At 63.2% G+C, this 56,089-nt stretch carries 55 protein-coding genes and 1 tRNA gene (2 of these 56 cut by a window edge); 25 read left to right on the forward strand and 31 right to left on the reverse strand.

From position 1 onward, the window contains the following. Positions 1 to 374: the beginning of an NADP-dependent malic enzyme gene (locus BPHYT_RS16880; protein ID WP_012434352.1), read on the reverse strand. Its footprint begins 1,966 nt before the window's first position; only the first 374 of its 2,340 coding nucleotides appear in the window; it begins with the start codon at positions 372 to 374; its stop codon lies off the left edge, out of view. Positions 375 to 605: 231 nt separating this feature from the next. Here BPHYT_RS16880 and thiL point away from each other — a divergent pair, with 231 nt between their 5' ends. From thiL to BPHYT_RS16900, 4 genes are all read left to right on the forward strand, one after another. Beyond that, positions 606 to 1,604 (forward strand): thiamine-phosphate kinase, encoded by a 999-nt coding sequence (thiL, locus tag BPHYT_RS16885; RefSeq protein WP_012434353.1) that lies wholly within the window; start codon positions 606 to 608, stop codon positions 1,602 to 1,604. Further along, on the forward strand, positions 1,594 to 2,175 hold the full coding sequence (locus BPHYT_RS16890) for a phosphatidylglycerophosphatase A family protein (protein WP_012434354.1): 582 nt from the start codon (positions 1,594 to 1,596) through the stop codon (positions 2,173 to 2,175). The genes thiL and BPHYT_RS16890 overlap by 11 nt, the downstream gene beginning before the upstream one ends. A gap of 66 nt (positions 2,176 to 2,241) precedes the next feature. Beyond that, positions 2,242 to 2,742: a CinA family protein gene (locus BPHYT_RS16895; RefSeq protein WP_012434355.1), complete on the forward strand. Its 501-nt coding sequence runs from the start codon at positions 2,242 to 2,244 to the stop codon at positions 2,740 to 2,742. Between the two features lie 23 nt (positions 2,743 to 2,765). Then, positions 2,766 to 3,284: a cupin domain-containing protein gene (locus tag BPHYT_RS16900; RefSeq protein WP_012434356.1), complete on the forward strand. Its 519-nt coding sequence runs from the start codon at positions 2,766 to 2,768 to the stop codon at positions 3,282 to 3,284. 130 nt (positions 3,285 to 3,414) lie between these two features. Here the strand turns inward: BPHYT_RS16900 and pyrF are convergent, their stop codons facing one another. The 12 genes from pyrF to BPHYT_RS16955 all read right to left on the reverse strand — a co-directional run bounded on the left by pyrF (position 3,415) and on the right by BPHYT_RS16955 (position 14,915). Next, positions 3,415 to 4,230, reverse strand: coding sequence for an orotidine-5'-phosphate decarboxylase (gene pyrF, locus BPHYT_RS16905; RefSeq protein WP_012434357.1), 816 nt, complete (start codon positions 4,228 to 4,230; stop codon positions 3,415 to 3,417). Between the two features lie 247 nt (positions 4,231 to 4,477). Beyond that, complete coding sequence (locus tag BPHYT_RS16910; protein WP_012434358.1) at positions 4,478 to 5,539, reverse strand: aldose 1-epimerase; 1,062 nt, start codon at positions 5,537 to 5,539, stop codon at positions 4,478 to 4,480. 67 nt (positions 5,540 to 5,606) lie between these two features. Further along, complete coding sequence (locus tag BPHYT_RS39455; protein WP_012434359.1) at positions 5,607 to 5,738, reverse strand: hypothetical protein; 132 nt, start codon at positions 5,736 to 5,738, stop codon at positions 5,607 to 5,609. A 34-nt stretch (positions 5,739 to 5,772) separates the two neighbouring features. Next, entirely contained in the window at positions 5,773 to 6,675 is a 903-nt protein-coding gene (locus BPHYT_RS16915) for an SMP-30/gluconolactonase/LRE family protein (RefSeq protein WP_012434360.1), read from the reverse strand. Next, a complete protein-coding gene (locus BPHYT_RS16920) occupies positions 6,672 to 7,472 on the reverse strand; it encodes an SDR family NAD(P)-dependent oxidoreductase (protein WP_012434361.1) in 801 nt (266 codons plus the stop codon). The genes BPHYT_RS16915 and BPHYT_RS16920 overlap by 4 nt, the downstream gene beginning before the upstream one ends. Positions 7,473 to 7,511: 39 nt before the next feature. After that, positions 7,512 to 8,528 carry an L-arabinose ABC transporter permease AraH gene (gene araH / locus BPHYT_RS16925; RefSeq protein WP_012434362.1) on the reverse strand — a complete coding sequence of 339 codons (1,017 nt, stop codon included), beginning with the start codon at positions 8,526 to 8,528 and terminating at the stop codon, positions 7,512 to 7,514. A gap of 54 nt (positions 8,529 to 8,582) precedes the next feature. Continuing rightward, positions 8,583 to 10,121 (reverse strand): L-arabinose ABC transporter ATP-binding protein AraG, encoded by a 1,539-nt coding sequence (gene araG / locus BPHYT_RS16930; RefSeq protein ID WP_012434363.1) that lies wholly within the window; start codon positions 10,119 to 10,121, stop codon positions 8,583 to 8,585. A gap of 133 nt (positions 10,122 to 10,254) precedes the next feature. After that, positions 10,255 to 11,253 carry an arabinose ABC transporter substrate-binding protein gene (locus tag BPHYT_RS16935; RefSeq protein WP_012434364.1) on the reverse strand — a complete coding sequence of 333 codons (999 nt, stop codon included), beginning with the start codon at positions 11,251 to 11,253 and terminating at the stop codon, positions 10,255 to 10,257. A gap of 130 nt (positions 11,254 to 11,383) precedes the next feature. Then, on the reverse strand, positions 11,384 to 12,160 hold the full coding sequence (locus tag BPHYT_RS16940) for an SDR family oxidoreductase (protein WP_012434365.1): 777 nt from the start codon (positions 12,158 to 12,160) through the stop codon (positions 11,384 to 11,386). After that, positions 12,157 to 12,837, reverse strand: coding sequence for a 2-dehydro-3-deoxy-6-phosphogalactonate aldolase (locus BPHYT_RS16945; protein ID WP_012434366.1), 681 nt, complete (start codon positions 12,835 to 12,837; stop codon positions 12,157 to 12,159). The genes BPHYT_RS16940 and BPHYT_RS16945 overlap by 4 nt, the downstream gene beginning before the upstream one ends. 36 nt (positions 12,838 to 12,873) lie before the next feature. Continuing rightward, entirely contained in the window at positions 12,874 to 13,926 is a 1,053-nt protein-coding gene (locus BPHYT_RS16950; protein WP_012434367.1) for a 2-dehydro-3-deoxygalactonokinase, read from the reverse strand. Beyond that, complete coding sequence (locus BPHYT_RS16955; protein ID WP_012434368.1) at positions 13,923 to 14,915, reverse strand: IclR family transcriptional regulator; 993 nt, start codon at positions 14,913 to 14,915, stop codon at positions 13,923 to 13,925. The genes BPHYT_RS16950 and BPHYT_RS16955 overlap by 4 nt, the downstream gene beginning before the upstream one ends. A gap of 1,097 nt (positions 14,916 to 16,012) precedes the next feature. Between BPHYT_RS16955 and BPHYT_RS16960 the strand changes: the two genes are divergently transcribed. Next, positions 16,013 to 16,465 (forward strand): hypothetical protein, encoded by a 453-nt coding sequence (locus BPHYT_RS16960; protein ID WP_012434369.1) that lies wholly within the window; start codon positions 16,013 to 16,015, stop codon positions 16,463 to 16,465. 405 nt (positions 16,466 to 16,870) lie between these two features. Beyond that, entirely contained in the window at positions 16,871 to 18,142 is a 1,272-nt protein-coding gene (locus tag BPHYT_RS16965; RefSeq protein WP_407669196.1) for an IS256 family transposase, read from the forward strand. Positions 18,143 to 18,286: 144 nt separating this feature from the next. On the opposite strand, the gene mtgA is transcribed toward BPHYT_RS16965, so the two are convergent. The 5 genes from mtgA to mpl all read right to left on the reverse strand — a co-directional run bounded on the left by mtgA (position 18,287) and on the right by mpl (position 24,235). Beyond that, on the reverse strand, positions 18,287 to 19,009 hold the full coding sequence (gene mtgA, locus BPHYT_RS16970; protein WP_012434371.1) for a monofunctional biosynthetic peptidoglycan transglycosylase: 723 nt from the start codon (positions 19,007 to 19,009) through the stop codon (positions 18,287 to 18,289). A gap of 48 nt (positions 19,010 to 19,057) precedes the next feature. Next, on the reverse strand, positions 19,058 to 19,921 hold the full coding sequence (aroE, locus tag BPHYT_RS16975; RefSeq protein WP_012434372.1) for a shikimate dehydrogenase: 864 nt from the start codon (positions 19,919 to 19,921) through the stop codon (positions 19,058 to 19,060). Beyond that, a complete protein-coding gene (locus tag BPHYT_RS16980) occupies positions 19,918 to 22,035 on the reverse strand; it encodes a ribonuclease catalytic domain-containing protein (RefSeq protein WP_012434373.1) in 2,118 nt (705 codons plus the stop codon). Before BPHYT_RS16980 ends, aroE begins: the two co-directional genes overlap by 4 nt. Positions 22,036 to 22,241: 206 nt before the next feature. Continuing rightward, the gene (locus BPHYT_RS16985) at positions 22,242 to 22,844 is read right to left on the reverse strand and encodes a YqiA/YcfP family alpha/beta fold hydrolase (RefSeq protein WP_012434374.1); all 603 of its coding nucleotides are present in this window, start codon (positions 22,842 to 22,844) and stop codon (positions 22,242 to 22,244) included. Beyond that, complete coding sequence (gene mpl / locus BPHYT_RS16990) at positions 22,841 to 24,235, reverse strand: UDP-N-acetylmuramate:L-alanyl-gamma-D-glutamyl-meso-diaminopimelate ligase (RefSeq protein WP_012434375.1); 1,395 nt, start codon at positions 24,233 to 24,235, stop codon at positions 22,841 to 22,843. The genes BPHYT_RS16985 and mpl overlap by 4 nt, the downstream gene beginning before the upstream one ends. A gap of 278 nt (positions 24,236 to 24,513) precedes the next feature. On the opposite strand from mpl, the gene BPHYT_RS16995 reads away from it, so the two are divergent. From BPHYT_RS16995 to BPHYT_RS17040, 10 genes are all read left to right on the forward strand, one after another. Continuing rightward, positions 24,514 to 25,167, forward strand: a complete 654-nt coding sequence (locus tag BPHYT_RS16995) for a hypothetical protein (RefSeq protein ID WP_012434376.1) — start codon at positions 24,514 to 24,516, stop codon at positions 25,165 to 25,167. A 10-nt stretch (positions 25,168 to 25,177) separates the two neighbouring features. Continuing rightward, positions 25,178 to 25,729 (forward strand): TlpA family protein disulfide reductase, encoded by a 552-nt coding sequence (locus tag BPHYT_RS17000; RefSeq protein WP_012434377.1) that lies wholly within the window; start codon positions 25,178 to 25,180, stop codon positions 25,727 to 25,729. Positions 25,730 to 25,923: 194 nt separating this feature from the next. Continuing rightward, positions 25,924 to 26,379 (forward strand): type II 3-dehydroquinate dehydratase, encoded by a 456-nt coding sequence (aroQ, locus tag BPHYT_RS17005; RefSeq protein WP_012434378.1) that lies wholly within the window; start codon positions 25,924 to 25,926, stop codon positions 26,377 to 26,379. Positions 26,380 to 26,446: 67 nt separating this feature from the next. Beyond that, positions 26,447 to 26,917, forward strand: coding sequence for an acetyl-CoA carboxylase biotin carboxyl carrier protein (gene accB / locus BPHYT_RS17010; protein ID WP_012434379.1), 471 nt, complete (start codon positions 26,447 to 26,449; stop codon positions 26,915 to 26,917). A gap of 130 nt (positions 26,918 to 27,047) precedes the next feature. Beyond that, a complete protein-coding gene (gene accC, locus BPHYT_RS17015; protein WP_012434380.1) occupies positions 27,048 to 28,415 on the forward strand; it encodes an acetyl-CoA carboxylase biotin carboxylase subunit in 1,368 nt (455 codons plus the stop codon). 3 nt (positions 28,416 to 28,418) lie between these two features. Continuing rightward, a complete protein-coding gene (prmA, locus tag BPHYT_RS17020) occupies positions 28,419 to 29,321 on the forward strand; it encodes a 50S ribosomal protein L11 methyltransferase (RefSeq protein ID WP_012434381.1) in 903 nt (300 codons plus the stop codon). Positions 29,322 to 29,369: 48 nt separating this feature from the next. After that, positions 29,370 to 30,770, forward strand: a complete 1,401-nt coding sequence (locus BPHYT_RS17025) for a zinc-ribbon and DUF3426 domain-containing protein (protein ID WP_012434382.1) — start codon at positions 29,370 to 29,372, stop codon at positions 30,768 to 30,770. A 73-nt stretch (positions 30,771 to 30,843) separates the two neighbouring features. Then, complete coding sequence (tpx, locus tag BPHYT_RS17030; protein ID WP_012434383.1) at positions 30,844 to 31,344, forward strand: thiol peroxidase; 501 nt, start codon at positions 30,844 to 30,846, stop codon at positions 31,342 to 31,344. A gap of 94 nt (positions 31,345 to 31,438) precedes the next feature. Beyond that, positions 31,439 to 32,377 (forward strand): carbohydrate kinase family protein, encoded by a 939-nt coding sequence (locus BPHYT_RS17035; protein ID WP_012434384.1) that lies wholly within the window; start codon positions 31,439 to 31,441, stop codon positions 32,375 to 32,377. 26 nt (positions 32,378 to 32,403) lie between these two features. Further along, positions 32,404 to 32,880, forward strand: coding sequence for an outer membrane lipoprotein (locus tag BPHYT_RS17040; protein ID WP_012434385.1), 477 nt, complete (start codon positions 32,404 to 32,406; stop codon positions 32,878 to 32,880). 248 nt (positions 32,881 to 33,128) lie between these two features. Here the strand turns inward: BPHYT_RS17040 and BPHYT_RS17045 are convergent, their stop codons facing one another. The 7 genes from BPHYT_RS17045 to BPHYT_RS17075 all read right to left on the reverse strand — a co-directional run bounded on the left by BPHYT_RS17045 (position 33,129) and on the right by BPHYT_RS17075 (position 41,536). After that, positions 33,129 to 33,746 carry a histone H1-like DNA-binding protein gene (locus BPHYT_RS17045; RefSeq protein WP_012434386.1) on the reverse strand — a complete coding sequence of 206 codons (618 nt, stop codon included), beginning with the start codon at positions 33,744 to 33,746 and terminating at the stop codon, positions 33,129 to 33,131. 30 nt (positions 33,747 to 33,776) lie between these two features. Further along, positions 33,777 to 34,103, reverse strand: coding sequence for a hypothetical protein (locus BPHYT_RS17050; protein WP_012434387.1), 327 nt, complete (start codon positions 34,101 to 34,103; stop codon positions 33,777 to 33,779). Positions 34,104 to 34,189: 86 nt separating this feature from the next. Continuing rightward, positions 34,190 to 35,425 (reverse strand): ribonucleotide-diphosphate reductase subunit beta, encoded by a 1,236-nt coding sequence (locus BPHYT_RS17055; protein WP_041759041.1) that lies wholly within the window; start codon positions 35,423 to 35,425, stop codon positions 34,190 to 34,192. A gap of 698 nt (positions 35,426 to 36,123) precedes the next feature. After that, positions 36,124 to 39,129 carry a ribonucleoside-diphosphate reductase subunit alpha gene (locus tag BPHYT_RS17060; protein WP_012434389.1) on the reverse strand — a complete coding sequence of 1,002 codons (3,006 nt, stop codon included), beginning with the start codon at positions 39,127 to 39,129 and terminating at the stop codon, positions 36,124 to 36,126. 551 nt (positions 39,130 to 39,680) lie between these two features. Then, a complete protein-coding gene (ampD, locus tag BPHYT_RS17065) occupies positions 39,681 to 40,277 on the reverse strand; it encodes a 1,6-anhydro-N-acetylmuramyl-L-alanine amidase AmpD (protein WP_012434390.1) in 597 nt (198 codons plus the stop codon). Continuing rightward, positions 40,274 to 40,597, reverse strand: coding sequence for a PP0621 family protein (locus BPHYT_RS17070; RefSeq protein WP_012434391.1), 324 nt, complete (start codon positions 40,595 to 40,597; stop codon positions 40,274 to 40,276). The genes ampD and BPHYT_RS17070 overlap by 4 nt, the downstream gene beginning before the upstream one ends. 9 nt (positions 40,598 to 40,606) lie before the next feature. Next, the gene (locus BPHYT_RS17075; RefSeq protein ID WP_012434392.1) at positions 40,607 to 41,536 is read right to left on the reverse strand and encodes a cytochrome C assembly family protein; all 930 of its coding nucleotides are present in this window, start codon (positions 41,534 to 41,536) and stop codon (positions 40,607 to 40,609) included. A gap of 81 nt (positions 41,537 to 41,617) precedes the next feature. Here BPHYT_RS17075 and ffh point away from each other — a divergent pair, with 81 nt between their 5' ends. Together ffh and BPHYT_RS17085 are read left to right on the forward strand one after the other, a co-directional pair. Further along, a complete protein-coding gene (gene ffh / locus BPHYT_RS17080) occupies positions 41,618 to 42,985 on the forward strand; it encodes a signal recognition particle protein (RefSeq protein ID WP_012434393.1) in 1,368 nt (455 codons plus the stop codon). A 154-nt stretch (positions 42,986 to 43,139) separates the two neighbouring features. After that, complete coding sequence (locus tag BPHYT_RS17085; protein WP_012434394.1) at positions 43,140 to 43,691, forward strand: hypoxanthine-guanine phosphoribosyltransferase; 552 nt, start codon at positions 43,140 to 43,142, stop codon at positions 43,689 to 43,691. A 187-nt stretch (positions 43,692 to 43,878) separates the two neighbouring features. Here BPHYT_RS17085 and BPHYT_RS17090 read toward each other — a convergent pair whose 3' ends face one another. Both BPHYT_RS17090 and BPHYT_RS17095 read right to left on the reverse strand, forming a co-directional pair. Beyond that, positions 43,879 to 44,478, reverse strand: a complete 600-nt coding sequence (locus BPHYT_RS17090) for a MarC family protein (RefSeq protein ID WP_012434395.1) — start codon at positions 44,476 to 44,478, stop codon at positions 43,879 to 43,881. 12 nt (positions 44,479 to 44,490) lie between these two features. Continuing rightward, on the reverse strand, positions 44,491 to 46,227 hold the full coding sequence (locus BPHYT_RS17095; protein ID WP_012434396.1) for a proline--tRNA ligase: 1,737 nt from the start codon (positions 46,225 to 46,227) through the stop codon (positions 44,491 to 44,493). Positions 46,228 to 46,541: 314 nt separating this feature from the next. Between BPHYT_RS17095 and BPHYT_RS17100 the strand changes: the two genes are divergently transcribed. Together BPHYT_RS17100 and BPHYT_RS17105 are read left to right on the forward strand one after the other, a co-directional pair. Continuing rightward, positions 46,542 to 47,282, forward strand: coding sequence for an RNA pyrophosphohydrolase (locus BPHYT_RS17100; protein ID WP_012434397.1), 741 nt, complete (start codon positions 46,542 to 46,544; stop codon positions 47,280 to 47,282). Positions 47,283 to 47,359: 77 nt separating this feature from the next. Continuing rightward, entirely contained in the window at positions 47,360 to 47,917 is a 558-nt protein-coding gene (locus tag BPHYT_RS17105) for a CNP1-like family protein (protein WP_012434398.1), read from the forward strand. 108 nt (positions 47,918 to 48,025) lie between these two features. Here BPHYT_RS17105 and proB read toward each other — a convergent pair whose 3' ends face one another. From proB to rplU, 4 genes are all read right to left on the reverse strand, one after another. Beyond that, complete coding sequence (gene proB, locus BPHYT_RS17110) at positions 48,026 to 49,144, reverse strand: glutamate 5-kinase (protein WP_012434399.1); 1,119 nt, start codon at positions 49,142 to 49,144, stop codon at positions 48,026 to 48,028. 70 nt (positions 49,145 to 49,214) lie between these two features. Continuing rightward, positions 49,215 to 50,336 carry an Obg family GTPase CgtA gene (gene cgtA, locus BPHYT_RS17115; RefSeq protein WP_012434400.1) on the reverse strand — a complete coding sequence of 374 codons (1,122 nt, stop codon included), beginning with the start codon at positions 50,334 to 50,336 and terminating at the stop codon, positions 49,215 to 49,217. A 243-nt stretch (positions 50,337 to 50,579) separates the two neighbouring features. Continuing rightward, on the reverse strand, positions 50,580 to 50,843 hold the full coding sequence (rpmA, locus tag BPHYT_RS17120) for a 50S ribosomal protein L27 (protein WP_007180330.1): 264 nt from the start codon (positions 50,841 to 50,843) through the stop codon (positions 50,580 to 50,582). A 25-nt stretch (positions 50,844 to 50,868) separates the two neighbouring features. Further along, complete coding sequence (gene rplU / locus BPHYT_RS17125; protein WP_007180329.1) at positions 50,869 to 51,180, reverse strand: 50S ribosomal protein L21; 312 nt, start codon at positions 51,178 to 51,180, stop codon at positions 50,869 to 50,871. Between the two features lie 227 nt (positions 51,181 to 51,407). On the opposite strand from rplU, the gene BPHYT_RS17130 reads away from it, so the two are divergent. From BPHYT_RS17130 to BPHYT_RS17150, 5 genes are all read left to right on the forward strand, one after another. Beyond that, on the forward strand, positions 51,408 to 52,400 hold the full coding sequence (locus BPHYT_RS17130; RefSeq protein ID WP_012434401.1) for a polyprenyl synthetase family protein: 993 nt from the start codon (positions 51,408 to 51,410) through the stop codon (positions 52,398 to 52,400). A gap of 48 nt (positions 52,401 to 52,448) precedes the next feature. After that, positions 52,449 to 52,525 (forward strand) — tRNA-Pro (locus BPHYT_RS17135). Positions 52,526 to 52,717: 192 nt separating this feature from the next. After that, positions 52,718 to 54,016, forward strand: a complete 1,299-nt coding sequence (locus BPHYT_RS17140) for an HlyC/CorC family transporter (protein ID WP_041758581.1) — start codon at positions 52,718 to 52,720, stop codon at positions 54,014 to 54,016. A gap of 258 nt (positions 54,017 to 54,274) precedes the next feature. Continuing rightward, entirely contained in the window at positions 54,275 to 55,570 is a 1,296-nt protein-coding gene (locus BPHYT_RS17145) for a GspE/PulE family protein (protein ID WP_012434403.1), read from the forward strand. After that, positions 55,567 to 56,089 carry the beginning of a type II secretion system F family protein gene (locus BPHYT_RS17150; RefSeq protein ID WP_012434404.1) on the forward strand. Its footprint extends 707 nt past the window's final position, so only the first 523 of its 1,230 coding nucleotides appear in the window; its start codon is at positions 55,567 to 55,569; the stop codon falls past the right edge of the window. The genes BPHYT_RS17145 and BPHYT_RS17150 overlap by 4 nt, the downstream gene beginning before the upstream one ends.

Consider the following 56,089-nt stretch of genomic DNA (forward strand, 5'->3'; position numbering starts at 1 on the left):
ACGTCGATGCCGGCGAATTTCTTGAACAGGACGGCCTTGCCTTCCATGACCGGTTTCGAGGCGAGCGGCCCGATGTTGCCGAGACCGAGCACCGCGGTGCCGTTCGTGACGACGCCGACCAGGTTGCTGCGCGCGGTAAACCGCGCGGCGTTCAACGGGTTCTCGACGATTTCCTCGCACGCGAACGCGACGCCAGGCGAGTACGCCAGCGCGAGGTCGCGCTGGTTGATCATCTGCTTGGTCGGGGCGATCGCGATCTTCCCGGGGGTGGGGAACTCGTGGTAATCGAGGGCGGCTTCGCGGAGTTTGCTATTGACGGGAGTCGACATAAGGCGGGCTTCGGAGGGCGGATTAGAATAGACGTTCGACGGCATTGTAGCCCTAATTGCCGGCCCAATTCCTTCAATACGGGTACAACTGCCGCGACTGAAACATAGCGAAAGGCCGACGTGGCATGCTGCGGACGGAGTGCGGCCCGAATCGGGGCTGCGGGCGGATCGAATGTTTACCCTTTGTTCGCTCCGTACAATGCGCGCCGTTAGCCGAACTTCACGGCACTTGATCGTTCACCCTCGCGTTCACCCTCGCGTCCACCCATCGCCACCATGCTCTCCGAGTTTTCGCTGATCGATCGTTTCTTTGCCCGCCGCGCCGCTGCCCGGCCATCCGATGCAGCCGCCGGTACGCTCGGCATCGGCGACGACTGCGCACTGCTCGCGCCGCGCGCCGGCGAAATGCTGGCGATTTCGACGGACATGCTGGTCGAAGGCCGCCACTTTTTCGCCGATGTCGATCCCGAGGCGCTGGGTCACAAAGCGCTAGCGGTGAATCTGTCGGACCTCGCCGCAATGGGCGCGCAACCGCAGGCGTTCACGCTGGCGTTTTCCCTGCCGAAGGCAGAAGAAGCTTGGCTCGCCGCGTTCAGCGAAGGGCTGTTCGCGCTGGCCGAACGCTACGGTTGCGAGCTGATCGGCGGCGATACGACTGGCGGCCCGCTCAATCTGTGCATCACGGTGTTTGGCAGCGTCCCACCGCAAGCGGCGCTGCGCCGCGACGCCGCGCAACCGGGCGACGACATCTGGATTTCCGGCACGCTCGGCGACGCCCGCGCCGGTCTCGGCGTGCAGCGCGGCGAATGGACCGCCGATGCCAGCGACACTGCGACGTTTCGTCGCGCCCTCGAACGCCCGGAGCCGCGGGTCGCGCTCGGCTTGGCCCTACGCGGCATCGCCCACGCGGCGCTCGACCTCTCGGACGGCCTTGCCGGCGATCTGCTGCACATTCTGGAACGCTCGAAGCTGCGGGCCACGGTCGACGTCGACGACGTCCCGCGTTCCGCCGCGCTGCGCCGCCTCGCACCCGAAATCCAGCGACGCTGCACGCTCGCCGGCGGCGACGATTACGAACTCTGCTTCACCGCGCCAGTCGCGGCGCGTGCCGAAGTCGAAAAGGCCGGCCACGAGGTGGGCATCCAGCTCACCCGCATCGGTACAATAAGCGCTCTCGAAACGGCGGCCGACCGCCCGGCGATCGGCTGGCGCGATGCCTCCGGCGCGCCGCTCTCCCTGACGTTGCAAGGCTTCGACCACTTTCATGCAGACTGATCCCCCGCTCGGCCCGGCCGACAAACTTATCGCTGCCGAGCCGTCCCCGGTGCCGCGCGCGCCCGATCCGCGCCCGCCGGGCCGTCAACCGCGCCGCGCGACCGCGCGCTTCATGCTGTCGCATCCGCTGCACATTTTGTCGTTGGGGTTCGGCAGCGGCTTGTCGCCGGTTGCGCCTGGCACGATCGGCACGTTGTTCGCGTGGGCGTCCTTCGCCGTGCTCAGCCGTTATCTGACCGTCATCGAGTGGGGTGTGCTGATCGTCGCGGGCTTTATCGGCGGCATTGCGATTTGTGGGTTCACCGCGAAGAAACTCGGCATCGACGATCCGTCGCCGGTCGTGTGGGACGAAATCATTGCGTTCTGGCTGGTGCTGCTGATGGTCACGCCGGTTACGCTGACCGGGCAGTTCTGGGCGTTCATCGTGTTTCGCTTTTTCGACATGGTGAAGCCGCCGCCCATCGGCTATTTCGATCGCCGTCTGAAAGGTGGCTTTGGCATCATGTTCGATGACCTGGTCGCCGCGTTTTTCACGCTGCTCGTCATTGCGCTCTGGCGCATGTCCGTTTGATTGCTGCCCGGCGCCCGCCGCGGCGCCGCGCGTTCATCGCCAGCCCACGTTTTCCGGATTGACGCCATGCCTACCGATTCCGTCGTTCACCAGCTTGCGATTCGCGTGAGCAACCGTCTGCGCGACGAGCGCCTCATGCTCGTCACCGCTGAGTCCTGCACGGGCGGCATGGTGGCGACCGCGATCACCGATATTTCCGGCAGCAGCGGCTGGTTCGAGCGCGGCTTCGTCACGTATTCGAATCAGGCGAAGAGCGAGATGATCGGCGTGCCCGCCGAGTTGATCGACAAACACGGCGCGGTCAGCGAGCAGGTGGCGCGCGCGATGGCCGAAGGCGCGCTGCGCAACAGCCGCGCGCAGGTCTCGTTGTCGATTACCGGCGTGGCCGGACCGGGCGGCGGCACGGAGACCAAACCGGTCGGCATGGTCTCGTTCGGCTGGAGCAACCGGCTGCATACGTCGGTGGAAACGAAGGTTTTCAAGGGCGACCGCGAGAAGATTCGCGTGCAGGCGGCCGCGCATGCGCTGCGCGGTGTGCTCGCTTTACTCGACGAACGCGAGCACTAAGCTTTATTCGAAGCGGGAAGCCCATGCCTGATTCGCACGCAATCAAAGACGAACTGATCCGCCGCCTCGATCTCAAGCCGCATCCCGAGGGCGGATTTTTCAGCGAGACATACCGCTCAGTGGAGCGCGTGATTCGCGACAAAGACGTGAGCGGTTCCGCGGAAACGCGCTCGGCGTCGACCGCGATCTATTACCTGCTGTGCGACGGCGCGCATTCGGCGTGGCATCGGATCAAATCCGACGAGGTCTGGCATTTCTACGCGGGCGAACCGTTGCTCGTCCACGTGCTCGACGAAACGGGCGCGCTGGTCACGCACAAGCTCGGCAACGCGCTGACGCACGCGGATGCCGTGTTTCAGGCCGTTGTGCCGGCTGGTTTGTGGTTCGCGGCGGAATGCGCCGACCCGGCGACCTTCGCGTTGGTCGGTTGCACGGTGGCGCCGGGTTTTGAATTCAGCGAATTCGAGCTGGCGGATGTCGGCACGTTGAAAGCACGGCACCCGCAGCATGCAGCGTTGATCGAGCGGCTGGGGCCAACTTGAGTCCCAAGCGCTCATAGGCGGTCTTCAATGAAGGTTGCCTGCGCTTATGCCGACCTCGCAAATATCGACGTGTCGAGCCGCCAAGCCCAAACTAACCTCAACACGCTCCCGAACAACACCAGCCCGCCGATCACCTAAACGCGTTGATCCGATCCCGCGTTTCCATCGCGGCCTTCGCCGCGGCTTCGGCGAAATCGTCGCCCTTGCCCGCGTAAATAATCGCCCGCGACGAGTTGATCAGCATGCCCGTGCCGTTCGCGGTGCGGCCGGCGTTGACGGTCGCTTGCACGTCGCCGCCTTGCGCGCCGATGCCAGGAATCAGCAGCGGCATATCGCCGACAATCCCCCGCACCACTTCGATTTCCTTCGGGAAAGTCGCGCCGACCACCAGACTCAGTTGGCCGCTCGCATTCCATTTCTCCGCCGCCAGTTGCGCGACGACCTGATACAGCGGACGGCCGCCCGTCTCCAGGAATTGCAGATCGGAGCCGCCCGGGTTCGACGTGCGGCACAGCACGATCACGCCCTTGCCTGCATGCTCCAGATACGGCTGGATCGAGTCGAACCCCATGTACGGATTCACCGTCACGGCGTCCGCCTGGTAGCGCTCGAACGCCTCGCGCGCATATTGTTCGGCGGTGCTGCCAATGTCGCCGCGCTTCGCATCCAGAATCACCGGCAGACCCGGATGATTCGCATGAATGTGGGCGATCAGCTGCTCGAGCTGGTCTTCCGCGCGATGCGCCGCAAAGTAGGCGATCTGCGGTTTAAACGAGGACGCATACGGCGCGGTCGCGTCGACGATCGTGCGGCAGAAATCGAAGATCGCCTCGGGACGGCCCGCGAGCGCGCCCGGGAATTTGCTCGGCTCGGGATCGAGGCCGACGCACAGCAGCGAGTTGGTGCGCTGCCAGGCGTCGTTGAGTGTCTGGATGAAATTGGGCATGGTGGGTCTCGCGGCGAGCGGGAAAACGGAAGAGGCGCGTATTTTACCCGTCCCGCGCGGCGGGCCGCGTCAAGGAGCGTGCGGCAGCGGCGGTCCGGCGCGAGGTGCGGACAGGCGCGGCTAGCGCCCGCAGCGCGCCCTGTGTGTGCTGATGCATTGGTCAGCCACTCGCGAAGCGTGCGAGCCCCGATTGTCCACAGCGCATCGCGGGGTGCACGTGTCCGTCATGTCGCGCCGCCCTCGCCCGCTATTGCCGCCGCTTTGAGCCGCGCGCGCCCGGCATCGAGCGCAAACCGGTGCGTTCGACAGTGAAGCGGAATGTGCGTGTCAGTCGTTCACCACGTCCCAGCAAAGTCATGCCGTTTTCGCTCGCGCCGCCGGCCAGGTTCATCGCGTTGATCGGATGATCGACCGGTTCGAAGCAGAAAAAATCTTCGCCGGGTGGCGTGTACAGCACGTAGTAATCGGTGTCGGCGGCAATGTTCAGCGACAGGCGGCGCTTCGGCCACACCACCGCCGCTTGCCCGCTCCAGCCGGTAAAAGCGTGATTGACCATGGTTTCCGGCAGCGGATACGCCACGCCGAATTGCCAGGCGGGCGGCGCGGGCACATGCCGCACTGGCAGCCAGTCGTCGCCGGAGAGCCACAAACCGCCGGCCGCGGCAGACAACTCGGTGTCCGCGTCGCGCACGAAGAAGGGATGCACGCCCAGCCCGAAAGGCAGCGCCTCGCGGCCGGCATTTTCGATTTCGAGCGCGACGACGAGCGTCGGGCCGTCCAGCGTATAAGTTTGCGTCGCACGGTAGGCGTACGGCTTGCCGTCGCGGCGGTCGAGCGTGAGGCGGACGTTTTCACGATCCGACTCCGCGACCTGCCAAACCGATTGCCAGCCGTCGCCGTGAATCGGCAAGGGCTCGTCGGCGCGATTGCGCGGCACCTCGACGCGCCGTCCCGCCACGTTGAATTGCCCGCCGCCGATGCGGTTCGAATACGGCAGCAGCGGATAACAGGCCAACTGGTTCGGTTGCGTATCGGCCGCGACGTGGCGGCAGCGGCGGAAGATCGGCGTGAGTGCGCCGTCGTTGCGCCAGTCGAAACGGGTGACGCCGCCGCCGAGCGTCGGCGCGACGTCGAGCCGCAAATGCGCGTTGGCGAGCGTGATGCATGCGACATCGCCGCCGCTGTCTTCGCCGACGGCCACCGCCGACGTGCTGGGACCCGGCAGCACCGGATTGGCCGCCGCGGCGAGCCGCGAGCGTCGACTCTGTGAGGTCTGAGGGGAGGAGGAAACAAGATTCGCAACAGTCATATCTGGCTCCATCGAGAGGCTTGGGACGTTGCCGTCATCGCTGACGGATGCTGTTGGGCGATTTTTTTTAAAACGGGTCGCCTCTGGGTCCGAACTGCATGCTGCCGATTTGCTGCCACTGGGATTGCACCATCCACTTGCGATTCACTTTCTGATTCACTTTCTGATTCACTGCCCGGCCGCGCTTCATTTGCTTCATGGCTGCCTCGGGAGCGAGGCAGCGTCATTCTGCGCTAAGCGGGCGCGCCCTGGAACACCGGCTCCGGCAAACCTCGCCGTCCGAGTGTGGCGATAAACACGCCGCCTGCATGCGGATCGTTGGCGAGCGCCGCTGCATCGAGGTCACAGCGCGCGCTCGTAATGTACAGCGTGTCCAGCTGCGTGCCGCCCAGCGCGACGCAACTCGGCTGCGCGGTCGGCACGTCGACGCGCTCCGTTTCCATGCCGTCCGGTCCGTAGCGCACCACACGCCGGCCGCCCCATTGCGCGTTCCACAGGCCGCCGTCACGGTCGACGGTCGAGCCGTCGGGTTCGCCGGTGGCGTCGGTGAGCCGCGTGAAAAGGCGGTCGTTGGCGATGCTGCCGTCCGCGCGATAGTCGCAAGCGCGGATTTCGCGCGTCGGCGAATCGCAGTAGTACATCGTCGCGCCGTCGGGACTGAAAGCGATGCTGTTCGAGATCGCCGGCGCAGGCAACGGCAAACGCTCCAGCGACAAATCGTGACCGAGCCGGTAGAAGCCGCCGATTGCCTGCAACGGCGCGCCCTCATCTTTGGTGCCGAACACGAAGCGGCCCTGACGGTCGCAGCGGCCGTCGTTCACGCGAGTGTTCAAGCCGGCTTCGACGTCGATGATGCGCCGCGTTTCGCCGGTGGCCAACTCGAAAAAGGCGAGATGCGTGGCCAGGCCGAGCAACAGGTAACGCGGATCCGCGCACAACGCGAAGGTGGCGAGGCGTTCGGGCATGTGCCAGGACATGTTGCTACAGTCCCGCGGGTCGTAGCGCCACAGACGCGCGCCTTCGATATCCGTCCAGTAGAAATGGCCGGTCTGCGCGCACCATGTCGCGCCCTCGCCGAGCGTGCATTTCGTATCGAGCAGCAGCGCGGCCGTGCCTGGTGAACCGCTCGCGCTCACGCCCAGCCTCCGTCCACGACGATGTCCTGCGCGGTGATCATGCGGCTGTCGTCGGCGGCGAGGAAGAGCGCCATGCGGGCGAGGTCGGCCGGTTCCAGCTCCGCGTCGATGCACTGCCCTTCCTTGATCGAACGACGGCCCGCGTCGTCGAGCCACAGCCGCTTCTGCTTCTCGGTCATCACCCAGCCTGGCACCAGCGTATTGACGCGAATATTGAAGTGACCGAGGTCGCGCGCGAGACCGCGCGTCAAACCCTGCACCGCGGATTTCGACATCACATAGACCGGATAACCGCCGTTCTTCAGCATCCAGCTGATCGAGCCGAGATTGATGATCGAGCCGCTGTTGGCGGCTTTCATATCCTCCATCACCGCTTGCGCCGCGAAGAACTGGTGACGGATATTCACTGCTATGCCCGCGTCGAACGACTCGCGCGTGACTTCGCCGATCGTATGGCGTTTGTCGTTCGCGGCGTTGTTCACCAGCACTTGGATCGGACCCAGCGCGGCCTTCACGTCGGCGATCGCTTTTTGCAGCGCGTCGATATCGGTCAGATCGCACGACAGGAACAGCGGCTTGTGCTTCGAATCGCCGAGCTCGTCGGCGAGCGCTTCACCGGCGCTCGCGTCGATATCGAAGAACGCGACGCGCGCGCCTTGCGCCGCGAAATGCTCGACGAACGATGCGCCGATGCCGGTCGCGCCGCCCGTGATCAACACCGTGCGGTCGACGAGGCTCGGATAACGTGCGAAAGCGCTGTCCGCGAGACGGACGTTTGCATTGGCCGGAGACGACATCGTTCGATTCCTTTTAGAGCAAGTGAGTGGGTCGCGGGTTTAGTCGCGCGAGCCGCGGTTCTTCAACTGGTCGAGCAGCACGGCGGCGAGCAGGATCGCGCCGCGCACGAGGTACTGGTAGAACGCGTCGATGTTCATCAGGTTCATCACGTTCTCGACCGTGCCCATGATCAGCACGCCGATCACCACGCCGGAAATCGTCGCGCGTCCACCGAGCAGCGAGACGCCGCCCAGCACGCAGGCCGAAATCACGTTCAGTTCGAAGCCCTGCGCCGCGTTCGGCTGACCCGACGTGATACGTGAGGCCAGAATCACGCCGGCCAGCGCGGTCACCGCGCCCTGAATCAGGAAGATGTAGACGCGCGTGCGTTCCACGTTGATACCGGCCAGACGCGACGCTTCCGGATTGCCGCCGATTGCGAGCGTATTGCGGCCGTACACGGTCTGGTTGAGCATCACGCCGAACACGATGAAGCACAGCAGCGTGACCCAGATCGGCAGCGACACGCCGAAGAAGCTCAAACCGCCCAGCGCGATAAACGTATCCGACGACACGCCCACCGCCTGACCGTGTGAAACGATAAAGCCGAGACCGCGGACGATTTCCATCGTGGCGAGCGTCGTAATCAGCGCGTTGATGCGCAGATACGCGATCACCGCGCCGTTGACGAAGCCGATCACGCCGCCCGCCGCCACCGCCGCGACGATCGCGATAAAGGTGTTACCGGTGGCGTTGAGCACCATCGCACACAACACGCCGGCGAACGCGACGGTCGAACCCACCGACAAGTCGAAGTCGCGCGAGGCGAGACAGAACATCATCGTGCACGAGACCATGCCGATCTGCGAGATCGACAGCGCGAGGCCGAGCATGTTCTCGATCGAGAAGAAGTGATCGACGGTCAGCGACATCGTGGCGAACATCACGACGAAGATCACGATCAGGCTGTATTCGGTGATCTGCTGCCACCATTTGGCCTTGTCGTTCGACTGCGGAATCAGCGCTTCGGCCGCGCCCTTGGCGGCCTGTTGCGCGAGGTTTTCTCTGGCTTGCATGTTGAAGACTCCTCCCGTTCCCCACGGGTTGCCGGACTTTCGTCCGAATGATGTTCAGGCCGCCTGTTGGGCAGCGGCTTGCGTTCCGGGCAGTGCGGTCGAGCTTTGCGGCAGCGCGAGGCTCAGCACCGATTGTTCCGTTGCATCCTTGCGCGTCAGCTCGCCGGAAATCCGGCCTTGGCGCATCACGACGATGCGGTCGGACACGCCGAGCACTTCCGGCAGCTCCGACGAAATCATCACGATCGCGCAGCCGCGTTCGGCAAGCTGATAGATCACGTTGTAGATTTCGTGCTTCGCGCCGACGTCGATCCCGCGCGTCGGCTCGTCGAGAATCACCACTTTCAGATCCGGCTCGGCCAACCAGCGCGACAGAATCGCCTTCTGCTGATTGCCGCCTGACAGGAAGCGGATTTTCTGGCGGCGGCTCGGCGTCTTGATCTTGAGCAGCTTGATGAAACGGTCGGCGGTTTCCGCTTCCTTCTTGCGGTCGAGGAACATCCCCACCCGCAGATAGTGGCGGCGGCAACTGATATTGATGTTCTCCGACACGGTCGCCATCGCGACGATGCCCTCTTCCTTGCGGTCTTCCGGGCACAGCACGATGCCGTGGCGGATCGCTTCGCCCGCGCTGCGCACTTTGATCGGCTTGCCGTCGAGCAGCAACTCGCCGCCCTTCTTGTGATCGGCGCCGTACACCAGATGCATCAGTTCGCTGCGGCCCGCGCCCACCAGACCGAAGAAGCCGACAATCTCGCCGCGCCGCACTTCGAAGCTGGCCGGCTGTGCGAGCGCATGGCCTTCGATGCCTTTCGCGGCGAAGCGCACTTCGCCGAGCGGTCGCGCCGAATAGTTATAGATATCCGAAATTTCCCGCCCCACCATCTCGCTGACGATGGTGTCGCGCGTCACGCCTTCGAGCGTGGGATGCGAGGCGATCTTGCGGCCGTCGCGGAAGATCGTGCAGGCGTCGCACAACTCGTAGATCTCGTCCATGCGGTGCGAGATGTAGATCATCGCGCGATTGTCGGCGCGCAAGTCGCGCACCAGCTTGAACAGCACTTCGGTCTCACGATGCGACAGCGAGCTGGTCGGCTCGTCCAGAGCGATCACGCGCGCGTTACGCAGCAGCGCCTTGCAGATTTCCACCATCTGGCGCTGCGCGATCGAGAGCTTGCGCAGTTTCGCGTTCGGGTCGAGCGCGACGCCCATCGCTTCGAGGCGTTCGCGCACGAAGCGTTTGGCTTCGCGCTTGTTGACCCAGCCGAGCGAGTTCGGCAGTTGTCCGAGCAGCAGATTTTCCGCGACCGTCAGATCGGGCACGTATTGCAGTTCCTGGTGAATCACCGCGATGCCCGCCGCGATCGACGACGCCGCGCTCGTGAAGCGCACCTCGTTGCCGTCGATCATCACGCGGCCCGAGTCGGGCTGATATTCACCACCGAGAATCTTCAGCAGGGTCGATTTCCCCGCGCCGTTTTCGCCCATCAGGCCGTGCACCTGGCCGACGTTGACGTCGAAGGACACACCGTCGAGCGCGCGCACGCCTGGAAAGACTTTGCCGATATTGTCAAAACGTAGCGTCGCTGACACTTCGCCTCCTAATGCTTCGAATGAACCGTCTGTCTCTACTGCTGATCTTTTATTGCTGCTGCCGGCGCGCCGATCTTTGGCAAAAGGCGCACCGGCAGTTCACTTCATTGCGCAGCGTACTGAATCACCCAGCTCAATTCGCCGCGAGGCCCATCTTCTGGCGTACGTCGGCGACGTTGTCACGCGTGGCCAGCATGCCGGTCGTCAGCGTGAGCGGCGGCGGTGCCTTGCCTTGCGTGATCCAGTCGTACATCAGCGTCGAAGTTTCTTCGCCGTGGCGTTTCGGGCTGATGATGACCGTGCCGTAGAAGCCCGTCGGCGACGGCTTCTTGAACTCGTTCAAAGCCGAGTCCGAACCGCCGATGCCGATACCGATCATGTTGTCCGCCTTGAAGCCGCGGCCTTCCGCTGCGCGCACGGCGCCGAGCACGCCTTCGTCGTTCAGCGCGTAAGCCACCCAGTGCTTGAACTGCGGATTCTTCGTCAGCGCGATGTTAGCCGCGTTGAACGCGTTTTCCGTGTCGGTCTTCGCTTGCGGCGCCATCACGATGTTCGCCTTCGGGAAGCCGGCTGCGATCAGTGCGTCGGTCGCCCCGCTGGTCCGGTCATGCGCGGTCGGCAGCTGTTCGTAGGTCACGTCGATCGCGCCCACGTCCTTCATGTCCCAGCCGCGCTTCTTGATTTCCGCGGCCAGGCCGTCGCCGACCTGCTTGCCGATGTTGTACGCCGAGATACCCATATGCGGCACCGACGCGATCGGCTTGCCCGCGCCGTCGACCAGGCGGTCGTCCACCGTCATCATCTTCAGGCCGTCGGCCTTCGCTTTCGCGACGATGCCCGGTCCGAGCTTGACGTCAGGCGTGCAGATCACGAAGCCTTGCGCCTTTTGCGCCGATAGATTGTCGATTGCGCTCATCACCTTCTCGCCCGACGGCGCGCCGATCTTCACCAGCGTGAAGCCCTTTTCCTTGGCGGCGATCTCGGCGAACTTCCACTCGTCCTGGAACCACGGTTCTTCCGGCTGCTTCACGAGGAAGCCGATCTTCACCGGATCGGCGGCTTGCGCGACCGGTGCGTTGAAGAGCACACCCGTCGCCGCTGCTGCCAGCGTGAGGAAAATTCTACGTTTCATGATGCGTGTCTCCTGACTAATTGATAACGAGAAGGTATTGGCCGCGTCTTCTTGTACCGGGTCTGACACACGCGGCCAGCGCGTCGTCCGGTGTACTCATTGCGCCCCTGCGCAATCCGAGTTCTGTAAATCAGTCGTGATACAGCGCCGAGCGTCCGCCATCCACGGTGATGCAGGTAGCGTTGATGAACGGCGCTTCGTCCGAGGCGAGAAACACCGCCGTCATCGCCACTTCTTCCGGGCGGCCGATGCGTTTCATCGGCTGCAGATCGAGCGTCGCCTGTTGCGCGGCGGCCGGATCGGCCTGCTCGTTCCACCAGTCGTGCGTCAATTGCGTTTCGATGTAACCCGGCGCGATCGCGTTGACCCGCACATTGCGCGGCGCGTATTCGATGCCGAGCGCGCGCGTCAGTCCGATCACGCCGTGCTTCGCCACCGGGTACGGAAAGCAGCCCGGAATGATCTTGAACGAATGCGTCGAGGCGATATTCACGATGCTGCCCGCGCCGCGTTCGACCATGCCCGGCAATGCCGCGCGGCAACCGTTCCACACGCCGTCGAGATCCACTGCGAAGCAGCGGCGCCAGTCGTCGTCGGTCATCGTGAGCGGGTCGCAGAACACGTTGATGCCGGCGTTGTTCACCAATACGTCGAGCGCGCCGAATGCGCGTTCGGCTTCGCTCACCGCGTGCTGAACCGACGCGGACTGCGTCACGTCCGTGTGCACCGCGAGTACGCGCGCGCCGGTCTGCGCCTTGATGTGCTCCGCCGTCTGCCGCGCGGTCTCGATATCCAGTTCCGCCAGCACGACCGCCGCGCCTTCGCGCGCGAAAGCATGCGCGATCGCCGAGCCGATGCCGCGTCCGGCGCCGGTGACAAGAGCGACTTTGCCGGCGAGCCGCTTCATTTCTTCGCACCCGCGCGAGCGATGCGCAAACCGTTGATGTACGCCTTCGCGTGCGAAGCCGTCACCGCCGCGCTCTGACCCGGCTTATACAGCGCCGAGCCGAGGCCGAAGCCATTTGCTCCCGCGCTCAGAAACGGGCCCATGTTGTCGGGCGTGATACCGCCGACCGGGACCAGCGGCACTTCCGCCGCGATCACCGCGCGCCATGCTTTTACGACCTGGCAACCGAGTTGTTCGGCGGGGAACATCTTCAGCACATCCGCGCCGTTCTTCAGCGCAATGAACGCTTCGTTGGGCGTCGCGACGCCCGGCGCGCAGGCCATGCCTCGCGCCTTCGCCGCGCTGACGACTTCCGGATCGCTATGCGGCATGACGATCAGTTCGCCGCCCGCCGACTTCACGTCGTCGACGAAACTCGGATGCAGCACGGTACCCGCGCCGACGATCGCATCCGCCGGCAACACCTTGCGGATCGCGGCGATGCTGTCGAACGGCTGCGGCGAATTCAGCGGCACTTCGACGATCCGGAAGCCCGCTTCGTAGAGCGCCTGCCCATGCTCGGCTGCATCGGCGGGCGTCACGCCGCGCATGATGGCGATCAGCGGGCACGCCTCGAAGGCCGCGATCAAACCCGCGTGCGGCATGTACGGAGCGGGCAGATTGATGTGAGGTTGCATGTCGGTTCCTTGTTTCGTGGGCGGCGGCGCTGCCGGTCAGGCGCGCGCCGTCTTGGCGGCCGGTTTGACGAGCCCTGCCTGCGACGCCACGCGCCACAGGCCGCGCTCGGTGGCGTGCTTGACCAGTTCCGCCTGGGTGCAGCCGAATTGCGCGAGCGCGAGCCGATAACGCTCGCACAGCGCTTCGTTGCCGATCAGGCGCAGGCTCTGCCCGGCGAGCGCGCTTTGCTGTTGTGCAAGCACGGCGTCGAGGCCGGCGAGTTCGTGGCCGATCAGCAATCCCGACAAATAGTCGGGCTGCTGTTCGCGCGAAAGTTGTCCGGTGAGGCCGAGCGTGCGCGAACTGAACACGGTCGCGAGGACACCCGCCTGGCCTTTTTCCCGCGCGATGTTCACGCCATGCAGGAAGGCGCTGGTGTCCGGGCTATCGGGCGTCAGCATCGTGCGGCCGAGGATCGTGTGTTCGCGCAGTGCCGCAAATACTTCGCCGGTCATGAAGGTATGAAAACGTTCGATGCGGTCCGCCTGCACCACCGCCCATTTCGCGTGGGTGCCGGGGAGGCCGATCAACGAGCGCTTGCCGCTGTCGGCGGTGTTGGTTTCTTCGCCGAGTGCACCGAAGATTTGCGTTTCTTCGCCGCGCATGACGTTGGGCAATTCGCCGCGTTGCAGGACGCCCGGCACGATATGCAGCGTCACGCCGCACGCCGCCTTTACGCGGACGATGCCGGCCACCAGTGCATCGGCGCTTGCCGGCGTGTCCACGTACGGCGCTTCCAGCCAGCCTTGCGCGCTGCCGACCATGCCTGCCGCGATCACCGGCGCGGCGGGCGCGTGTGCGAGCCAGGCGCCGCAAGTGTCGTCGAAGGCCGCGTCGAAGCCGCCCTGCTCCGCGCTGCGCGGCAGATTCATGATGCCCGCCGTCGATGCGCGCGTCGCCAGCACGTTGCCGGACGCGTCGTACAGATAGGCGCGCAGCGACGTCGTGCCCCAGTCGAGGGCGATCAGCGCGGCGTGCTCGTGGCTCGCGTCGACCGCAACGGCTGCGGCATGGCCGGCCGCCTGGGTGGGAGAACCCGCTCGCTTCATCGTTTGATCCTGCGGGTTGCCGGCTGCGGAGCGCGCCAGCCGAGTTCTTCCGAGATCGCGCGCGCTTCGCGCTGCACTACCGGAATCAGTTCGTCCATGCGTTCGAGCGACATGTACGGGATCGTGCTCGCCACCGACAGCGCCGCCACCACCGCGCCCGACGCATCGCGCACGGGTGCCGCGACGCAGCGGATCGACGCTTCGTTTTCTTCGAGGTCGAAGGTGTAGCCGCCGGCCGCGTAGTTGGTCATGCGCTGCATGAAGGTCTGCGCATCGGGACGGTTGTCAGGCTTGAAGCTGACGCCAGCGAGCGCGCGGCGCGATGCGTCGAAGAGCGACTGCCAGACGTCCGGCGTGAGGTCGAGCATCATGGCTTTGCCGATCCCCGTCGACGCCAGCGGCATGCGGTGACCGACGCGCGAGCGCATTTCGAGGCCACGGGTGCCGGGGATTTTGTCGATGTACAGGACGTCGTCGCCGTCGCGCACGCCGAGGTGGATCGTGTCGAGCGTTTGTTCCGCGAGCGATTCGAGATGCTGGCGGGCGACCGCGGTAAGCGGCATCTGTTCGAGCGCGATGGTGCCGAGTTCGATCAGCTTCGGGCCGAGCAGGTAGCCGCCTTGCACCTGGCGCAGGTAGCGGGCTTGCACGAGGCTGCTTACCAGACGATGCGTGGTGCTGCGGGTCGTGCCGAGCGCGGCGCCGAAGGTGCGCAGGTCGCGCACGCCGGCGGCTGCGGCTTCGAGGATCGCCAGGCCGCGCAGGAGCGTTTGCGTGCCGGCTTGCTGCGGGGTGATGTCGAGCAGCGTGCTGGGGAGCGCGATTCCGTCTACCGGGGCCGGGTGGATGCCGGCGTTCGCGCGCGGGGTTTTGGCGGCGGGCGGCAACGGACGTGGCGGCGTGGCGCTGGTTGCTTGGTCTGCGGACGGCTGCAGGTTGGCGTCGGATTCGGCTTCGCTCGCGGCGTGAGTAGGCATCGCTTTGTTCATGGCGATTCGCTTTTCGGTGGTTTTTTTTGCGCTTACAGCGCGGGGCCGGAGAGTGGGCCTGGGTTGCTCGCCGTGCTGCGGGCGTGGGGGTGCTGCCTTTGGGTTTTAGGCATGGTTGGGCGTTGTCTCCGGTTTTTTTGCTGTCGCAGGTGACGTCTTGCGGTGGGTGGGTCCCTTTTCTCGCGTGGCGCTTTTTGCGTGTTGGTGTGGATTGTAGGGCGGTTTTTGAGAAAGCTCCAATATGTGAGTTTTTGATTCATATAATGGGATTTTGGGCTGGCGCGGGGTTTTGGGGCTGTGTTCTGTCGGTGGTTGGCCTTTCCTTGAATTCCACGGTGGTCTATTGGCGCTGCCCCTGTGCGGGGCGGCACCTACTTTCTTTGCCGCGGCAAAGAAAGTAGGCAAAGAAAGCCGCTTCACACCGCCAGCTCATAAGCGGCTCCCTCGGCTTGGAGGGGGCAGTGGTCCATCTGGAATCTGTGTTCTCGCACATTCGGCGCGAGTGACAAGGCCGTCATACTTCCCGCCTCACGCTGCGCGCTCGCCGGAAGGGTCTGCTTCCATCAGTGGTTTTTTTGTTTGCGGTGGGCCGTGGGCTTTGCCTCGGCGCGGCGCTGAAGTGCCGGCGCTTAACAAGCGGTCGCTTGAAATTTGGATGGTCAACGAGCGTGGCAAGGTTTTGTCGCCACACCCACGGTCGTCTCTTAGAAGTGGTGCCGTATTTCCTTGGGGAATTTGCTTAGCGCGATCACTGCGAATCGGAAGTAATGCCAGGGAAATTTCGGAAATGATGGCTGTGCGCGCCTTTTAGCTTGTACAGGTGATCACTCTCGGCGTGACGTGTCTAAACTTGGTTTGCCGTCGCGCTCGCGATGGTTCAGGTTCGACAGCCTGCACGTAGAGTAGAACCCGCGCGTCTGTACCGCAGACGCGCGTTAGCTTTAGCACGCCTTCTTTCCATGGGCGGGCCTTGGCATGGAGACCTACGGGTCTGCCGGTTTTGGTTCTACGCCGGTCTGTCGACCTGTCACTGTGCCCGCTCACCACCTTGCAAGCGCGTGTCGGGCGATCCAGGTAAGTTTCAGGGAGATCGCGCCATGAGTAAGTCCGTCAAGAATTCTCGAACCACGTCGCGCCCGCCCGTTGATGCACTTCAATACGAAAAGCTCGCCTTGTCCGCCTTTGGGCTTCTTGAGCGGCAGCTAAGCCAACTAGACAAGCTGGTCACCCTTGCGGCCTCAATAGTCAGGAGTCCGGCAGTAACGCGAGAGGAGAGACATCGCCAGCGGAAATTGCTGGAGCTGCTATTCGACACGGCCGAGGATTACCAACGCGAAGTCGAGACGGACCGCGAGTTGTATCAGGTAATCGCGCTTGACGCGAAGGGAATTCCGCAGAGCCGCATCACAGCGCGCCACGCCGCGGACCTTCTGGCAAAGGCCGCAAAGACGGCATCAGAAGACCGTGAGCGCATCGGCGCAAAAAGAATGATGCAGAACAGGCAACCTCGCTTTAGAACCATCACGCGAGCAACGACAGCAGCGCATTGACGAAGCTCCGCGTCGATATACGGCGCTCCGCGTCGATATACGGCGCTTCGAAGAAGCTCCGAACGGAAGCGCAGCAAATACAGAAAGTCGTTACGGCCCAAAGCCGAGGCGAAGCCGACGGCCCCACAGCGCACAGAGAAACCCACTGGTTAGGAGCGGACCCTTCCGGCGAGCGCGTAGCGCGAGGCGGGAAGTATGACGGCCTTGTCACTAGCGCCGAATGTGCGAGAACACGGATTCCAGATGCACCACTACTGCGACTGCGCGAGGGACCCGCTTACAGGCTGGCGGTGTGAAGCGGCTTTCTTTGCCTACTTTCTTTGCCGCGGCAAAGAAAGTAGGTGCCGCCGGACCTATCCGTAATTTTGTGGGCGAGGCATATCATGAGAGGTAAAAGTCATGGATATGCCGATGAAGAAGAAACGCACCGTCGCTTCTCAGGCAGCGGCCCGAGGGCCGCTGCCTGCCCTGCCGGAAGGTCTGCTTGATGACCTGGTCAAAGGCCCGATGACGCCCAACGAGGTTCAGGACCTGATGCTGGCATTCAACAAGGCACTCATCGAGCGCGCGATGGGCGCCGAGATGAAGATGCATCTGGGCTACCCGGCGGGTCAGCCCAAACCCGACGGCCAGGGCAACGAACGTAACGGTGCCAGCGGCAAGACGCTCCTCACCGATTATGGCCCGCTGCGGGTCGATCTGCCGCGCGATCGTGACGGCAGTTTCGAGCCCATCCTGATCCCCAGACACGAGCGCCGTTTCACCGGTTTCGATGAGCGCATCATCGCCATGTACGCGCGCGGCATGAGTGTGCGCGAGATCCAGGCGTTTCTGGCCGAAACCTATGGCACCGAGGTGTCGCCCGATTTCATCAGCTCGGTTACCGACGAGGTGATGGCCGAAACGCTCGCCTGGCAGAACCGTCCGCTCGAGCCGATGTACCCGGTCGTGTTCTTCGATGCGCTGCGCGTGAAGATCCGTGACGAGGGCGTGGTCAGCAACAAGGCCGTCTATCTGGCGCTGGGTATCCAGGCTGACGGCCAGCGCGACGTGCTCGGCCTGTGGATCGAACAGACCGAGGGCGCAAAGTTCTGGCTCAAGGTGTTCAACGAGCTCAAAACGCGCGGCTGCCAGGACATCCTGATCGCCGTGGTCGACGGCCTGAAGGGACTGGCCGAAGCGATCGGCACGGCGTACCCGCGTACGGCCGTGCAGACCTGCATCGTGCACCTGATGCGCAATAGCCTGGAGTACGCGAGCTACAAGGATCGCAAGGCCGTCGCTGCCGCGCTCAGGCCCATCTATACCGCTGCGAACGAGCTGGCCGCGCGGCAGGCGCTGGAGGCCTTTGCCGAAGGACAATGGGGAACGAAGTATCCGACTATCGTGCAATCCTGGCGGCGGGCGTGGGAAAACGTCACGCCATTTTTTGTGTTTCCGCCGGAGATACGCCGGGTCATTTACACCACAAATGCCATTGAGAGTCTGAACATGCAACTGCGCAAGATCATCAAGACCCGTGGTCACTTCCCGAATGACGAGGCGGCCATCAAGCTGCTGTGGCTGGCGCTTCGCAACGTGCTGGCAAAGTCCGTACGCACCACCTTCGACTGGAAATCAGCCATGAACCAGTTTGCCATCCTGTTTGGCGAGCGCTTCACCAACGCACGCGGCTAAATCCGCTAACCGCCTCGCACACAAAAATGCGGACAGGTTCGTGCCGCCCCGCACAGGGGCGACGCCAATAGACCACTAACAACTCAAGGAAAGGCCAACACCTAATCCAACCAACCAAACCACCACACAGCGCAAAAAACCGCACTAATCGGGCAACTCAGCCGCCCCCATCCGCCTCGCAATAACCCGCGCCCGCTGCGCCAGATACTGCGACCCCCGATGCTCATCAAAATACTTAGGCTGCGGCAGCATCACAGCCAACCGAGCCGACTGCGCAGCAGTCAACTTACTCGCCGACGTCTTGTAGTAATAATGAGCCGCCGCCTCAGCCCCATAAACCCCATTCCCCCACTCAACGGAGTTGAGATAAATCTCAAAGATCCGTTCCTTATCCATCAAGGTCTCAAGCATCCAGGTAATGATGAGTTCCTGCCCCTTGCGGATATAACTTTTTTCCCGCGACAAGAACAGATTCCGCGCCAACTGCTGAGTAATGGTCGACCCACCGCGAACAATCTTGCCCTTAGCCTTATTCCGCTCCCAGGCCTGCAAAATAGCGTCCGTCTCATACCCGTTGTTATTAACAAAATTCGCATCCTCGGAAGCAATAATCGCGCGCTTCAGATTCCGCGAAATCTGGTCATACGACACCCACGTGTGCTGCACTGAAAGATCCGGCCGATCCTGCGACAGCCGCCAAGTGTCCGACCGCATAAACGACGTACTCTGTGGATTGACGTAATTCCACACCGCGATCTGCCCGAAGTAAAACGCCTGCGTCGCCAGCCACGCAATCGCCACGACGGCGCCCAGATAGACCATCCATCGCACCGGACCTGGCCGGCTCACGCGCCGCGTTGCTGTCATCGTGCTTTGAATCCTCGTGTCAAAGGTCGCTGCAAGATAAACGTCGCCTTAAGCGTGCGACGGCGCCGTCAACAGCGCGCGCAATTCGGCCAGCACCGGCGCGCCGTCAGGCCGCACACCGCGCCACACGTAAAACGATTCAGCGGCCTGCTCGACCAACATGCCGAGCCCATCGGCGCCACGCGCGCCCAGCTTCCGCGCGTGTTCCATGAAGACGGTCGGATGCGCGCCGTACATCATGTCGTAGGCAAGCGTGCCGTTGCCGAACGCGCGGTCGTCGCACTCGGGCAGCGACGCGTCCAGACTGCCCGCCGTCGCGTTGACGATCACGTCGTACGTGCCCGCCTCGATCGCCCGCGCACTGCCGCCGCTCAATTGGCACGCGGCGTCACGCGCGGCTTGCGCGAATTGAGCCACCAGCGCCTCGGCCTTTTCCGCCGTGCGATTGACGATGGTCAACGTATGCGGCGCGCGGTCCAGCATCGGCAGCACCACGCCGCGCGCGGCGCCGCCCGCGCCCAGCAACAGAATGCGCGCGCCCTTCAAGGACACACCGAGATTCACCTCGATGTCACGCACGAGACCGAAGCCGTCCGTGTTGTCGCCGTAGATACCGTTCGCGTCGAAGCGCAACGTATTCACCGCGCCCGCCGCCGCCGCGCGCGGCGACAACGTGTCTGCAAAGGCATGCGCGTCGAGCTTGAACGGCACGGTCACGTTCAGCCCGCGCCCGCCTGCATCGATAAAGGCCCGCACGTGCGGCACGAACGCATCAACCGGCGCGAGCAGGTGGCCGTACTCGACGGCCTCGCCGGTCTGCGCGGCGAAGCGCCCATGAATGAACGGCGACTTGCTGTGGCCGACCGGGTTGCCGATGACCGCGTAGCGATCGCGTGAATCCTGGGTGCTCATCGTCCCGGCTCCGCAATGTGCTGATGCGTAGCGGCACCGTCCGCACCCTCGCTGCTTTCGGCGTCGTCCTTCACGGCAGCCGCGTCGTTGCCGTCGAGTTCGGCTTTGGCCTGCGCCTCGGCTTCGCCTTCGGCGCTCTCGTCCGCGGCGTCGATGATCTCCTCTTCGCCCTCGTCCGCTTCTTCAGCCTCGCTGCCGCTCGTCACCGTCGGCGCGTCGAGCACGTGCAGCAGACGCACGGACGCTTCGACGGTCAACTCATCGATCGACATCACTTCCATCTGCAAACGCGTGCCGCGCGCGTGCACGCCGAGGCCCGGCACATGCAGAAGCAGCGGAATCTCTTCAAGACGCACCAGATCGCCCTTCACCACCGACGCCACGACCTGCTTCCTGTTCTCCTGCTTCAGCCAGCGCAGGCACCAGAAATATTCCATGCGACGCTGATGATCGGCATACGCGGTGTACGTATCGTCGAAACCCTGCACGACGGCGAACAGATCGGCGTCTTTGGGCTTGAACGGCGCAGCCAGTTTCGCGGTCACGCCATGCTGCACGCAGGCAATCAACTGCCACTGGTTCACCAGGTCGACGTAACGGCGCAGCGGCGATGTGCTCCACGCGTATTGCGTGACGCCGAGGCCTTCGTGCGGCGCGGCGTTGGTCTGCATGCGCGTGCGCTTCGGGCCGGTTGGCGCGCCGAATGCGCGTTGCGTGCGGTAAATGCCCGGCACGCCGTGGTCATGCAGGAACGCGCCCCACGATGAGTTCGCGAGAATCGCCAGTTCGGCGACGATCGTATCGAGCGGCGACCCACGACGGCGCGGCGTGATCGTGATGTGCTCGCCTTCCACGTAGAAGTTGAAGTCGGTGTTGCGCTGCACTTCGCGACGCAAACCGTAGCCGGCGCGCGCGGCCTGGCGCTTTTCGAACAGCGCCTGCGCGAACGGCCACAGCACGGCGATATCGTCCTTGTGCGGATAGTCGCCGCTGCCGGCGGCGAGCGCCTCTTCGGTGACCAACTCGTCGAGTGTGTTGTGGCGCAGGTTGTTCTTCACGAACACGCGCTCGGCGCGCGTTTCGCTCGCAACGATCTCCTGCGTCTCGCGATTGACGATCACATACAGCGAGAGCGCCGGACGCAAGCCGCCTTCGGCCAGCGTGAACGCTTCGACAACGCTGTCGGGCAGCATGGTGATTTTGTCGCCCGGCATATACACGGTCGACAGACGCGTGCGCGCGATCGCATCGACCTCGTCGCCCCGCTGAATGCCGAGCGCCGGCGCGGCGATGTGCACGCCGATCCGCACGCGGCCATCGGCCAGATGCTCGACGGAGAAAGCATCGTCGATTTCAGTCGTGGTGATGTCGTCGATCGAAAACGCCTGCACGTTCGCTTCGGGCAGATCCTCCGGCAAGCTGCCGACGGTGACAGGCGGAAAGCCCGTGCCGTGCGGGAAAAACTCGGAGAGGAATTTCGCTTCGTGCAGCGCACGCGCCGACGGAATGGCACCGTTTTCCAGCATCAGACGCGCTTGCGAAATACCGCGCGCCGCCGCCGCGGCTTCGAGCGCCTTGTACTCGATCGTGTTCTTGTCCGGCTTGGTCAACAGCCCCAGCGCCTTGCTGCCGGTGAAAGCTTCCGGCAGACGGCCGGCTTTCAGCTCGTCTTCGTATCCTGCCTGCACCAGCGCCTGCTGGCGTTTGCGCTCGAGGCCGGCGAGCGCCATCTTCAGTTGTTCCTGCGGCGCGCGCTGATACATGCCGCGGCCCTTGCGGCGGAAGTACACCGGCGAGCCATGCATGCGCAACACCAGCGCGGCGCGCTCGATCGACCCGAAGCTTTCGCCGAAATATTCGGCGCCGAGGGTCGCGAACGGAAATTCGTCGTCAGGCGCGCACTCCCACAGGAAGTCCAGATCGATCTCCTGCGCGGCGGCGTCGGCCTGTTGCATCAGTTCGGCCGCGCTCGGCTTTTCGAATTCGATCAGCACGTCTTTCGCGCGCACCTTGGCGCGCCGGCCGCCCGGCAGCTCGACCTGAAAAGCATCGCCCTGGCGCGACAGCACGCTGCCGGCCTTGAAACTGCCCGATTCCTCGAAGAAAACGTTCACTCAATACTCTCGTTCTGACTTGCATCTGCCGGCGCGCCCGATCTGGTTCAGCGATCGGTCATTGCGTGCGCGGCACGGCAACGTGTTCGTGGTAGTGGATCCGCGGCGCGGTACGCGCGCGCCTGCGGCATGACTCATGATGCGCGGCAACTGCCGCGCTGCCGGAACGCCCGGCGTGACGTGACTTATCGCGACATCAAGCGGCTTCAAGCGGCTTCGCGCGGCGCCGGCGGCTCGACGTCTTCCGCGTCGCAAAAGGCCAGCACGTCGTCGACGTATTGCGCAAACTCGCTGATCGCGTGGTCGCTCCCTTCGATCAGCGTAGTCCGTGCGCCGGGATAGTGCGCAAGCATTTCGCGGTAGTCGAGCACCTCGTCGCCGGTGGCGGCCATCAAATAGTAGCGTTCGGGCCGCGTGATCTCGGCGACGCCGAGCGCGCGCAACTCATCCAGATGATGCGGCTCGACGACGATGCTGCCGCCGCCATGCCACAACGGCTGCTCGCCGAGATAGGCGCTCAGATCGCGCTGCGGCACGACCGCCGGGTTCAGCAGCACTGCCGGCCAGCCGTGCTTTTCAGCCAGATGCGTGGCGAAATAGCCGCCGAGTGAACTGCCGATCAGCGTGACGTTTTTCGGCCGGGCCGCGGCCACCAGCGATTCGGCGAGCGCCACGGTCTCGAACGGCGAAACCGGCAACATTGGGCAGCACCATTCGTCGCTGCGGCCGAGTTCGACGAGCCGCGCCGCCAGCACGCGCGCCTTGAATGAATTGGGCGACGAGCGGAAACCGTGCAGATAAAGGATCACGAAGCGCCTCGCGCGGAAAGGGCGTCGAGCAGTCTCTGATGCACGCCGCCGAAGCCGCCGTTGCTCATCACCAGAATCTGGTCGCCTGGGCGCGCTGCGTGGACCACCGCTTTGACGAGCGCGTCGAGATTGTCGAAAGCCTGCGCCTTGCCGCCGAGCGGCGCGAGCGCCTCGCCGAGATTCCAGCCGAGCGCGTCGCGGCCGCTCGGCGCGCCGTAGCCGAATACGAGATCGGCGTCGGCGAGACTGGCCGGCAATTGCGCTTTCATCACGCCGAGCTTCATGGTGTTCGAGCGCGGTTCCAGCACGGCGAGAATCCGCGTGTTGTGGCGGCCGACGCGGGCGCGCAACCCGGCTACGGTCGTGTCGATGGCGGTTGGGTGATGCGCGAAGTCGTCGTACACGGTCACGCCGTCGACGCTGCCGCGCACTTCCATGCGGCGCTTGACGTTGCGAAAGCTCGCCAGCGACCGGGCGGCCTGCGCCGGCGGCACGCCGACATGGCGCGCGGCGGCGATTGCGGCCAGCGCGTTCATGCGGTTGTGCTCGCCTTGCACCTGCCATTCGACCACGCCGACGCGCGCACTGTTGTGATAGACGGCGAAACGCTCGTCGACCGGCACGCCGTCTTCCGCCGGCAGGGTTTGCCAGCCGCCCTGCACGCCGAAGCGCTCCACTTCGCTCCAGCAGCCGCGCGTCAGCACGCGCTCGAGCGCGTCTTCACGACCGTTCGTGACCACTCGGCCGATGCCCGGCACGGTCCGGATCAGGTGATGGAACTGCGTTTCGATCGCGCCCAGATCCGGGAAGATGTCTGCGTGATCGAATTCGAGGTTGTTCAGCACCGCGGTCTTGGGCCGGTAGTGGACGAACTTGGAGCGCTTGTCGAAGAAGGCCGTGTCGTACTCGTCGGCTTCGATCACGAAGAAGCTGGAATCGGTCAGCCGCGCGGACACGCCGAAATTCAGCGGCACGCCGCCGATCAGAAAACCCGGATTGAGGCCGGCGTCTTCGAGCAGCCACGTCAGCATCGAACTGGTCGTCGTCTTGCCGTGCGTGCCAGCCACCGCCAGCACCCATTTGCCGTTCAGCACATGCTCGCCGAGCCATTGCGGGCCGGAGGTGTACGGCAGGCCGCGGTCGAGAATGGCTTCCATCAGCGGGTTGCCGCGCGAGACCACATTGCCGATCACGAACAGGTCCGCGTTCAGGCCGTTCAACTGGTCCGCGTCGTAGCCTTCAATCAGGCCAATGCCTTGCGCCTCGAGCTGCGTGCTCATGGGCGGATAGACGCCGGCGTCGCAACCCGTCACGGTGTGGCCCGCGCCGCGCGCGAGGACCGCGAGACCGCCCATGAACGTGCCGCAGATACCGAGAATGTGGATGTGCATAAGCCTGTCGTGCCGCGCGGGCGTTTTTCTTGGAAGGGCCCCTACTAATCCGGCGCTTCGCGCCAGTCCCCCGAGGGGGCAAGAAAAGCGGGCGCGGCCCGGCGTTTTCCTGAGAGGGATGGGAGCGCAGAAGAGCGGCCGAAACGACCGTCTGCAAAGGACGCTATTGTAACCGACGCCTTTCGATCGCCCTATGCGCGCTCGCCCGCGCCGCCGCGCCCGGCGCGCTGCGCGACCCGCCAGGAAAGGCCGTCGTCAATCTCTAGTATCATCGAGGGATGGTTCGCAAATCACACTTCGATCCGCAGCGCGTGCGCGAGGAAATCGCCATCGCGGCTGCCCGCATGATCGCCGAAGACGGTCTGGACTACGCCACGGCGAAGCGCAAAGCCGCCCGCCAAGTGGTCGGCGAGAGCCGTGTTGCCGGCGAATGGCTGCCGGATAACGACCAGATCGAGGAAGAAATCCGCGAGTATCAGTCGCTGTTCCAGGGCGACAGCCAGCCCGCGCTGCTGCGGCGGCTGCGCTGCGTCGCGGTCGACTGGATGGAACGGCTTGCGCCGTTCAACCCTTATTTGACCGGCGCGGTGTTGGGCGGCACCGCCGGCGAGCACTCGGATATTCACCTTCAGGTGTTCTGCGACAACCCGAAGGAAGTCGCGATCTATTTTCTGAACGCCGACATTCAGTACGACGTCTCGGAAACGCGGCACTTTGCCGGCCGCGGTTATGTCGAGACGCTCAGCTTCCTGTGGCGCCCCACGAATGAAGGGCGCGAGGCGGAGCCGGTCGGCCTGCACGTGGCGCTTTACGAAACGGACGACCTGCGCGGCGCGGTACGCGCCGACGCGCGCGGCCGCACGGCGCGCGCGAATCTGCAGGCCGTGCAGACGCTGCTCGACGGCAGCGACGTCGCTCCTACAACCAACTAGACTGACCAAGATGAATACGAGACGGATTCTGGCGGGCGCGTGTGTCGCCATCGTCGCCGCGGGCGGCGGGGTACTGGCCAACCACTGGCTGAATGGCGGCGTGGAGGAAGTCGCGCACGCCGCCCAGCCAACCTCTTCTCAAAGCGCAGTCGGGCAACTCTGGACCGCCCCTGTCACGACGGTGGACGGCAAGCCACAAACGCTAAGTGTGCTCAAAGGGCACCCAATCGTCGTCAACTTCTGGGCCTCGTGGTGCGGGCCTTGCGTCGAGGAAATGCCGGCTCTGTCGCAGCTTCAGCGCGATTACGCGAAAAAAGGCATCCAGTTCGTCGGACTTGGCGTCGATTCCGAGAAAAACGTCCAGGCGTTCCTGCAGAAAGTGAAAGTGGCGTACCCGATCTATATCGCCGGCTTCGGCGGCGCCGACCTCGCGCGCGCGTTCGGCAATACTGCGGGCGGGCTGCCGTTTACCGTCGTAATCGACGCAAAAGGCAACATTCGCTCGACAAAATTAGGACAAATCGACCCGCAGGCGCTGAAACAGACGCTCGACACGCTTTAAATTTCACATTCTTTTGACGCTCGATTACCCGCGGAAGGCGTGAAATTGCGCGCAAATTCCGCGGATTTGAGAGAAGATGGGCGCCCGGCGCGGCCGCAAAGTGCCGCCCGCATCGATCCGTACGTGCGCGAAACTAGACAAGTTTCTCTAATCAGCGCTAAAGTGCGCCCAATTCCACGGAAAAAGAAGCGACCATGACGCGACTGCTGGTACTGCACGGCCCCAACCTCAACCTTCTCGGCACCCGGGAACCCGAGGTCTACGGTCGCGTGACCTTACCGCAGATCGATCAAGCGCTGGCGGACCGCGCAGCGGACGCAGGCGTCGAACTCGCGTCGTTCCAGAGCAATCACGAAGGCGCTCTGGTGGACCGCATTCAATCCGCGCGGACTGAACAAACCGATTTCATTCTGATCAATCCCGCCGCGTACACGCACACCAGCGTGGCCATTCGGGACGCACTGGCGGGGGTCGGCATCCCGTTCGTCGAGATTCATCTGTCGAACGTGCATCGTCGCGAACCGTTCCGGCATCACTCGTATTTCTCCGACCAGGCTGAGGGCGTGATTTGCGGCCTCGGCTGGAAGGGATATCTGTACGCGCTCGAATTCGCGCTCGACCGGCTTTCCGCCGGCTCGTCGCGCGGCTGATTCCAAACACGTCTAATTTGCGCCGGCTGCGCACGCGCCGGCACTTTCGCATTAAAGGGGCTGCCTGATGGACTTACGTAAACTGAAAACTCTGATCGACCTCGTCTCGGAGTCCGGTATTTCCGAACTCGAAGTGACCGAAGGCGAAGGCAAGGTCCGCATCGTCAAGAATGCGCCGCCTGTTTACGTGCAGCCGTCCGCCTCGTATGCGCCGCAATACGCGCAGCCGGCACCGGCAATCGGTGGCGAAGCGCCGGCCGCGGCGGCAGCCGCACCGGCCACGCCGGCCGCCGCCGCGCCGCAAGGCCATGTGGTGACCTCGCCCATGGTCGGCACCTTCTACCGCGCGCCGTCCCCGGGCGCCGATCCGTTCGTCCAGGTGGGCGACACGGTCAAGGAAGGCCAGACGATCTGCATCATCGAAGCGATGAAGCTGCTCAACGAAATCGAGTCGGACAAGTCCGGCGTGGTGAAGGAAATCCTCGTCGAAAACGGTCAGGCGGTCGAGTACGGCCAACCGCTGTTCGTGGTCGGCTGACGCGGCACGCTCTGCGCTTTATTGTGCGCATGCCGCCCGCGCGCCCGTTTTCCCCGGGCGCGCGACCGATCCTCTGAGGCAGCCGGCGTTGTGAGCAACCCGGCGCCCATTGATGAGTCGAAAAACCGCTATGTTTGAAAAAATCCTCATTGCCAATCGTGGCGAGATCGCGCTTCGTATCCAGCGCGCCTGCCGCGAACTCGGCGTCAAGACGGTCGTCGTTTATTCCGAAGCCGACAAGGAAGCCAAGTACGTGAAGCTCGCCGACGAGGCCGTCTGTATCGGCCCGGCGCCTTCGAACCTGAGCTATCTGAACATGCCCGCGCTGATCAGCGCGGCGGAAGTCACCGACGCCGAAGCGATCCACCCCGGCTACGGCTTCCTCTCGGAAAACGCCGACTTCGCCGAACGTGTCGAACAGTCCGGCTTTACCTTCATCGGCCCGCGCCCGGAAACGATCCGGATGATGGGTGACAAGGTCACGGCCAAGCAGACCATGATCAAAACCGGCGTGCCTTGCGTGCCGGGTTCGGAAGGCGCGTTGCCGGAAGATCCGAAAGAGATTGTGAAAATTGCCCGCCAGGTCGGCTATCCGGTCATCATCAAGGCCGCCGGCGGCGGCGGTGGCCGCGGCATGCGCGTGGTCCACACGGAAGCGGCGCTCGTCAACGCGGTCAACATGACGCGCGAAGAAGCCGGCCGTGCCTTCGGCAACCCGCAGGTCTACATGGAGAAATTCCTGGAGAACCCGCGGCACATCGAAATTCAGGTGCTGGCCGATTCGTTCAAGAACGCCGTCTGGCTGGGCGAACGTGACTGCTCGATGCAGCGCCGTCACCAGAAAGTGATCGAAGAAGCGCCGGCGCCGGGTATCGCGCGCCGCCTGATCGACCGCATCGGCGATCGTTGCGCGGACGCCTGCAAGAAGATGGGCTATCTCGGCGCGGGTACGTTCGAATTCCTGTACGAAAACGGCGAGTTCTACTTCATCGAAATGAACACGCGCGTGCAAGTCGAGCATCCGGTCACGGAGCTGATCACGGGCGTCGACATCGTGCAGGAACAGATCCGCATCGCGGCCGGCGAGAAGCTCGCCTTCCGTCAGCGCGACATCGTGTTCAAGGGTCACGCGATCGAATGCCGGATCAATGCGGAAGATCCGTTCAAGTTCATTCCGTCGCCGGGACGTTTGACGTCGTGGCATATGCCGGGCGGCCCCGGCATCCGCGTCGACTCGCATGCCTACAATGGCTATTTCGTGCCGCCGAACTATGATTCGATGATCGGCAAGCTGATCGCTTACGGCGCAACGCGCGAACAGGCGATCAAGCGCATGCGCATCGCGTTGTCGGAGATGGTGGTGGAAGGCATTCAGACCAACATCCCGCTGCACCGCGAACTGATGCTGGACGCGAAATTCGTCGAAGGCGGCACCAGCATTCATTACCTCGAAAACCGGTTGGCCGCGAAGCTGCAGGCCGCGCCGGAAGAAGCGTAACTCATGAGCTACCGGGAACTGATCGCCGAGCTGGCACGCGAGCACGCGGAGGAATTCTCCGACGCGCTGCTCGAGTTGGGTGCGTTGTCCGTGTCGGTCGAAGATGCGGACGCCGACACGCCCGACGAACAGCCGCTGTTCGGCGAGCCCGGTCTCACGCCGGATCGCACGGCGTGGCAGCGTTCGCGCGTGATCGCGCTGCTCGCGCCGGAGCACGAGCCGGCTGTGTTGCTCACCGCCGCGGCCAATGAAATCGGCCTGCCGGCGGCCCCGTCGTTCACCGTGCGTGAAGTCGAAGATCAGGATTGGGTGCGGCTCACGCAGTCGCAGTTCGATCCGATCAAGATCGGCGAACGCATCTGGGTCGTGCCGTCATGGCACGATGCGCCGGACCCCGAAGCACTGGTGCTGGAGCTGGATCCTGGGCTCGCCTTCGGCACCGGCAGCCATCCCACTACGCGGCTTTGCATGGAATGGCTGGAGCAGTCGGTGCAGCCCGAGCAGTCCGTGCTCGACTACGGCTGCGGCTCCGGCATCCTCGCGATCCTCGCGAAAAAGTGCGGCGCGAATCCCGTGTACGGCATCGACATCGATCCGCAAGCGGTCGAGTCGGCGCGTCACAATAGCGAGCGCAACCGCGCGGAAGTCATCTACGGCCTGCCCGACGAATGCCCCACCGGCGAGTTCGATATCGTGGTCGCTAATATTCTCTCCAACCCGCTCAAACTGATGGCCTCGATGCTCACGTCGAAGGTCAAGCCGGGCGGCAAGATCGCGCTATCCGGCATTCTGGCGCGGCAAGCGGACGAGGTCGCGCAGGTCTACTCACGGTGGATCGACATCAGCGTATGGCGCGAACACGAAGGTTGGGTGTGCCTGTCGGGAACGCGTCGCGAAAGCCATTAGAATAAGGCGTATTGTCCAACCAACGGCCTTCCGGCTCACCGGCTCAATATGCTCCTGGCGACGCGTTGCCCCTTCTGCGAAACCGTCTTTCGTCTGCAAACGGAACAGCTTGCGCTGCGCCGCGGCCTCGTGCGCTGCGGACATTGCCATGAAGTATTCGATGCATCGAGCAGCCTGTTCGACATCAGCGAAGGCGGTGATTTTTCCACCGCGAAACCGGTCGCCGCGGCTGCGGCGATAGAAGCGCTCTCGGGCGTGCGGCCGAAAGGCCCCGACTTCAGCGCCGAAGCCTGGGACCCGTGGGCGGCCGCGCCCGACGCCGCCATCGACAACCGTCTGCGCCACAACGCCGGCAATGTGCCGCTCTCGCCGGTCTCGACCGGCGCGGGCGTCGCCGTCACGCCGCACCATGCCGCGGAGCCTGAGTTGCCGCCCGGCGCACCCAACGCAGCGCTTCCTCCCGACGATGAACCACTGCTCGCGGATGCGCCGCTCGACCCGTTCGCATATCACCTGGACCCGCCCGAGGAAGATACCGAAGCGCCGCGTGTCTGGCACAAGACTGAGCGGGCTCCCGACGCGGTGCCAAGCGAACCGCTCGAAGAGCCGGTTCTGGACGAGCCGGCTACCTTGTATGGCATTCCTGAAAATGAGCCGCGTTTCGGCGCGGCCGGCTTGGGTGCGGCCGGCTTGGGTGCGGCCGGCTTGGGTGCGGCCGGCTTAGGCGCGGCCGGTGCAGGTGCAGGTGCAGGTGCAGGTGCAGGTGCGCCTGGCGTAGGCTCCGCCAACCCACGTGCAGCGGGCGCAACTGGCGCGGCTTCAGGCGCAGCCGCGACGCCCTTTGCCCCTGCCAGCCCCGCTGCCGCCGGCCCAATCTCCGCCAGCGGCGAACCCTTTTCCGTGCAGCCCGTCAACGACGGCCCCGATCCTTTCCCCGTGGTGCGCGAAACTCGCCCGGCCGAACCGCGGCGCATGGGCTGGATCATCGCCGGCTCGGTGGTGGCGGCGCTGTTGATCATCGCGCTGCTTGCGCAGCTCGCCTGGTGGCAGCGCGAAACGGTGATGGTGTATTTCCCGCGCTCGCAGACGCTCTATGCGAAAGCCTGCCTGACGCTCGGCTGCCAGGTCACGCCGCCGCACGACATCGACGGCTTGCAGGTCGAACCGTCCGATCTGCGGCAGATCGACGGTCCGCACAAGCTCGAACTGAAGATGCCGCTGCGCAATCGCTTCAATATCGCGCTCGCCTATCCGGCCATCGAACTCACGCTGCTCGACGACCAGAACAACGTCGCGGTGCGCCGCGTGCTGTGGCCGCAAGACTACGTTCCGCCCGGCACGCAGATCGCGGCCGGCCTGCCCGCGCATACGACCCAGACCATGATCGTGCATCTCGACACGGGCAATGCGGTCGCTTCCAATTTCCGCGTACAGATTTTTTATCCGTAACGCTTTCCCGCGCGCCTGGCACTGACTGGGCGCGTTCACCGTCAATCCTGACGAATTTTCGGAGCACGACAACATGAGTCAAGTTACGCTGGGTGGTAACCCGATCGAAGTAGCCGGCACGTTTCCGTCGGTGGGCCAGACGGCTCCCGCTTTCTCGCTGGTCGGCAAGGATCTGAAGCCGGTGTCGCTCGCCGATTTCGCCGGCAAGCGCAAAGTGCTGAACATTGTTCCGAGCCTCGACACGCCGACCTGCGCCACCTCCACCCGCAAGTTCAACGAAGCCGCCGCCAAGCTGACCAACACGGTCGTGATCGTCGTGTCGGGCGACCTGCCGTTCGCCGCCTCGCGCTTCTGCACGACCGAAGGCATCGAGAACGTCGTCACGGCGTCCACGTTCCGCGGCCATGAGTTCGCGCAAGCCTACGGCGTCGACGTGACGAGCGGCCCGCTGACCGGCCTGACGGCCCGGGCCGTGGTGGTGATCGACGAGAACGACAAGGTCGTTCACGCTGAACTGGTCGGCGAAATCAAGGACGAACCGAACTACGACGCAGCCCTCGCCGCGCTGAAGTAACACCTTCGCGCACGAACCCGGCGCCGCGCTTCATGCGCGGCGCTGTCACATCGTCGCGCCCATTCTCTTTATCGTTTTTACAGGAACGCTCGCCTTGGCTACGCTGATTTGCGGCTCGCTCGCCTACGACAACATCATGACCTTCGAAGGCCGGTTCCGGGAGCACATCCTGCCGGCGCAGGTCCACATCCTGAACGTGAGCTTTCTCGTGCCGACCATGCGCCGCGAGTTCGGCGGCTGCGCGGGCAACATCGCCTACTCGCTGCATCTGCTGGGCGGCGACGCGCGCATCATGGGCACGCTCGGCTCGGTCGACGCGCAGCTCTATATGGACCGCTTCGAGCAACTCGGGCTGTCGACGGAGAGCGTGCTGGTGGTGCCGGACACGTACACGGCGCAGGCGATGATCACCACCGACCTGGAAAACAATCAGATCACCGCGTTCCACCCCGGCGCGATGATGCAGTCGCATCTGAATCGCGCGGACGAGGCCAAAGGCATCACGCTCGGCATCGTCGGGCCGGATGGCTACGACGGCATGATCCAGCACGCCGAGCATCTCGCGGCCGCGGGCATCCCGTACATCTTTGACGTGGGTCAGGGCTTGCCGCTGTTCGACAGCGATTCGCTGCAGCGCATGATTGAACTCGCCACTTATGTAGCGGTCAATGATTACGAAGCCAAACTGGTGAGCAACAAGACGGGCTGGTCGATCGAAGAGATCGCCGGCAAGGTCGAGGCGCTGATCGTCACGCTCGGCGAGCATGGCGCGCAGATCCATCACGCGGGCGGCATCGAAGAGATTCCGGCGGTCAAGGCGCAGCAAGTGCTCGACCCGACAGGTTGCGGCGACGCGTTCCGCGGCGGCTTGCTGTACGGCATCGAGAACAAGCTTGGCTGGGCCACCACCGGGCGTCTCGCGAGCCTGATGGGCGCGCTCAAGATCGAACATCAGGGCCCGCAAAATTACGCGCCCAGCCGGGCCGAGATCAACGAGCGGTTCAAGCAGGCGTTCGGATACGACCTGCCGTAATACCGAGAGCTACGGGAGTTTAGGGAATGAGAACAACGAGTCGCCTGGTCGTGGCCGCCTTGATTGCCGGTTCGCTGGCCATGGCAGGGTGCGCGTACAACAGCAGTTCTGCGGACGTCTACACGGCATCGCAAGCACAGCGCGAAGAAACGGTTCGCATGGGCACGGTGGATAGCGTGCGCGCCGTGAAGATCAGTTCGAACAACGGCCAGCCGAGCGGCCTCGGCGCGATCGGTGGCGGCGCCCTGGGTGCGGTGGCCGGCAGCAGAATCGGCGGCGGCACCGGCGCGATCGTCACGGGCATCATCGGCGGTCTGGCGGGTGCGGTGGCCGGCAACGCGGTTGAGAACGGCGTCGCGGTGCACGACGGTCTCGAGATCACCGTCCGACTCGATAACGGCGACATGCGCGCCATCACGCAAAGCGCCACCGGCGAGATCTTCCGCGCCGGCGAGCGTGTGCGATTGCTTTCCAGCGGCGGCGTCACGCGCGTCACGCACTAAGTTTCCCCTCTCGCGCGGCGAGGCTGTCTGCCGCCGCGACGACCTCACACGCATGCCCTCCCCTGTGCATGCGTTTTTTTTCGCCCGTACGTTTCTCGCCGGGTGGTTTCTCAGGGCAAAAAAAATCCCGTCACCGGAAACCGGCAACGGGACTGACCGAGTAGCGCTCACCACGCTACTCAAGCGCTACTCGATCACCGGACACATCATGCGACGTGTCGAAGTACTTCTACCGCTTGTCGTCCAGCTTACGGACGGCTGCCCGTCGGGAACGGCCATGCCGCTGCCGGGTTCAGCGCGGTCTTCACCGTCGCCGCCGGTGCGCTCGAGACAGAAGTCGCTGCGGGTGCGGGAGCCGCCTTCTTGGCGACAGCCTTCTTCGCAGGGGCAGCCTTCTTCGCAGGAGCAGCGGCTTTCTTCGCGGCAGCCTTCTTGGCAGGCGCAGCCTTTTTAGCGGCAGCCTTTTTCGCGGGCGCAGCCTTTTTAGCAGCAGCCTTTTTCGCAGGCGCAGCCTTCTTGGCAGCAGCCTTCTTAGCCGGTGCAGCCTTCTTCGCTGCAGCCTTCTTGGCCGGTGCTGCCTTCTTTGCTGCAACCTTCTTCACAGCGGCTTTCTTAGCCGGTGCAGCCTTCTTAGCCGCAACCTTCTTCACTGCGACTTTCTTGGCAGCAGCCTTTTTGGCCGGAGCAGCTTTCTTCGCTGCAACCTTCTTGGCCGGTGCTGCCTTCTTCGCTGCAACCTTCTTCACTGCGACTTTCTTGGCAGCGACTTTCTTTGCCGGAGCAGCTTTCTTAGCCGGAGCAGCCTTCTTTGCTGCGACCTTCTTGGCTGCGGGTTTCTTAGCGGCGGCTTTTTTTGCAGTTGCCATCATTTTCTCCTTCAGGTTTTCAGATGAGAGTCAGTTCAAACTACACCCTTCGTCAAAACCCGCTTCCCGCGGACGCTTCTCAGGGCGCGCGCTACGAAGCGGGCTATTCATCGGCGTACGCAGGTGCTGCGCGCTTACGCTAATGAATGCGGTAAGGCGCGCCGTGCCAAAAGGCACCGCGCGCCAGATCTGTTCGGCGTGAAAGCTCAACGCCGGCAATTGCTTGATCGAGCCGCCGGCAACGACGCCAGCGGCTTTTTCCGGGGGGAAGTTTGCCCATCCCACTGAAGGGTTCGCAAAGTGCCTGTCATAGTTGTGGGCCGCGAAGGCACGCGGCGCACCGGGCATGCTTTGCATCAGGCGATTCTGCTCCTAGCCAAAATTGCCGCGGCCCAAGCCGACGGCATCCCCATCGATGAATGCATCTGCGGTACGAACCCGGATCACTCCCAGGTCAGCGCGCCGCCAGTTTGATATTCGATCACTCGCGTCTCGAAGAAGTTGCGTTCCTTCTTCAGGTCGATCATCTCGCTCATCCACGGGAACGGGTTTTCCTCGTTCGGGTACAGCGGATCGAGACCGATCTGCTGGCAACGGCGGTTGCAGATGAAGCGCAGATAGCTCTTGAACATCGACGCGTTGAGGCCGAGCACCCCGCGCGGCATCGTGTCTTCTGCGTAACGATATTCAAGTTCGACCGCTTGCTGGAAGATCTCGCGGATTTCCGCGCGGAACTCAGCCGTCCAGAGTTGCGGGTTTTCGAGTTTGATCTGGTTGATCAGGTCGATGCCGAAGTTGCAGTGCATCGACTCGTCGCGCAGGATGTACTGGTACTGTTCCGCCGCGCCGGTCATCTTGTTCTGGCGACCCAGCGCCAGGATTTGCGTAAAGCCGACGTAGAAGAACAGCCCTTCCATCACACAGGCGAACACGATCAGCGAGCGCAGCAGCGTCTGGTCTGCCTCGAGCGTGCCGGTCTTGAAGGCCGGATCGGTCAGCACGTGGATGTACGGAATCAGGAATTCGTCTTTCGCGCGGATCGAGGAAACCTCGTGATACGCGTTGAAGATTTCGCCTTCGTCGAGACCCAGGGACTCGACGATGTACTGGTAGGCGTGCGTGTGGATCGCCTCTTCGAACGCCTGGCGCAGCAGGAACTGCCGGCATTCGGGCGCCGTGATGTGGCGGTAGGTGCCCAGCACGATATTGTTGGCGGCGAGGGAATCGGCCGTCACGAAGAAGCCCAGGTTGCGCTTGACGATGCGGCGCTCGTCTTCGGTCAGACCGTTCGGGTCTTTCCAGAGGGCGATGTCGCGCGACATGTTCACTTCTTGCGGCATCCAGTGGTTGGCACAACCAGCCAGATACTTTTCCCAAGCCCACTTGTATTTGAACGGCACCAACTGATTGACGTCGGTCTGGCCGTTGATGATGCGCTTGTCGGCGACGTTGACTCGCGCTTCCGAAACGGCAGCCGTTTCGGCAGCAGCGTGGGTCACATGAGCGACGGGAGCGACAGCCATGTCGTTCGCGAAGACGTCTTGAGCCGAGGGAGCATGAGGAGCGGAACGCGTTCCGACTTGCGAACCGACAGCCGATCCCGCAGCGTTGCGCAACACATTCTGTTGCGTAGCGCTCGAGGGAGTTACGGCAGTGATCTCGTCATCCCAGTTGAGCATAAATGTCACCATCAATTTAGAACGGTTTGTACCATCTTTTCACGAGCGATAAAAGAGTTCGCTGATGAAAAATCCTGTTTTCGATTCGCGTTGCTACGTTCATACAACACTTTGTTCAACGGAGTGTGTGCATCACCTCATGTGAAGCGTGTTGAACGCGTGTCGTCGAGGTGCTTCGCGAGCTCGAGAGCAACGTGTCGATGCGACGTTTCGCTGCTCTATCTATCTGTATTGCGGAGCGTGCTTGTAGCGTCGTGCGACTGCTGACTGCTCACTCGCGTTGCTCGTCGCGGTGGTCCGCGCTTGCTTCGCATTTGCCTCGCGCTTGTCTGTTCGTCAGTGCCGGCGAGGTGAAGTTCAATGCCATGTCGAGCGATGCATCGGGCCGGCTGCGTTGATCGACCCATCGATCGAAGCGTTTGCTGAGCGCACTGTGTCGCGCGCTTCGTCTGGTGCTGCCGACTGCTGACTGCTGATTGACCGCGTCACGATGACCGCGTCACGAAGTCAGTGACCTGCTCTGCTTCACTACGTCGCGTCGCTTCGCTGCGTTGCGATGAACAGCGCTTCGAATTTCACTCGCCGCGCCGCTCATCGACTTCACTTCTGCTTCACTTCCTTCAGCTTCGCTGCTCGCTGCATGCGGGTCATTACCTACAAGCAGTCAGCAAGCAGCGATCCTGCTACCTGCGTGCTTCTTATTGGCAAGCTTCGCACTCGTCGAAGCCAGGGTCGCCCGGACGCATCATGCACACCGGACCATCCGCTTCCGGCGCTGCTTCAACCGCGACTGCTGGCGTGGCCGCTGCAGCCTGAAAGCCACCTGCGGCACCACCAGCCGCGCCGTTGTTCGCACCAAAGCCACCGGCCGCGCCACCCGCAGCACCGCCCGAACCTTCGCCGCCACCCGAGCTCACCGCGTTCAGCGCGCCGTGCGCCACCGTCGATTTCTCGACGTGGGTCGCCGCCATCGTGCGGAGGTAGTACGTGGTCTTCAAGCCGCGCACCCATGCGAGCTTGTAGATCTCGTCGAGCTTCTTACCCGACGCGCCGCCCATGTAAATGTTCAGCGACTGCGCCTGGTCGATCCACTTCTGACGACGCGAAGCCGCTTCGACCAGCCACTTCGGATCGACTTCGAACGCGGTCGCGTAGATCGCGCGCAGGTCGGCCGGAATGCGGTCGATGCGCGAGAGCGTGCCGTCGAAGTACTTCAGGTCGGCGACCATCACTTCGTCCCACAGGCCGCGTGCCTTCAGGTCGCGCACCAGGTAGTCGTTGACCACCGTGAATTCGCCCGACAGATTCGACTTCACATACAGGTTCTGGAAGGTCGGTTCGATGCAAGCCGACACGCCGATGATGTTCGAGATCGTCGCCGTCGGCGCGATCGCGACGCAGTTCGAGTTGCGCATGCCGTAGGTGGCGATGCGCGAACGCAGTTCGGTCCAGTCCATCGACTCGCTCGAATCGACTTCGACGTAACCGCCGCGCGCGTCGGCAAGCAGCTTCACCGAGTCTTGCGGCAGGATGCCGCGATCCCACAGCGAACCGCGGTAGCTGGAGTAGCGGCCGCGTTCCTGCGCCAGTTCCGTCGACGCGTAGTAAGCGTAGTAGCAAACCGCTTCCATGGACGTGTCGGCGAACTTGACCGCTTCTTCTGACGCGTACGGCGTGCGCAGCAGATGCAGGCAGTCCTGGAAGCCCATGATGCCCATGCCGACCGGACGGTGCTTCAGGTTCGAGTTACGCGCCTTGGCGACCGCGTAGTAGTTGATGTCGATCACGTTGTCGAGCATGCGCATAGCGACGCTGACCGTGCGCTTGAGCTTGTCGTGGTCGAGCACGAGCGTGCCGTCGGCCTGTTCCTTCAGGTGAGCGACGAGGTTCACCGAGCCCAGATTGCAGACGGCGATTTCCGCGTCGCTGGTGTTCAACGTGATTTCCGTGCAGAGGTTCGACGAGTGGACGACGCCGACGTGCTGTTGCGGCGAACGCACATTGCACGGATCCTTGAACGTGATCCACGGGTGGCCGGTTTCGAACAGCATGCCCAGCATCTTGCGCCACAGTTGCGCCGCCGGGATCTTCTTGAACAGCTTGATCTCGCCGCGCGCGACCTTGTCTTCGTAAGCCGTGTAAGCCTTTTCGAAATCGGCGCCGAACAGGTCGTGCAGATCCGGGCAGGTGGACGGCGAGAACAGCGTCCAGTCGCCGCCTTCCATCACGCGCTTCATGAACAGGTCGGGAATCCAGTTCGCCGTGTTCATGTCGTGCGTGCGACGACGGTCGTCGCCGGTGTTCTTACGCAGCTCGAGGAATTCTTCGATGTCGAGGTGCCACGATTCCAGGTACGCGCACACCGCGCCCTTGCGCTTGCCGCCCTGGTTCACAGCGACCGCCGTGTCGTTGACGACCTTCAGGAACGGCACGACGCCTTGCGACTTGCCATTAGTGCCCTTGATGTGGGAGCCCAAAGCACGCACGCGCGTCCAGTCGTTGCCCAGACCGCCGGCGAACTTCGACAGCAGCGCGTTTTCCTTCAGCGCTTCATAGATGCCGTCGAGGTCGTCGTCCACCGTCGTCAAATAGCACGACGACAGTTGCGAGCGGCGCGTGCCCGAGTTGAACAGCGTCGGCGTGGACGACATGAAGTCGAAGCTCGACAGCACGTTATAAAACTCGATCGCACGTGCTTCACGGTCGATCTCGTTCAGCGACAGGCCCATCGCGACACGCATAAAGAATGCCTGCGGCATTTCGATGCGCACGCCGTCGTGATGCAGGAAGTAGCGGTCGTACAGCGTCTGCAGACCGAGGTAGCCGAATTGCAGATCGCGGTTGTTGTCGAGTGCGGCACCGAGGCGCTTCAGGTCGAACTGCAGCAGCTTGTCGTCGAGCAGCTCGGCTTGCACGCCGCGCTTGATGAACTGCGGGAAGTATTCGGCGTAACGCTCGCCCATTTCCGTTTGCGTGACTTCCTCTTTGAGGATCTCGCGGCGGATCGTGTGCAGCAGGATGCGCGCGGTGACCTGGCTGTACGCCGGGTCCTTTTCGATCATGGTGCGGGCAGCCAGAATCGCCGAGTCGTAGACCTGGCTCATCGGCACGCCGTCGTACAGATTCTTGACCGTTTCCGCGATGATCGGATCGGCGCTCACAGCGTCGCCCAGATTCGAGCAAGCCAGTTCGATGATGCCGCGCAGCGCAGCCATGTCCAGCGGACGCGTGACACCGTTGTCCGTGACGTTCAGACCCGGCGTGTTCGCCACGATCTGGTCGTCATGACCGCGCGCCTGCGTGCGCTTCTCGCGATACAGCACGTAGGCACGCGCGACGTTGTGCTCGCCGCCGCGCATCAGCGCGAGTTCGACCTGATCCTGAATGTCTTCGATATGGAACGTGCCGCCGTTCGGGCGGCTGCGCACGAGTGCGCGCACCACGTTCTGCGTGAGTTGCTCCACCAGTTCGCGCACACGCGCGGAGGCGGCGCCTTGACCACCGTTCACGGCCAGAAATGCCTTCGTCACGGCGATGGCGATTTTCGACGGTTCGAACGACACGACGCTGCCGTTACGGCGGATCACCTTGTAGTCGGCGAAGGTCGCTTGCGGCGCGAGCGCTTGTGCGCCTTGTGCCTGGCCGAAGGCCTGGCCAGTCGGTGAGCCCTCGTACCGGGTCGTCACGTTGTCGGTGGTTTGCATGTGCAAAGCTCCTGGTCCTGGAAATGTTGCGGGAAGATCCGCGGATTAAAACGAACGCTGCGCCGCCGCGTGCGCAAGCGATGGGGTGCAGGAAAGGGACCGGCTGAGCCGGTTGGCGGGATGCGAATGCGATGAAGCCTGGTTCGAATTGATAACGGTCTTCATCGTGTATGTCGCGATCACTTGCTAAGCCCCTTTCCTGAATGCTTCTGGATGCCGCCGGTGGTCTCTCCGGCCACGCCACAGGAATATTTTTTCGCTGCCTGAAATGCTTGCGGCGCCGTGCTCGGAGAGCGGACGCCGCTGACTTGTTCACCAGTTGTGCACGCGCTTATCACACGGTTATGCACATGGTTATGCACAGAGCAACACAAGATATAGTGCACAACTGGATTTGTGGCACCAAGTATAGTGGAGATTCGAGACAGGTCAAATCGTTTTATTTGCTTTCGAAGTCTTGACTTTTGCTTAGCGCGGCGCGAACACGACTCCCCGGAGAACAAGGCAGCGCCTTGTTTTCCTCGCATCACGCGAAGTCGCGCGAAGGGCCGTTACGGCGTTTTGGAAAACTTGAGATAGGGGAAATACTGAGCGTCGAGCGAGGTGTCGCGCTGCAGACGCTGCCACTCGAAATGCGGCCCTGGATCGGTCTTGCGACCGGGGGCGATGTCCGAGTGACCAGCGAGCGCTTCGACCGGATAGCGAGCCTTGAGCGCGCTCACCAGGGCGCTGAGCGTGCGGTATTGAGCCGCTTCGAAAGGCGCGGTGTCGCTGCCCTCCAACTCGATGCCGATCGAGAAATCATTGCAGCGCTCGCGGCCGAAAAAATTCGACGGCCCGGCGTGCCACGCGCGCTCGTTGCACGAGACGAACTGTTCGAGCGCGCCGTCGCGATGGATCACGAAATGCGCCGACACTCGCACGCCGCGCAGATGGGAGTCGTAGTACGGGTGCGCGTCGCAATCGAGCGTGTTGAGGAACAGTTCGGCAATTGCGGTGCCGCCGAATTCGTTGGGCGGCAGGCTGATGTTGTGAACCACGATCAGCGTCGGCACGGCCGCTTCGGGCCGCGCTTCGAAATTCGGCGATGGCAGTTTGCGTGCGGCGGCGACCCAACCGTATGCGTCGACGGTGAACTCGACGCTCATCGAGCGTCGCGGCCCGTGGGTCGCGCGCCGTGACGCTGCGCGTGCGCGGCGCTGCAGAACGGCTGCCCGGCCACCACCACGGAATCGCTCTTCGGCGCGTGCACGCCGCATTCGACGCAACGGATCATCGGCTCGGGGAGTTGCGCCGGCGCGGCAGCGCGCGCACCGCCGTTCGGACCGTTCGCGCCATTCGCGCCTTTGGCACCCGCGTCGCCGTTCGCGCCACTGCGTTGAGACGCCTGCGCGTCATGACGACGCAGCGCCTTCACCAGCCATTGGCCGACGATGAACAACAGGATCAGCAGAAATATTTGTCGCATGGGACACGCTCACACTACAGCTCGGTGCAACAGCACCTCGAAAACAAAACGGCTGCCGACGTACGCCAGCAACAGCGCGACGAACGACGCCAGCACCCAGCGCAATGCCGCACGGCCGCGCCAGCCGGAAACTTTGCGCGCGGTGAGCAGCGCGCCGAACATCACCCAGGAAAGAATCGCGAACACGGTCTTGTGATCGAGCCGCAATGCGCGGTCGACCAGTTGCTCGCTGAACAGAATGCCCGACACTAGCGTCAACGTCAGCAGGACGAAACCCGCGCCGATCAAACGGAACAGCAGCTTCTCCAGCGTGAGGAGCGGCGGCAGCGTATCGAGCCAGCTCGACAGCCAGCCGTTGCCCGCCGCGGTCGTGTGCCGCTGGGCCATGCCGCCGCGCATGGCATGCAGACGCCGCTCGACGAGCAGCATCAGAATGGCGTGCAGCGCCGCGATCGCAAACAAACCGTAGGCGATGTTGGCGATCAGAAAGTGCAGCTTGAACATCGGCGCGGCCGAATACGGCAGCACGCGCACACCGTTGAATGCGAGCGGCAGCAACGAGGCGACGCAGGCGAGCGGCAGGACCAGCAGACGCAGGCCGTCGAGCGGAAAGAAAAAGCTCTCAATCCAATAGATGCCGGCGCCGAGCCAGAACATGGCCGACAGCGCGAACGCGAAACCGAACACCATCGCGTTCTGCGGAAAGATGGTGGTATGCAGCAGCACGCCGTGAGCGAGTAGCGCCACGAACAGCAGCGCGCGGCCCGAGCCGCTCATGCCCGAAGCAGCCGACGGAGCCGACACGGGCGCCGCTGCGGCAGGCACCGGCGGCACGCTTTCGAGCATGGGACGCAACGCGGCGTGCCGGTGCGAGCGCCAGCCGGCCACGGCTAAACCGCCGTAGAGGAGCGCAGTGAGGGCATACAGTACAATATCCATATTCGAAGTTTACACTAGGCCCCTGCTCCGCGACGTCTCCTGCATCGCGCCCCGCTCCGGCCGCACTGTTCATCGCTCCCCATGCTCGACAATCTGACTCAACGGATGGCGCGCGTCGTCAAGACGCTGCGCGGCGAAGCCCGGCTCACCGAGGCGAACACCCAGGAAATGCTGCGCGAGGTGCGTCTCGCGCTGCTCGAGGCCGACGTGGCGCTGCCCGTCGTGCGCGAGTTCATTGCCAAGGTGAAGGAAAAGGCGCTCGGCGAAGAAGTCATCAGCAGCCTCTCGCCGGGCCAGGCGCTCGTCGGCGTGGTGCAGCGCGAGTTGACCGCGATCATCGGCGGCGACTATGAGGGCAAGGCGGTCGAACTCAACCTCGCCGTCACGCCGCCGGCGGTGATCCTGATGGCGGGTCTGCAGGGCGCGGGTAAGACGACCACCGTCGGCAAGCTCGCCAAACTGCTGCGCGAGAAGTACAAGAAAAAAGTACTGACTGTGTCGTGCGACGTTTACCGGCCTGCCGCTATCGCGCAGTTGAAGACGGTGACCGAGCAGGTCGGCGCGGATTTCTTCCCGTCGGAACCGGATCAGAAACCGGTCGACATCGCGCGCGCCGCCGTGGATTGGGCCAAGCGCCACTATCACGACGTGCTGCTGGTCGACACGGCCGGCCGTCTCGGTATCGACGAAGCGATGATGCAGGAAATCACCGCGCTGCATAACACTCTCAAGCCGGCGGAAACGCTGTTCGTGGTCGACGCGATGCTCGGTCAGGACGCGGTTAACACCGCCAAGGCGTTTAGCGATGCGCTGCCGCTCACCGGCGTGGTCCTCACCAAGCTCGACGGCGATTCGCGCGGTGGCGCGGCGCTCTCCGTGCGTCACGTCACCGGCAAGCCGATCAAGTTCGTCGGCGTCGCGGAAAAGCTCGACGGCCTCGAAGTCTTCTACCCGGATCGCATGGCGAACCGGATTCTCGGCATGGGTGACATTCTCGCCCTCGTCGAAGAAGCGCAACGCGGCGTGGACGTGCAGGCCGCGCAGAAGCTCGCCGACAAGGTCAAGAAGGGCGGCGACTTCGATCTGAACGATTTCCGCGCGCAGCTCACGCAAATGAAGGGCATGGGCGGCCTGTCGTCGCTGATGGACAAACTGCCCGCGCAGTTCCAGCAAGCCGCCGCGGGCGCCAACATGGGCCAGGCCGAGAAGCAGATGCGCCGCATGGAAGGCATCATCAATTCCATGACGCCGCAGGAGCGCGCCAAGCCGGATCTGATCAAGGCCACGCGCAAGCGCCGTATTGCCGCCGGCGCGGGCGTGCAGGTGCAGGAAGTCAACCGCATGCTGAACCAGTACGACCAGATGCGCACCATGATGAAAAAGCTCAAAGGCGGCAATCTGCAAAAGATGATGCGCGGCATGAAGGGCATGTTGCCCGGCATGCGCTAAGCTTTAGCAAGACGGCGACGCGCGTTCCGCGCATGAACCACGGAACGCGCCCCTGACTCCGCTGGGCCGACTCCCGCTTTGTGCGGGTTTATTCTGTACCGCGCGCCGCCGTCCTCACTCACACTATGTATACAGTCACCGCCCGTCAGACGTCATGAACCGCGAAGAAGCTCTCCACATTTTTAGCCACTCCGAAGAAATCGTTTCGGCCGACGACGTCAACGCGTCGATCAGCGGCATGGCGGCCGCCATCCGCAACGAGATGAGCGAGGACTTCCCGCTCGTGCTGTCGGTCATGGGCGGCGCGGCGGTGTTCACCGGCATGCTGTTGCCGCACCTCGATTTTCCGCTCGAGTTCGACTACATCCACCTGACCCGCTACCGCAACACCACCAAGGGCGGCAACGAGATGCAGTGGCGCGTGGCGCCGGCGGAGTCGGTAAAGGATCGCGTCGTGCTGGTGCTCGACGACATTCTCGACGAAGGCGAGACGATGGCCGCAATCCGCGACCGTATTCTCGCGATGGGCGCGAAGCGCTTCCTGAGCGCGGTGCTGTGCGAGAAGATCATTCCGAAGGCCAAACCGTTGCGGCCGGATTATTGTGGCTTCGAAGTGCCGGACCGCTATGTGTTCGGCTGCGGCATGGATGCGAAGGGTTACTGGCGTAACCTGCCCACGATTCGTGCGCTGACTGAAGGGGCGTAATCGCCTGTTTTTCTCGCTGCCGCGCGCTGTTTTGCGGCGTGTCGAAGAGACGAAAAAGCGGCCCTCATGGAGCCGCTTTTTTTATGTGAAATTGCTGGGCTTTGCGCTGTGCTGTCCGCGTTGCGTCGCGCTGTATCGCGCTAAGCGCTGCAAGTCGCGGATTACCTGCCGCGGCGGCGAGCGTCTTTCAAAGTTGATGCACGAACGACCGAATCCCGCCGAGCATCATCTCCACCGAAATCGCCACCAGCACGAGACCCATCAGCCGTTCGAACGCCATCATCGCGCGCTCGCCGAGCCATGCCTGAATGCGCTCCGCCAGCATCAGCACGATCGCGCAGACAACCATCGTGACAGTCAGCGCGCCGATCCACTCAAACATCTTGCCGGGCGCCTGCGACGTCAGCAGCATCACGGTGGCCAGCGCCGACGGACCTGCCAGTGCCGGAATGGCGAGCGGGACGATGAGCGGCTCGCCGCCGCGCGTGTCGCCGCCGAATGGACCGTCCGGATGCGGAAACACCATTCTGAGCGCAATCAGAAACAACACGATCCCGCCGCCGATACGCAATGACTGGTCGGTCAGGCTCATCATGCGCAGAAAACGGTCGCCGACCACCATGAAGATCAGCAGGATCGCAAACGCGATCGCCACCTCGCGGAGGATGACGATCGTGCGCCGCTTCGGAGACACACTGCGCAGACAACTGACGAAGAGCGGAATGTTGCCGAGCGGATCGGTGATCAGAATCAGCAGGACGGTCGCGGACAGGAAGGTGTACTCCACCGTCCGCTCCGCTTAACGCGCCAACGCTGCGCGAACTTTCCCGATCACCGTTTGCGCGGCGTCTTCGACCGGCAGCAGCGTCGCTTCAGCGTCGCGGCGGCCCTGGTATTCGAGCTTGCCTTCCTTCAGGCCACGGTCGCCGATCACGAGACGATGCGGCACGCCGATCAGCTCCCAGTCGGCGAACATCACGCCCGGGCGCTCGCCGCGGTCGTCGAGGATCACGTCGATACCCGCTTCGACCAGCGCCGCGTAAAGCTTGTCGGCTTCCGCGCGCACGGCTTCGCTGCGGTCGTAGCCCATCGGGCACAGCACGACTTCGAACGGCGCGATCGATTCCGGCCAGATGATGCCTTTGTCGTCGAAATTCTGTTCGATCGCGGCGCCCAGGATACGCGTCACGCCGATCCCGTAGCAGCCCATTTCCATCGGACGCGGCTTACCGGTTTCGTCGAGGCAGGTCGCGCCCATGGCTTCGGAATACTTGGTGCCGAGCTGGAACACGTGGCCCACTTCGATACCGCGGCAGATGTCGAGCACGCCCTTGCCGTCCGGCGACGGATCGCCCTTCTTCACGTTGCGAATGTCGGCGACGACAGGCTCCGGCAGATCACGCCCCCAGTTCACGCCCGTGGTGTGGTAATCCACTTCGTTCGAGCCGACCACGAAGTCGCTCATGTTCGCGACCGTGCGATCCGCGACGACCTTGATCGGCTTCTTCGTGCCGATCGGGCCGAGGTAACCCGGCGGCGTACCGAAGGTTTCAATGATTTCAGCCTCGGTCGCCATGCGGAACTCGGCCAGACCCGGCAGCTTGCTCGCCTTGATCTCGTTCAGATCGTGGTCGCCGCGCAGCATCAGCAACCAGATGGTCGGCTCGGCGCCTTCATTTTCGGTGGCGAGGATGATCGACTTGATCGTGCGCTCGAGCGGAATGTTCAGCAGCTCGGCCACCGCTTCGCACTTCGCCTTGCCCGGCGTGGGAGTCTTCTTCATTTCTTCGGTGGGCGCCGCGCGTTCCGCGTAGAGCGGCAGCGCTTCGGCCGCTTCGACGTTCGCCGCGAAATCCGAGGTCGGGCAGTAGGCGATCGCATCTTCACCGGTCTCGGCGATCACGTGGAATTCGTGCGAACCGCTGCCGCCAATCGACCCGTTGTCCGCCGCCACCGCGCGGAAGTCCAGACCGAGGCGCGTGAAAATGCGCACGTACGCGTCGTACATCTTGCGATACGACTCGCGCAGACCGTCCATGTCCTTGTCGAACGAGTACGCGTCTTTCATGATGAATTCGCGGCCGCGCATCACGCCGAAACGCGGACGGATCTCGTCGCGGAACTTGGTCTGGATCTGGTAGAAGTTCACCGGCAGCTGGCGATAGCTCTTGATCTGATTGCGCGCGATATCCGTGACCACTTCTTCGTGGGTCGGTCCGATCACGAAATCGGACTGCCTGCGATCCTTGAAGCGCAGCAGTTCGGGACCGTACTTTTCCCAACGGCCCGATTCCTGCCACAACTCGGCCGGCTGCACTGCCGGCATCAGCAATTCAATACCGCCTGCCCGGTTCATTTCTTCGCGCACGATGGCTTCCACCTTGCGGATCGAGCGCAGGCCGACCGGCAGGTAGTTATAGATACCGCCGGCAACGCGGCGGATCATGCCGGCGCGCACCATGAGCTTGTGGCTGACGATCTCTGCGTCGGCGGGAGCTTCTTTGAGGGTACCGATAAAGAAACGGGAAGCTTTCATTCAGATTATCCAAAAGCGGCGGCTCCGGAGGGACCGCCCGAAAGGTGAAAACGGTGGGGAAATCGACACAGATCCGGCTCTGAGCCAGCAAGGCTCACCTGACAATACACTGACACCGGTGCAGCGCAATCCGACCGCGGCGCCGAAGCCGCCGCGCAAAGCTTTTGCACAAGGGATAAGGCACGGAAAGACTGACAGGCTACCGCAAACGCGGGCCTTTGGCGGCGAATCGTTCCAATCTGGTGCGAATCGGTGCGTCAGACCCGTTATCTGTTTATAATCAAAGCAATTTTAAAGGATTCGAAGGTGGTTGTATGCTGGATCGTGAAGGCTTTCGCCCGAACGTCGGCATCATCCTCTTGAACGCGCACAACGAGGTGTTTTGGGGCAAACGGCTCCGTGAACATTCCTGGCAGTTTCCGCAAGGGGGCATCAAGTACGGAGAGACCCCCGTGCAAGCGATGTATCGGGAGTTACACGAAGAAACCGGGCTGCTTCCTGAGCACGTCAAGGTGATTGGTCGCACGCGCGACTGGTTGCGTTACGAGGTGCCTGACAAGTTCATCAAGCGCGAAGTACGCGGTCATTACCGCGGCCAGAAACAAATCTGGTTTTTGCTCCGGATGGTTGGACGCGACTGCGACATCTGCTTGCGCGCCACCGACCACCCTGAGTTCGATGCGTGGCGCTGGAACGAGTACTGGGTGCCGCTCGACTGTGTGATCGAGTTCAAGCGGGATGTATATCAGTTGGCGCTGACGGAGCTATCCCGTTTCATGCGCCGGGCTGCGCCGCGTGCGGAAAAACCTGGCGGGCATCATGGGCCGCGCTATCCCCGGATAGCGTCGTCAATGGAAAGTCCGCCGGATTCCACGGTAATGACGGTGACTTCAGTGACCACCGTCAGCATCGAAACATCGGTTCACGTAACGATCGCGTCCGATTGCGGTCCGGGGTCCGCGTCAACGGCAGAAGTCGACGCCGCGCCGGATCACGAAGACGAATCGGCAGGCGAAACGGCCGGCTCGCTGTTCCGCCCGGGCGTGCGCAATTAACAACTCTGAGCGGCTGTCCATGCCGCCTCTCTCTGACGCGGCTCAACGAGCCGCGTCAGTGTTTCGAGGAAACCATATTGAAAGCACTTGCTCTCGTCGTGGCGTGCGTCGCCACCGGCGCCTTGCTGGCTGGTTGTTCGAGCGCCGGCAAACCTACTAATAAAGACGACAGCGCGTTTACCTATTTGCTGGATCGTCAGGGCAACTGGGTTGAGAACAAGGTGGACACGCTGCCGCCGCTGCCGCAAGAGTCGAATCTGCTGCCTTTCGAAGTCTCCGGCAACACGCCGCTGCAGTTCGCGGTCGACCGAAAGTCGTTAACTGTCGGTACGGACGGAGTGGTTCGCTTTACCGTCGTCGTGGCAAGCCCGAGCGGCGCTCGTAACGTCATCTACGAGGGGATTCGTTGCGACACGTACGAATGGCGCCAGTATGCGGGCCTGAATTCGGATCACGACGGCTGGGACACGACGGTCGCGAACAACTTCACGCGCATCGAGAACGGCGCGCTCAACGCTTATCAGGCTGCGCTGTATCAGGACTATCTGTGCGCGAACAAGATGCCGATGGGGAACGCGGCTTCGATTCTGGAAAACATCCGCTATAAGCGCACAGCGAGTTCGTTGATCCACTGAGCTTTGGACCCTAGCGGATTGTGGGCGTGAAAAAAGCCGTTCCAGCTTTCGCTGGAACGGCTTTTTGTTTGCCGTATGCGCACTCCCGCGCATGGGACTATCGGTGCCTTAGACCAGCACCAGGTTGTCACGGTGAATCAGCTCCGGCTCCAGCATATAGCCGAGCACCGATTCAATCTCGCCACTTGGGCGCCGCTGAATCAGCTTGGTTTCCGCGCTGCTGTAGTTCGTCAGACCGCGCGCCACTTCGCGCCCAGCGGCGCTCAGACAAGCGATCACTTCACCGCGCGCAAAGGCGCCCTGAACGCCGACAATGCCGATAGGCAGCAGGCTCTTGCCCCCTTCGGTCAGCTTTTCGACGGCGCCGTCGTCGATCACCACATGGCCGCGCACCTGAAGATGATCCGCCATCCATTGCTTGCGCGCCGCCATGCGCGCCGTGCGCGCGATCAACTGCGTGCCGATCGCCTCGCCCGAGGCCAACCGCGAGAGCACATCTGCTTCACGCCCGCTTGCGATCACCGTATTGGCGCCGCTGTGCGCCGCGCGCTTGGCGGCGAGAATCTTGGTCAGCATGCCGCCACGACCGAGACTCGAACCCGCGCCGCCCGCCATGGCTTCGAGCTCCAGCGCGCCGGCATCGGCTTGCTGAACCAGCGTGGCGGTCAGATCCTTACGCGGATCGGCGGTGAAAAGTCCTTGCTGATCTGTGAGGATGACAAGTGCGTCGCCTTCGATCAGGTTTGCGACGAGCGCGCCCAGCGTGTCGTTGTCGCCGAATTTGATTTCGTCGGTGACGACCGTGTCGTTCTCGTTGATGATCGGCACCACGCCCAAGCGTAGAAGCGTGAGCAACGTGGAGCGCGCATTCAGATAGCGTTCGCGATCGGCCAGATCGGCGTGCGTCAGCAGAATCTGGGCGGTCTGAATGGAATGTTCGGCAAAGCGGCTTTCGTACACCTGCGCGAGACCCATCTGGCCGACGGCCGCGGCCGCTTGCAGTTCGTCGATCTCGCGTGGTCGCTTGGTCCAACCGAGCCGTTGCATTCCTTCGGCAATAGCGCCCGAGCTGACGAGCACCACTTCCTTGCCCTGCGCGCGCAGCGCGGCAATCTGTGCGGCCCAGCGACCGATAGCAGCATGATCGAGGCCCCGCCCGTCATTCGTGACGAGGCTCGAACCGACTTTCACTACCAATCGCCGTGAATCTGCGATGACGGAACGCATTGTGCGCGGTCTCCCAAGATGACGCGTGATGCATGCCGGCAGCCCGCTCGGGCGCCGGCGCTCGATCTTTTTATACCTGCGGGTCGGTGCCGGCGTCGTCTGCGGCAGCAGGGGCTTGCGGCTTCTCGCGGAAGCGCACGTCCGCAGCGAGATCTTCGGCTTCCGCCGCACGCTGCGCGTCAGAATGCGCGGAGATGTGGTCGAACACCGCGTAGCAAAGGTTTTCGCAGCCTTGGCCAGTCAGCGCCGAGATTTCGAACACCGGACCATCCCAGCCGAAGCCTTCGAGGAACGCCGAGACACGCGCTTCGCGCTCGTCTTCGGGCACCATGTCCAGCTTGTTCAGCACCAGCCAGCGCGGCTTTTCATACAGCAGCTCGTCGTACTTGCGCAGTTCGTTGACGATCGCCTTGGCTTCCGCGACCGGATCGACCGCGTCGTCGAACGGTGCGAGGTCGACGATATGCAACAACAAGCCCGTGCGCTGCAAGTGACGCAGGAACTGGTGGCCGAGGCCCGCGCCTTCCGCCGCGCCTTCAATCAAGCCAGGAATGTCGGCGATCACGAAGCTGCGGCTCGGCCCGACACGCACCACACCGAGATTCGGCGCGAGCGTCGTGAACGGGTAGTCTGCGATCTTCGGTTTCGCGTTCGACACCGACGCGATGAAAGTCGACTTGCCGGCGTTCGGCATGCCGAGCAGGCCGACGTCCGCCAGCACCTTCAGCTCAAGGCGCACCATGCGGCGTTCGCCCGGCTTGCCGTCCGTTTTCTGACGGGGCGCGCGGTTCGTACTGGATTTGAAATGCAGGTTACCGAGACCGCCCGCGCCACCCTGAGCGATCTGCACGCTCTGGTTGTGCTCGGTAAGATCGGCGATCAGTTCGCCGGTCTCCATGTCGGTGATCGTGGTGCCGACCGGCATACGCAACGTAATGTCGTCGCCGCCTTTGCCGTAGCAGTCCGCGCCGCGGCCGTTTTCGCCGTTGCGCGCCAGGTGTTTCTTCGCGTAGCGGTAGTCGATCAGCGTGTTGATGTTGCGGTCCGCGACCGCGATCACGCTGCCGCCCCGACCGCCGTCGCCGCCATCCGGGCCGCCGAACGGAACGAACTTCTCGCGGCGCATCGACGCGCTGCCATCCCCTCCGTCGCCGGCGATGACTTCAATCCTCGCTTCGTCAATGAACTTCATGCGTAACTCCGTCCCGTGGTGTGCTGCCAGATGGTGCTGCTAAATTTGATGCTGCTTTTGGTGCTGCTAGATGCTGCTATTTTGCCGCGCCCGCCATGCGCCGATCAATCGGCCGAACGGCATAGGACATTTCGGCATGAAAGGCGTTCTTGCCCATTCATCCGGCGAAGCCTGCCGGAATAAAAAAAGCCCCGCTAACTTCGCGGGGCCTTTTCCGGTCCTGAAGCCCGTGCCTGAGTAAACTCAGACTGCTGCCGGGACGACGTTGACCATGTGCTTCTTCGCTGCGCCCTTCGTCGAGAAATTGACGTGGCCGTCCGTCAGCGCGAACAAGGTGTGATCCTTGCCGATGCCAACGTTTTCGCCCGGGTGCATACGCGTGCCACGTTGACGAACGATGATGCCGCCAGCGTTGATAGCCTGACCGCCGTAAACCTTCACGCCAAGGCGTTTCGATTCGGAGTCGCGGCCGTTGCGGGATGATCCGCCTGCCTTTTTGTGTGCCATTTGATTTGCTCCTTAACCGGTGCGCTTACGCGTTGATCGCGTCGATGCGCAGTTCGGTATAGTTCTGGCGGTGGCCGCCATGCTTCTGGTAGTGCTTCCGGCGACGCATCTTGAAGATGGTCACTTTTGCGTGACGACCTTGCGACACGACGGTAGCCTTGACGGAAGCCCCACTGACCAGCGGCGTACCGAACTTAATCGATTCGCCTTCGCCCACTGCGAGAACCTGGTCGAGCGTGATTTCAGCGTCAATGTCTGCCGGTATCTGTTCTACTTTAAGTTTTTCGCCGACGGCAACTTTATACTGCTTGCCACCGGTTTTTATGACCGCGTACATTGAGAACCTCACTCTGTGTTCATTTTTCCCACGCACCGCGCGCGGAAACCCGTGATTATACATAGAGTTAGCTGCTCGGTCAAAACTCATTGAGAGGCGCCGCGCGTCTTGCCGCACGGCCCCGCCGCGCGGTTCTGCCGCCGCCCGGAACGCGCCGCGCCGCAGCCTGCGACCCGGAACTGTCGCGATTCGCCTTATAATTCGCGGCACTACCCAATTCAGCCATCATGTCGTCGACTGCCACCCCCTCCTCCAACGCCGCCAGCCTGCTCGCTCCGATCGCCGAAGACATGCAGCAGGTCAATCGCGTCATACGGCACCGTCTCGCGTCCGACGTGATGCTGATCAACCAGATTTCCGAGTACATCATCAGCGCCGGCGGCAAACGGCTGCGGCCCGCGCTGCTGCTGCTGGTGGCGGGCGCGCTGGGCGAAACCACGGGGCACCGGCACGAGCTGGCCGCGGTCGTCGAGTTCATCCATACGGCCACCCTGCTGCACGACGACGTGGTCGACGAATCCGACCTGCGGCGCGGCCGTCAGACCGCCAACGCGCTGTTCGGCAACGCCGCGAGCGTGCTGGTGGGCGACTTCCTGTACTCGCGCTCGTTCCAGATGATGGTCGGTGTGGGCAAAATGCGGGTGATGGAGATTCTGTCGGAAGCGACCAACATCATCTCCGAGGGAGAGGTGCTGCAGCTCCTGAACATGCACGACGCCGACGTGGACGAAGCCCGCTACATGCAGGTGATCCGCTACAAAACCGCCAAGCTGTTCGAAGCAGCCGCCCAACTGGGCGCGGTGCTGGCCGGATCGGACGCGAAAACGGAAGCCGCCGCGGCAGAATTCGGCCGGCGCATCGGCACCGCGTTCCAGATCATGGACGACTGGCTCGACTACACCGGCACGGCTGAATCGATGGGCAAGAACGCCGGCGACGACCTTCGCGAGGGCAAACCCACGCTGCCGCTGATCTATCTGATCGAACGCGGCACGCCGGAGCAATCGGCGCTTGCGCGTGAAGTTATCGAGCAAGGCGGAACGGACCGTTTCGACACTATTTTCGAAGCGATCACGCGCTCCGGCGCGTTGGACCACACGCTCGAATGCGCGAAAAAGGAAGCTCAGGCCGCGGCAGCAGCAATTTCTTCATTTCCGGATTCCATTTTTAAAGAGAGCCTGCTAGAATTATGTTCTTACTCGACGGCAAGACAGTCTTGAACGAGACTGAAACGCTGAGATAGTCTGAATCGAGTCTGCAGTACACATCGGGGTGTAGCTTAGCCTGGTAGAGCGCTACGTTCGGGACGTAGAGGCCGGAGGTTCGAATCCTCTCACCCCGACCAGATTCGCCTTGTTAGTTCAAGGCTCAAAAAACCGCCCAGCTTGCTGGGCGGTTTTTTGTTTTTTCGGCCACGTGCGATGCGTTATTTCCCTCACGCACCGCTCGCCGCCTTGTCTTTTGCCGCCAGCCCAGACGGCGCGCGCAAGCCCCTCTGCTATATTCTCTTCATCCTTTCCCCTATCCTTCACGACGCGTGGAACAACTTCCCTTATGGGCGCAGATTGGCGCCGTCTTTCTGCTGCTTATCTGCTCGAGCTTCTTTTCGATTTCCGAAACGGCGATGATGGCGATCAATCGCCATCGCCTGAAACATCTGGCCAATCAGAACGCGCTCGGCGCAAAGACCACTCAAGGTCTCCTCGCGCAGACGGATCAGCTTTTGAGCGTCGTGCTGATCGGCAACAATCTGTTCAACACCATCATTCCGGTGCTCACCACCTCGATCGCGCTGCACACGTTCGGCCGCAACAACCTGGTGCTGTCGATCGCGACCGGTATTGTCGCGTTTCTGATCATCGTGTTCGCGGAAATAACGCCGAAGATCGTTGGCGCGACGTTCCCTGAGAAAGTCGCGCTGCCGGCCAGCTTGCTGATTGCGCCGATGATGCGCGTCGCCAGACCGCTGGTGTGGTTCGTCAATCTTTTCGCAAACGGCATTCTGCGCGTGCTGCACATCAATACGAAAGGCGCACACGACCAGCGACTCTCGACCGAAGAGCTGCGCACCATCGTGCTCGAGTCGGGCAGCTTCATGCCGACCAAGCACCGCAGCATTCTGCTGAACCTGTTCGACCTGGAAAACATCTCCGTCGACGACGTGATGATCCCGCGCCGCCGCATTGAGGCGCTGGATTTCGACGCGCCGTTCGAACAGATCCTGCACCAACTCGAAACCTGCTATCACAACAAGCTGATCGTCTATCAAGGCGACATCGATCGGGTGCTCGGTGTGCTGCATGTCCGCAAGACACTGGCGGCGCTGCACAACCAGGAACTCGAGCGCGAGACGCTTCGCGAACTGCTGGCCGAGCCGTACTTCGTACCGAGTGGCACGCCGGTTTTCCAGCAACTGCAATTCTTCCAGGAGAGCCGTCACCGCACGGCGCTGGTCGTCAACGAATACGGCGAGTTGCAAGGCCTCGTCACGCCGGAAGACATCATCGAGGAACTGATCGGCGAGTTCACTACCTCGATTCCGCGCGGCGCCAATTCGCGCGGCGGCTGGAACGAGAAAGGCGAATGCATCGTGGCCGGCAGCATGCCGCTGCGCGAATTGAACCGCTGGCTGCATCTCACGCTGCCCACCGACGGGCCGAAAACGCTGAACGGTTTGATCCTCGAAATTCTCGAAGATATTCCGGACGGCGACGTGTGCGTGCAGATCGGCGAAGTCAAACTCGAAGTGATGCGAAGCGACGATCAGGCCATTCGTACGGTGAAGTTGTTCAAACCGCCAGCGCGTGCGAAAGCCGGCAAGGTATTGCGCGGCTAGGTTCGCAGACTTAACTGGGCAACTCCGCAATGCGGCGCGCGACAGCCTGGCACGCCAGGCAACAGCGCGAAACGGGCGAGCGCCACAGCCAAAGAAGGCAGGCAGCAGGATACGCGCAGAGCACAGCGTCCAAACTTGTAGCAGCATCGCACACAGACACCGCGCCCGCCATTAGCCGAATGGCCGAATAGCGGCGCCCGCCGTCTTGCCGGAAGATGAACCCGTCGTGTTCTACAGGCGGTTCATCACCGGTCTCTCATGCAAGCATCTTTCCAACCCGCGGCAGCGTCGCCGCGTCCCATCGCAAGCGCCCACGAAAGCGCCGTCAGAGCGAAGCTGAAACCATTCGCACCCGACCTCAGCGCAGCAAATCCCGCCGACACCGACAACGCTCCCGCCGTGCGTCTCCTGACCGACACATTGCAGGAAGCAACTCGCCGAAACGCGTCGGACCTTCACATCGAGCCAGCGGAACACGGCTGGCGCGTGCGCTTGCGAATCGACGGCGTGCTGCACGAAATCCCGCCGCCGCCCGCGCATCTGCGCGACGCGTTCATTACTCGGGTGAAGGTGCTGGCTCGTATGGATATCGCCGAGCGTCGCGTACCGCAAGACGGCCGGCTGCGCATTTCCACTTCGCCGGGACGCGTTGAGGACTACCGCGTGAACTCGCTGCCCACGCTATTCGGAGAAAAGCTCGTGCTGCGCAGACTCGACGCGCTGCCCGCCGATCTTTCACTTGACTCGCTCGGCCTCGATCCGCGACAGCGCCAAACAGTGGACGCCGCGATTCGCGCGCCGCACGGCCTCATGCTTGTCACCGGCCCGACCGGGAGCGGCAAGACATTGTCGCTGTACTGCTTTCTGAATCTGCTCAACGGCGAGGCCCGCAATCTCTGTTCGGTGGAAGATCCCGCGGAAATCCAGTTGGCGGGCATCAATCAGGTCAGCGTACGCGAAAAAGCCGGGCTCACTTTCGCCGTGGCGCTGCGTGCGTTTCTTCGTCAGGATCCCGACGTAATCATGGTCGGCGAAATTCGCGACGAAGAGACCGCCGACGTCGCCGTGAAAGCCGCGCAAACGGGCCACCTCGTGTTGTCGACCCTGCATACGAACGACGCGCCGGCAGCCGTCGCGCGTCTGATCGACATCGGCGTCGAGCCGTATAACCTCGCGGCCGCGTTGCGGATGGTCACCGCGCAACGGCTGGTGCGGCGGCTCTGCGCCGCGTGCCGCGTGCCGGCGCCGCAGTCGCTCGCGGCGCTCCGAGCGGCGGGTTTCAGCGAGCATCAACTCGACGGCTGGCAGCCTTACGCCGCCGCCGGATGTGCAGCATGTCACGGCATCGGCTATCGCGGCCGCGTCGGCGTTCATCAGGTGATGCCCGTCTCCGATGCGATGCGAGAGTTGATCGTCGCGAGCGCCGGCACGCATGAACTCGCGCGGCTAGCGCAAACCGAACAGGTGGGCACCTTGCGCGACGCGGCGTTGACGCGTGTGCGCGACGGCACCACCAGCCTCGCCGAAGCGCTCGCCGCCACCGAGGTCGCATGAACACGGCTACGATCCAAAGACCACCGTCCTCCGACATGCGTTTCAAATGGCGTGGTGTCGACGCCGACGGCGTGCGGAAGAACGGCGCACTCATCGCGCCGGACGCAGCCGTCGCCCGCTCGGTACTCAAGCGCGACAATCTGTTCATCCTCGAACTGACCGCGCACGGGCCGGCACCGCGTCCCACCACGCGCGCCGGGGACATCACACTGTTCACGCGCCAACTCGCCAGCCTGCTGCGCGCGGGTCTGCCACTCGCGCCCGCGCTGGACCTGCTCGCGCAAGCCGAGACTTCGCGGCGTCAAGGTATGGCGCGGATCGTCGGCGCTCTCGCGCGCGACATCACCGGCGGCCTGCGCTTTTCCGCGGCATTGCAACGGCATCCCGCGCAATTCAACGCGCTGTATTGCCAGCTCGTCGAAGTCGGCGAGGCGGCCGGCGCACTAGCAGCCGTCCTCGCCCGCATCGCCGATGACCGCGAACGCGCCGCCGCGCAGCGCGCCAAAGTGCGCGCGGCAC

The organism is Paraburkholderia phytofirmans PsJN, assembly GCF_000020125.1.
GTDB classification, from domain to species: domain Bacteria; phylum Pseudomonadota; class Gammaproteobacteria; order Burkholderiales; family Burkholderiaceae; genus Paraburkholderia; species Paraburkholderia phytofirmans.

What these genes read in the sequence shown, in the direction of transcription:
- tpx (WP_012434383.1), top strand. Translation starts at nt 30,844, where the DNA reads ATGAGTCAAGTTACGCTGGGTGGTAACCCGATCGAAGTAGCCGGCACG.
- BPHYT_RS17130 (WP_012434401.1), top strand. Translation starts at nt 51,408, where the DNA reads ATGTCGTCGACTGCCACCCCCTCCTCCAACGCCGCCAGCCTGCTCGCT.
- proB (WP_012434399.1), bottom strand. Translation starts at nt 49,144, where the DNA reads ATGCGTTCCGTCATCGCAGATTCACGGCGATTGGTAGTGAAAGTCGGT.
- BPHYT_RS17040 (WP_012434385.1), top strand. Translation starts at nt 32,404, where the DNA reads ATGAGAACAACGAGTCGCCTGGTCGTGGCCGCCTTGATTGCCGGTTCG.
- BPHYT_RS16890 (WP_012434354.1), top strand. Translation starts at nt 1,594, where the DNA reads ATGCAGACTGATCCCCCGCTCGGCCCGGCCGACAAACTTATCGCTGCC.
- BPHYT_RS16945 (WP_012434366.1), bottom strand. Translation starts at nt 12,837, where the DNA reads ATGCAACCTCACATCAATCTGCCCGCTCCGTACATGCCGCACGCGGGT.
- BPHYT_RS17145 (WP_012434403.1), top strand. Translation starts at nt 54,275, where the DNA reads ATGCAAGCATCTTTCCAACCCGCGGCAGCGTCGCCGCGTCCCATCGCA.
- BPHYT_RS17045 (WP_012434386.1), bottom strand. Translation starts at nt 33,746, where the DNA reads ATGGCAACTGCAAAAAAAGCCGCCGCTAAGAAACCCGCAGCCAAGAAG.
- BPHYT_RS39455 (WP_012434359.1), bottom strand. Translation starts at nt 5,738, where the DNA reads ATGAAGCAAATGAAGCGCGGCCGGGCAGTGAATCAGAAAGTGAATCAG.
- aroQ (WP_012434378.1), top strand. Translation starts at nt 25,924, where the DNA reads ATGACGCGACTGCTGGTACTGCACGGCCCCAACCTCAACCTTCTCGGC.
- BPHYT_RS17070 (WP_012434391.1), bottom strand. Translation starts at nt 40,597, where the DNA reads ATGCGACAAATATTTCTGCTGATCCTGTTGTTCATCGTCGGCCAATGG.
- BPHYT_RS17060 (WP_012434389.1), bottom strand. Translation starts at nt 39,129, where the DNA reads ATGCAAACCACCGACAACGTGACGACCCGGTACGAGGGCTCACCGACT.
- BPHYT_RS17075 (WP_012434392.1), bottom strand. Translation starts at nt 41,536, where the DNA reads ATGGATATTGTACTGTATGCCCTCACTGCGCTCCTCTACGGCGGTTTA.
- BPHYT_RS17055 (WP_041759041.1), bottom strand. Translation starts at nt 35,425, where the DNA reads ATGCTCAACTGGGATGACGAGATCACTGCCGTAACTCCCTCGAGCGCT.
- ampD (WP_012434390.1), bottom strand. Translation starts at nt 40,277, where the DNA reads ATGAGCGTCGAGTTCACCGTCGACGCATACGGTTGGGTCGCCGCCGCA.
- BPHYT_RS17050 (WP_012434387.1), bottom strand. Translation starts at nt 34,103, where the DNA reads ATGCAAAGCATGCCCGGTGCGCCGCGTGCCTTCGCGGCCCACAACTAT.
- mpl (WP_012434375.1), bottom strand. Translation starts at nt 24,235, where the DNA reads ATGCACATCCACATTCTCGGTATCTGCGGCACGTTCATGGGCGGTCTC.
- rplU (WP_007180329.1), bottom strand. Translation starts at nt 51,180, where the DNA reads ATGTACGCGGTCATAAAAACCGGTGGCAAGCAGTATAAAGTTGCCGTC.
- BPHYT_RS16955 (WP_012434368.1), bottom strand. Translation starts at nt 14,915, where the DNA reads ATGAACAAAGCGATGCCTACTCACGCCGCGAGCGAAGCCGAATCCGAC.
- BPHYT_RS17025 (WP_012434382.1), top strand. Translation starts at nt 29,370, where the DNA reads ATGCTCCTGGCGACGCGTTGCCCCTTCTGCGAAACCGTCTTTCGTCTG.
- BPHYT_RS16940 (WP_012434365.1), bottom strand. Translation starts at nt 12,160, where the DNA reads ATGAAGCGGCTCGCCGGCAAAGTCGCTCTTGTCACCGGCGCCGGACGC.
- BPHYT_RS17085 (WP_012434394.1), top strand. Translation starts at nt 43,140, where the DNA reads ATGAACCGCGAAGAAGCTCTCCACATTTTTAGCCACTCCGAAGAAATC.
- BPHYT_RS16965 (WP_407669196.1), top strand. Translation starts at nt 16,871, where the DNA reads ATGCCGATGAAGAAGAAACGCACCGTCGCTTCTCAGGCAGCGGCCCGA.
- BPHYT_RS16950 (WP_012434367.1), bottom strand. Translation starts at nt 13,926, where the DNA reads ATGAAGCGAGCGGGTTCTCCCACCCAGGCGGCCGGCCATGCCGCAGCC.
- BPHYT_RS16910 (WP_012434358.1), bottom strand. Translation starts at nt 5,539, where the DNA reads ATGACTGTTGCGAATCTTGTTTCCTCCTCCCCTCAGACCTCACAGAGT.
- accC (WP_012434380.1), top strand. Translation starts at nt 27,048, where the DNA reads ATGTTTGAAAAAATCCTCATTGCCAATCGTGGCGAGATCGCGCTTCGT.
- pyrF (WP_012434357.1), bottom strand. Translation starts at nt 4,230, where the DNA reads ATGCCCAATTTCATCCAGACACTCAACGACGCCTGGCAGCGCACCAAC.
- BPHYT_RS16995 (WP_012434376.1), top strand. Translation starts at nt 24,514, where the DNA reads ATGGTTCGCAAATCACACTTCGATCCGCAGCGCGTGCGCGAGGAAATC.
- rpmA (WP_007180330.1), bottom strand. Translation starts at nt 50,843, where the DNA reads ATGGCACACAAAAAGGCAGGCGGATCATCCCGCAACGGCCGCGACTCC.
- BPHYT_RS17095 (WP_012434396.1), bottom strand. Translation starts at nt 46,227, where the DNA reads ATGAAAGCTTCCCGTTTCTTTATCGGTACCCTCAAAGAAGCTCCCGCC.
- BPHYT_RS17000 (WP_012434377.1), top strand. Translation starts at nt 25,178, where the DNA reads ATGAATACGAGACGGATTCTGGCGGGCGCGTGTGTCGCCATCGTCGCC.
- BPHYT_RS16900 (WP_012434356.1), top strand. Translation starts at nt 2,766, where the DNA reads ATGCCTGATTCGCACGCAATCAAAGACGAACTGATCCGCCGCCTCGAT.
- accB (WP_012434379.1), top strand. Translation starts at nt 26,447, where the DNA reads ATGGACTTACGTAAACTGAAAACTCTGATCGACCTCGTCTCGGAGTCC.
- mtgA (WP_012434371.1), bottom strand. Translation starts at nt 19,009, where the DNA reads ATGACAGCAACGCGGCGCGTGAGCCGGCCAGGTCCGGTGCGATGGATG.
- thiL (WP_012434353.1), top strand. Translation starts at nt 606, where the DNA reads ATGCTCTCCGAGTTTTCGCTGATCGATCGTTTCTTTGCCCGCCGCGCC.
- BPHYT_RS16895 (WP_012434355.1), top strand. Translation starts at nt 2,242, where the DNA reads ATGCCTACCGATTCCGTCGTTCACCAGCTTGCGATTCGCGTGAGCAAC.
- prmA (WP_012434381.1), top strand. Translation starts at nt 28,419, where the DNA reads ATGAGCTACCGGGAACTGATCGCCGAGCTGGCACGCGAGCACGCGGAG.
- BPHYT_RS16935 (WP_012434364.1), bottom strand. Translation starts at nt 11,253, where the DNA reads ATGAAACGTAGAATTTTCCTCACGCTGGCAGCAGCGGCGACGGGTGTG.
- BPHYT_RS16960 (WP_012434369.1), top strand. Translation starts at nt 16,013, where the DNA reads ATGAGTAAGTCCGTCAAGAATTCTCGAACCACGTCGCGCCCGCCCGTT.
- araH (WP_012434362.1), bottom strand. Translation starts at nt 8,528, where the DNA reads ATGCAAGCCAGAGAAAACCTCGCGCAACAGGCCGCCAAGGGCGCGGCC.
- BPHYT_RS16920 (WP_012434361.1), bottom strand. Translation starts at nt 7,472, where the DNA reads ATGTCGTCTCCGGCCAATGCAAACGTCCGTCTCGCGGACAGCGCTTTC.
- cgtA (WP_012434400.1), bottom strand. Translation starts at nt 50,336, where the DNA reads ATGAAGTTCATTGACGAAGCGAGGATTGAAGTCATCGCCGGCGACGGA.
- ffh (WP_012434393.1), top strand. Translation starts at nt 41,618, where the DNA reads ATGCTCGACAATCTGACTCAACGGATGGCGCGCGTCGTCAAGACGCTG.
- aroE (WP_012434372.1), bottom strand. Translation starts at nt 19,921, where the DNA reads ATGAGCACCCAGGATTCACGCGATCGCTACGCGGTCATCGGCAACCCG.
- BPHYT_RS17100 (WP_012434397.1), top strand. Translation starts at nt 46,542, where the DNA reads ATGCTGGATCGTGAAGGCTTTCGCCCGAACGTCGGCATCATCCTCTTG.